The 55,668-nt window shown below is 62.1% G+C and carries 59 protein-coding genes and 1 tRNA gene (2 of these 60 running past the window's edge); 26 read left to right on the top strand and 34 right to left on the bottom strand.

The genetic code is table 11. The features are described from left to right. Positions 1-394, top strand: partial view of a cytochrome b/b6 domain-containing protein gene (locus tag BUB53_RS13125; RefSeq protein ID WP_073035228.1) — the end only. Its footprint begins 839 nt before the window's first position; only the last 394 of its 1,233 coding nucleotides appear in the window; the start codon falls outside the window, past its left edge; its stop codon occupies positions 392-394. Between the two features lie 76 nt (positions 395-470). Here the strand turns inward: BUB53_RS13125 and BUB53_RS13120 are convergent, their stop codons facing one another. Further along, positions 471-1,046 carry a YceI family protein gene (locus tag BUB53_RS13120; protein ID WP_073035227.1) on the bottom strand — a complete coding sequence of 192 codons (576 nt, stop codon included), beginning with the start codon at positions 1,044-1,046 and terminating at the stop codon, positions 471-473. Positions 1,047-1,196: 150 nt separating this feature from the next. Next, positions 1,197-1,694 carry a hypothetical protein gene (locus BUB53_RS13115; protein ID WP_159437825.1) on the bottom strand — a complete coding sequence of 166 codons (498 nt, stop codon included), beginning with the start codon at positions 1,692-1,694 and terminating at the stop codon, positions 1,197-1,199. A 245-nt stretch (positions 1,695-1,939) separates the two neighbouring features. Between BUB53_RS13115 and rpsF the strand changes: the two genes are divergently transcribed. The 5 genes from rpsF (at position 1,940) to BUB53_RS13090 (ending at position 5,285) form a co-directional block, all read left to right on the top strand. Then, the gene (gene rpsF / locus BUB53_RS13110; RefSeq protein ID WP_073035225.1) at positions 1,940-2,293 is read left to right on the top strand and encodes a 30S ribosomal protein S6; all 354 of its coding nucleotides are present in this window, start codon (positions 1,940-1,942) and stop codon (positions 2,291-2,293) included. 28 nt (positions 2,294-2,321) lie between these two features. After that, positions 2,322-2,549, top strand: a complete 228-nt coding sequence (gene rpsR, locus BUB53_RS13105) for a 30S ribosomal protein S18 (RefSeq protein WP_058291462.1) — start codon at positions 2,322-2,324, stop codon at positions 2,547-2,549. A gap of 12 nt (positions 2,550-2,561) precedes the next feature. Further along, positions 2,562-3,200, top strand: a complete 639-nt coding sequence (rplI, locus tag BUB53_RS13100) for a 50S ribosomal protein L9 (RefSeq protein WP_073035224.1) — start codon at positions 2,562-2,564, stop codon at positions 3,198-3,200. A 414-nt stretch (positions 3,201-3,614) separates the two neighbouring features. Further along, the gene (locus tag BUB53_RS13095) at positions 3,615-4,316 is read left to right on the top strand and encodes an autoinducer binding domain-containing protein (RefSeq protein WP_073035304.1); all 702 of its coding nucleotides are present in this window, start codon (positions 3,615-3,617) and stop codon (positions 4,314-4,316) included. A 171-nt stretch (positions 4,317-4,487) separates the two neighbouring features. Beyond that, complete coding sequence (locus tag BUB53_RS13090) at positions 4,488-5,285, top strand: acyl-homoserine-lactone synthase (RefSeq protein ID WP_073035223.1); 798 nt, start codon at positions 4,488-4,490, stop codon at positions 5,283-5,285. A 149-nt stretch (positions 5,286-5,434) separates the two neighbouring features. Here the strand turns inward: BUB53_RS13090 and tig are convergent, their stop codons facing one another. From tig to BUB53_RS13075, 3 genes are all read right to left on the bottom strand, one after another. Beyond that, entirely contained in the window at positions 5,435-6,766 is a 1,332-nt protein-coding gene (gene tig / locus BUB53_RS13085) for a trigger factor (protein WP_073035222.1), read from the bottom strand. A 226-nt stretch (positions 6,767-6,992) separates the two neighbouring features. Continuing rightward, the gene (locus tag BUB53_RS13080; protein WP_073035221.1) at positions 6,993-7,625 is read right to left on the bottom strand and encodes a VPLPA-CTERM sorting domain-containing protein; all 633 of its coding nucleotides are present in this window, start codon (positions 7,623-7,625) and stop codon (positions 6,993-6,995) included. Positions 7,626-7,851: 226 nt separating this feature from the next. Then, positions 7,852-7,936, bottom strand: a tRNA-Leu gene (locus tag BUB53_RS13075). A gap of 152 nt (positions 7,937-8,088) precedes the next feature. Here BUB53_RS13075 and BUB53_RS13070 point away from each other — a divergent pair. Further along, complete coding sequence (locus tag BUB53_RS13070; RefSeq protein WP_084729124.1) at positions 8,089-8,586, top strand: Hint domain-containing protein; 498 nt, start codon at positions 8,089-8,091, stop codon at positions 8,584-8,586. 62 nt (positions 8,587-8,648) lie between these two features. Here the strand turns inward: BUB53_RS13070 and BUB53_RS13065 are convergent, their stop codons facing one another. Beyond that, the gene (locus BUB53_RS13065; protein WP_073035220.1) at positions 8,649-10,190 is read right to left on the bottom strand and encodes a bifunctional ADP-dependent NAD(P)H-hydrate dehydratase/NAD(P)H-hydrate epimerase; all 1,542 of its coding nucleotides are present in this window, start codon (positions 10,188-10,190) and stop codon (positions 8,649-8,651) included. 176 nt (positions 10,191-10,366) lie between these two features. Here BUB53_RS13065 and BUB53_RS13060 point away from each other — a divergent pair, with 176 nt between their 5' ends. The 5 genes from BUB53_RS13060 to BUB53_RS13040 all read left to right on the top strand — a co-directional run bounded on the left by BUB53_RS13060 (position 10,367) and on the right by BUB53_RS13040 (position 15,059). Beyond that, positions 10,367-10,705 carry a P-II family nitrogen regulator gene (locus BUB53_RS13060; protein WP_073035219.1) on the top strand — a complete coding sequence of 113 codons (339 nt, stop codon included), beginning with the start codon at positions 10,367-10,369 and terminating at the stop codon, positions 10,703-10,705. An 82-nt stretch (positions 10,706-10,787) separates the two neighbouring features. Beyond that, on the top strand, positions 10,788-12,194 hold the full coding sequence (gene glnA, locus BUB53_RS13055; protein ID WP_073035218.1) for a type I glutamate--ammonia ligase: 1,407 nt from the start codon (positions 10,788-10,790) through the stop codon (positions 12,192-12,194). A 203-nt stretch (positions 12,195-12,397) separates the two neighbouring features. Beyond that, positions 12,398-13,243: a hypothetical protein gene (locus BUB53_RS13050; protein ID WP_143163213.1), complete on the top strand. Its 846-nt coding sequence runs from the start codon at positions 12,398-12,400 to the stop codon at positions 13,241-13,243. 132 nt (positions 13,244-13,375) lie between these two features. Continuing rightward, a complete protein-coding gene (locus BUB53_RS13045; RefSeq protein WP_143163212.1) occupies positions 13,376-14,191 on the top strand; it encodes a lytic murein transglycosylase in 816 nt (271 codons plus the stop codon). Positions 14,192-14,342: 151 nt separating this feature from the next. Next, positions 14,343-15,059 carry a hypothetical protein gene (locus tag BUB53_RS13040; protein WP_073035215.1) on the top strand — a complete coding sequence of 239 codons (717 nt, stop codon included), beginning with the start codon at positions 14,343-14,345 and terminating at the stop codon, positions 15,057-15,059. 3 nt (positions 15,060-15,062) lie between these two features. Here the strand turns inward: BUB53_RS13040 and BUB53_RS13035 are convergent, their stop codons facing one another. Both BUB53_RS13035 and BUB53_RS13030 read right to left on the bottom strand, forming a co-directional pair. After that, positions 15,063-15,797 (bottom strand): heme-dependent oxidative N-demethylase family protein, encoded by a 735-nt coding sequence (locus BUB53_RS13035; RefSeq protein ID WP_073035214.1) that lies wholly within the window; start codon positions 15,795-15,797, stop codon positions 15,063-15,065. A 180-nt stretch (positions 15,798-15,977) separates the two neighbouring features. Further along, positions 15,978-16,397, bottom strand: coding sequence for a DUF6314 family protein (locus BUB53_RS13030; RefSeq protein ID WP_268238455.1), 420 nt, complete (start codon positions 16,395-16,397; stop codon positions 15,978-15,980). Between the two features lie 91 nt (positions 16,398-16,488). On the opposite strand from BUB53_RS13030, the gene purB reads away from it, so the two are divergent. The 7 genes from purB (at position 16,489) to BUB53_RS12995 (ending at position 21,880) form a co-directional block, all read left to right on the top strand. After that, entirely contained in the window at positions 16,489-17,796 is a 1,308-nt protein-coding gene (gene purB / locus BUB53_RS13025; protein ID WP_073035213.1) for an adenylosuccinate lyase, read from the top strand. 124 nt (positions 17,797-17,920) lie between these two features. Next, positions 17,921-18,079 (top strand): adenylosuccinate lyase, encoded by a 159-nt coding sequence (locus tag BUB53_RS13020; protein ID WP_143163211.1) that lies wholly within the window; start codon positions 17,921-17,923, stop codon positions 18,077-18,079. A gap of 119 nt (positions 18,080-18,198) precedes the next feature. Then, positions 18,199-19,281, top strand: a complete 1,083-nt coding sequence (locus tag BUB53_RS13015) for a flagellar motor switch protein FliG (RefSeq protein WP_073035211.1) — start codon at positions 18,199-18,201, stop codon at positions 19,279-19,281. Between the two features lie 317 nt (positions 19,282-19,598). Next, positions 19,599-19,946 (top strand): SH3-like domain-containing protein, encoded by a 348-nt coding sequence (locus tag BUB53_RS23435; RefSeq protein ID WP_073035210.1) that lies wholly within the window; start codon positions 19,599-19,601, stop codon positions 19,944-19,946. Continuing rightward, complete coding sequence (locus BUB53_RS23430; protein ID WP_327213542.1) at positions 19,939-20,202, top strand: SH3-like domain-containing protein; 264 nt, start codon at positions 19,939-19,941, stop codon at positions 20,200-20,202. The genes BUB53_RS23435 and BUB53_RS23430 overlap by 8 nt, the downstream gene beginning before the upstream one ends. Positions 20,203-20,206: 4 nt before the next feature. Further along, positions 20,207-20,848 carry a nitrile hydratase subunit alpha gene (gene nthA / locus BUB53_RS13000; protein WP_073035208.1) on the top strand — a complete coding sequence of 214 codons (642 nt, stop codon included), beginning with the start codon at positions 20,207-20,209 and terminating at the stop codon, positions 20,846-20,848. 90 nt (positions 20,849-20,938) lie between these two features. Continuing rightward, positions 20,939-21,880: a lysophospholipid acyltransferase family protein gene (locus tag BUB53_RS12995; RefSeq protein ID WP_073035301.1), complete on the top strand. Its 942-nt coding sequence runs from the start codon at positions 20,939-20,941 to the stop codon at positions 21,878-21,880. Positions 21,881-21,910: 30 nt separating this feature from the next. On the opposite strand, the gene hemF is transcribed toward BUB53_RS12995, so the two are convergent. The 5 genes from hemF to BUB53_RS12970 form a co-directional block, all read right to left on the bottom strand. Continuing rightward, positions 21,911-22,801: an oxygen-dependent coproporphyrinogen oxidase gene (hemF, locus tag BUB53_RS12990; protein ID WP_073035207.1), complete on the bottom strand. Its 891-nt coding sequence runs from the start codon at positions 22,799-22,801 to the stop codon at positions 21,911-21,913. A 14-nt stretch (positions 22,802-22,815) separates the two neighbouring features. Next, a complete protein-coding gene (locus BUB53_RS12985) occupies positions 22,816-23,616 on the bottom strand; it encodes an SDR family NAD(P)-dependent oxidoreductase (protein ID WP_073035206.1) in 801 nt (266 codons plus the stop codon). Between the two features lie 46 nt (positions 23,617-23,662). Then, complete coding sequence (locus BUB53_RS12980) at positions 23,663-24,661, bottom strand: class I SAM-dependent methyltransferase (RefSeq protein ID WP_073035205.1); 999 nt, start codon at positions 24,659-24,661, stop codon at positions 23,663-23,665. Positions 24,662-24,668: 7 nt separating this feature from the next. After that, positions 24,669-25,022, bottom strand: coding sequence for an ATP-dependent Clp protease adapter ClpS (clpS, locus tag BUB53_RS12975; RefSeq protein WP_073035204.1), 354 nt, complete (start codon positions 25,020-25,022; stop codon positions 24,669-24,671). Between the two features lie 124 nt (positions 25,023-25,146). After that, positions 25,147-25,866 carry a DUF1223 domain-containing protein gene (locus BUB53_RS12970; protein WP_073035300.1) on the bottom strand — a complete coding sequence of 240 codons (720 nt, stop codon included), beginning with the start codon at positions 25,864-25,866 and terminating at the stop codon, positions 25,147-25,149. A gap of 220 nt (positions 25,867-26,086) precedes the next feature. Here BUB53_RS12970 and acnA point away from each other — a divergent pair, with 220 nt between their 5' ends. Continuing rightward, positions 26,087-28,837 (top strand): aconitate hydratase AcnA, encoded by a 2,751-nt coding sequence (acnA, locus tag BUB53_RS12965; RefSeq protein WP_073035203.1) that lies wholly within the window; start codon positions 26,087-26,089, stop codon positions 28,835-28,837. Positions 28,838-29,131: 294 nt separating this feature from the next. On the opposite strand, the gene BUB53_RS12960 is transcribed toward acnA, so the two are convergent. After that, entirely contained in the window at positions 29,132-29,524 is a 393-nt protein-coding gene (locus BUB53_RS12960; RefSeq protein WP_188744997.1) for a diacylglycerol kinase, read from the bottom strand. A 230-nt stretch (positions 29,525-29,754) separates the two neighbouring features. On the opposite strand from BUB53_RS12960, the gene BUB53_RS23385 reads away from it, so the two are divergent. Then, positions 29,755-29,889, top strand: coding sequence for a hypothetical protein (locus tag BUB53_RS23385; protein ID WP_268238456.1), 135 nt, complete (start codon positions 29,755-29,757; stop codon positions 29,887-29,889). A 94-nt stretch (positions 29,890-29,983) separates the two neighbouring features. On the opposite strand, the gene BUB53_RS12955 is transcribed toward BUB53_RS23385, so the two are convergent. From BUB53_RS12955 to yajC, 9 genes are all read right to left on the bottom strand, one after another. Then, positions 29,984-30,532 (bottom strand): DsbE family thiol:disulfide interchange protein, encoded by a 549-nt coding sequence (locus BUB53_RS12955; RefSeq protein ID WP_073035202.1) that lies wholly within the window; start codon positions 30,530-30,532, stop codon positions 29,984-29,986. Beyond that, entirely contained in the window at positions 30,525-30,683 is a 159-nt protein-coding gene (gene ccmD / locus BUB53_RS12950) for a heme exporter protein CcmD (RefSeq protein ID WP_188744998.1), read from the bottom strand. Before ccmD ends, BUB53_RS12955 begins: the two co-directional genes overlap by 8 nt. Continuing rightward, the gene (locus BUB53_RS12945; protein ID WP_073035201.1) at positions 30,680-31,417 is read right to left on the bottom strand and encodes a heme ABC transporter permease; all 738 of its coding nucleotides are present in this window, start codon (positions 31,415-31,417) and stop codon (positions 30,680-30,682) included. The genes ccmD and BUB53_RS12945 overlap by 4 nt, the downstream gene beginning before the upstream one ends. Positions 31,418-31,433: 16 nt before the next feature. Beyond that, a complete protein-coding gene (gene ccmB, locus BUB53_RS12940; RefSeq protein WP_073035200.1) occupies positions 31,434-32,090 on the bottom strand; it encodes a heme exporter protein CcmB in 657 nt (218 codons plus the stop codon). Further along, positions 32,087-32,704: a heme ABC exporter ATP-binding protein CcmA gene (gene ccmA, locus BUB53_RS12935; protein WP_073035199.1), complete on the bottom strand. Its 618-nt coding sequence runs from the start codon at positions 32,702-32,704 to the stop codon at positions 32,087-32,089. The genes ccmB and ccmA overlap by 4 nt, the downstream gene beginning before the upstream one ends. A 64-nt stretch (positions 32,705-32,768) precedes the next feature. Continuing rightward, a complete protein-coding gene (locus BUB53_RS12930; RefSeq protein ID WP_073035198.1) occupies positions 32,769-33,122 on the bottom strand; it encodes an Mth938-like domain-containing protein in 354 nt (117 codons plus the stop codon). A gap of 1 nt (position 33,123) precedes the next feature. Next, positions 33,124-33,885, bottom strand: a complete 762-nt coding sequence (locus BUB53_RS12925; RefSeq protein ID WP_073035197.1) for a sulfite exporter TauE/SafE family protein — start codon at positions 33,883-33,885, stop codon at positions 33,124-33,126. Continuing rightward, the gene (secD, locus tag BUB53_RS12920; protein WP_073035196.1) at positions 33,878-36,511 is read right to left on the bottom strand and encodes a protein translocase subunit SecD; all 2,634 of its coding nucleotides are present in this window, start codon (positions 36,509-36,511) and stop codon (positions 33,878-33,880) included. Before secD ends, BUB53_RS12925 begins: the two co-directional genes overlap by 8 nt. A gap of 52 nt (positions 36,512-36,563) precedes the next feature. Continuing rightward, positions 36,564-36,845 carry a preprotein translocase subunit YajC gene (gene yajC, locus BUB53_RS12915; protein WP_073035195.1) on the bottom strand — a complete coding sequence of 94 codons (282 nt, stop codon included), beginning with the start codon at positions 36,843-36,845 and terminating at the stop codon, positions 36,564-36,566. A gap of 243 nt (positions 36,846-37,088) precedes the next feature. Here yajC and serS point away from each other — a divergent pair, with 243 nt between their 5' ends. Further along, entirely contained in the window at positions 37,089-38,381 is a 1,293-nt protein-coding gene (gene serS / locus BUB53_RS12910; protein WP_073035194.1) for a serine--tRNA ligase, read from the top strand. 133 nt (positions 38,382-38,514) lie between these two features. On the opposite strand, the gene BUB53_RS12905 is transcribed toward serS, so the two are convergent. Next, positions 38,515-39,504 carry a fatty acid desaturase gene (locus BUB53_RS12905; protein ID WP_073035193.1) on the bottom strand — a complete coding sequence of 330 codons (990 nt, stop codon included), beginning with the start codon at positions 39,502-39,504 and terminating at the stop codon, positions 38,515-38,517. 155 nt (positions 39,505-39,659) lie between these two features. Here BUB53_RS12905 and BUB53_RS12900 point away from each other — a divergent pair, with 155 nt between their 5' ends. Further along, positions 39,660-40,388, top strand: a complete 729-nt coding sequence (locus BUB53_RS12900; RefSeq protein WP_073035192.1) for a hypothetical protein — start codon at positions 39,660-39,662, stop codon at positions 40,386-40,388. A 7-nt stretch (positions 40,389-40,395) separates the two neighbouring features. On the opposite strand, the gene der is transcribed toward BUB53_RS12900, so the two are convergent. Genes der through BUB53_RS12885 form a run of 3 tightly spaced genes read right to left on the bottom strand, consistent with a single transcriptional unit; the run spans position 40,396 to position 43,972 of the window. Next, complete coding sequence (gene der / locus BUB53_RS12895; RefSeq protein ID WP_073035191.1) at positions 40,396-41,868, bottom strand: ribosome biogenesis GTPase Der; 1,473 nt, start codon at positions 41,866-41,868, stop codon at positions 40,396-40,398. 49 nt (positions 41,869-41,917) lie between these two features. After that, positions 41,918-43,246 carry a PQQ-like beta-propeller repeat protein gene (locus BUB53_RS12890; protein WP_073035190.1) on the bottom strand — a complete coding sequence of 443 codons (1,329 nt, stop codon included), beginning with the start codon at positions 43,244-43,246 and terminating at the stop codon, positions 41,918-41,920. Between the two features lie 60 nt (positions 43,247-43,306). Continuing rightward, the gene (locus BUB53_RS12885) at positions 43,307-43,972 is read right to left on the bottom strand and encodes a hypothetical protein (protein WP_073035189.1); all 666 of its coding nucleotides are present in this window, start codon (positions 43,970-43,972) and stop codon (positions 43,307-43,309) included. 286 nt (positions 43,973-44,258) lie between these two features. Here BUB53_RS12885 and BUB53_RS12880 point away from each other — a divergent pair, with 286 nt between their 5' ends. Continuing rightward, a complete protein-coding gene (locus BUB53_RS12880; protein ID WP_073035188.1) occupies positions 44,259-45,494 on the top strand; it encodes an efflux RND transporter periplasmic adaptor subunit in 1,236 nt (411 codons plus the stop codon). Next, positions 45,491-49,276: an efflux RND transporter permease subunit gene (locus BUB53_RS12875; protein ID WP_073035187.1), complete on the top strand. Its 3,786-nt coding sequence runs from the start codon at positions 45,491-45,493 to the stop codon at positions 49,274-49,276. Before BUB53_RS12880 ends, BUB53_RS12875 begins: the two co-directional genes overlap by 4 nt. A 21-nt stretch (positions 49,277-49,297) precedes the next feature. Here BUB53_RS12875 and BUB53_RS12870 read toward each other — a convergent pair whose 3' ends face one another. The 3 genes from BUB53_RS12870 to BUB53_RS12860 form a co-directional block, all read right to left on the bottom strand. Then, the gene (locus BUB53_RS12870) at positions 49,298-49,642 is read right to left on the bottom strand and encodes a hypothetical protein (RefSeq protein WP_073035186.1); all 345 of its coding nucleotides are present in this window, start codon (positions 49,640-49,642) and stop codon (positions 49,298-49,300) included. Continuing rightward, positions 49,639-51,453, bottom strand: a complete 1,815-nt coding sequence (locus BUB53_RS12865; protein ID WP_073035185.1) for an ABCB family ABC transporter ATP-binding protein/permease — start codon at positions 51,451-51,453, stop codon at positions 49,639-49,641. Before BUB53_RS12865 ends, BUB53_RS12870 begins: the two co-directional genes overlap by 4 nt. A gap of 119 nt (positions 51,454-51,572) precedes the next feature. Beyond that, entirely contained in the window at positions 51,573-52,697 is a 1,125-nt protein-coding gene (locus tag BUB53_RS12860) for a LysM peptidoglycan-binding domain-containing protein (protein WP_073035184.1), read from the bottom strand. Between the two features lie 103 nt (positions 52,698-52,800). Here BUB53_RS12860 and BUB53_RS12855 point away from each other — a divergent pair, with 103 nt between their 5' ends. Then, on the top strand, positions 52,801-53,352 hold the full coding sequence (locus tag BUB53_RS12855; RefSeq protein WP_073035183.1) for an LOG family protein: 552 nt from the start codon (positions 52,801-52,803) through the stop codon (positions 53,350-53,352). On the opposite strand, the gene rarD is transcribed toward BUB53_RS12855, so the two are convergent. The 4 genes from rarD to BUB53_RS12835 all read right to left on the bottom strand — a co-directional run. Further along, positions 53,313-54,212, bottom strand: a complete 900-nt coding sequence (rarD, locus tag BUB53_RS12850; protein WP_073035182.1) for an EamA family transporter RarD — start codon at positions 54,210-54,212, stop codon at positions 53,313-53,315. The two genes, BUB53_RS12855 and rarD, sit on opposite strands and share 40 nt — an antisense overlap. A 98-nt stretch (positions 54,213-54,310) precedes the next feature. Further along, positions 54,311-54,766 (bottom strand): host attachment family protein, encoded by a 456-nt coding sequence (locus tag BUB53_RS12845; protein ID WP_073035181.1) that lies wholly within the window; start codon positions 54,764-54,766, stop codon positions 54,311-54,313. Between the two features lie 141 nt (positions 54,767-54,907). Further along, positions 54,908-55,507: a superoxide dismutase gene (locus BUB53_RS12840; protein ID WP_073035180.1), complete on the bottom strand. Its 600-nt coding sequence runs from the start codon at positions 55,505-55,507 to the stop codon at positions 54,908-54,910. Positions 55,508-55,604: 97 nt separating this feature from the next. After that, on the bottom strand, positions 55,605-55,668 hold the 3' end of the coding sequence (locus BUB53_RS12835) for a sarcosine oxidase subunit gamma (protein WP_073035179.1). It continues 512 nt past the right edge of the window; the window shows 64 of its 576 coding nt (coding positions 513-576); the start codon falls outside the window, past its right edge; the stop codon is at positions 55,605-55,607.

Here is a 55,668-nt window from a genome sequence, read left to right as displayed (position 1 = left end):
GACCGCCGATATCAGCTATTCGGAAACACCCGATGCAACCGGTAAACACGGCGAGGTCGCCGTCGTGATCTCGATTGGCTCACTGACCCTGGGGTCGGTCACGGATCAGGCCATGGGAGCCGAATATTTCAATGCGGAGAACTTCCCCACCGCCCGGTTCACTGCCGACCTGATCGCCACCGATCAGGGCCATGTCGCGCGCGGAACCCTGACGATCCGCGATCAGTCGGTTCCCGTCGAAATGCCGTTCGACCTGACGGTGGACGGTGACAGCGCCACCGCTCAGGGCGGGTTGAGCGTGGACCGCCGCGATTTCAACGTCGGCGCAGAGGGCACGGGATCGCTTGGCGCGGATGTGGATATCCGGTTCGATCTGACCGCAAACCGGGGCTGACACGGCCCCGGCACTGGCAAACAAAAAAAGGGCCAGCCGTTCAGGCTGGCCCTTGCTGCATTCCCGGAAGCCGGTGTTATTCGGCTTTTCCAGCCTCGATCGAGATCATGACCTCGACTTCGTCCGACACGGCGGGCACGGCGAAATCCATGCCGAAGTCGCTGCGCATCAATGTGGTGGTGGCGTCGAAGCCGACCCAGGGCTTACCCTCCATCATCGGGTGGCCTTCCATCTTGTTCAGCTTGGCGTCCAGCACGACCGATTTGGTCACGCCGTTCATGGTCAGGTCGCCGGTGATTTCGGCAGTGGTATCGCCGGTCACTTCGATCCCCGTCGAGGTAAACGTCACCATGTCCCCTTCGGACGCACCGAAGAAATCGTCAGACATGAAATGCTCGAACCGCTCCTCCCATCCGGTCAACATCGAGCGCACAGGCATCGCCACGTTGACCGAAGAGTTCGCCGGGTCTTCCTCGTCGAACATGATTTCGCCCTCGAACCCCGCGAACATCCCGTAGGTCGTGGAATAGCCGAGGTGATTGTACGAGAACACGACCTGGCTGTGGCTCGGGTCCAGATTGTATTGCTCCGGCGCGGCCAAAGCGGGCATGGCACCTACGGTCAGGGCGGTGGTCAAAAGCAGTGTCTTCATTACGTCTCTCCCTCGGGAATAGAAATTACAGTTCCAGACGCAATAAATGGGGTAATTCCGGCTCGGGCAATCCTGTTAAATTCAACAAAACGTGTGGATCAGCGAACATTCGCCTGCACAAAGGCGCAGATCGCCATGATTATATGCGCCTCATGCACGCAATTGCATCGTATCGCGCAGGGCCTCGACGACCGATGGATCGTCCACGGGAATGGCAAACAGTTCGCACCCCTCATGATCGCGCGCCGTCAGCAAACCGTCACGCAACGCGATTTCGGCCAGATCGTCAAACGCATGAGTGGCACATATCCGCGCCATTCCCTCGCTGTCGACCTTCACGATACGAAGTTGCCGGTTCATGGGGTCGATATGTATTTCGGGAACATCGCTGCGCTCGTCCAGACCGCTGACACAAAACAACCCGATGATCAGCAACACGCCCGAGATCAGTAGCTTGATCAACTGCATCGCGCCGTCCCCCGCGCCTGCCTGGAACACCCACAACCCGACTGACGCCATCAGAAAAGCCGCGCCAAAGCCCATCTTCATCGCCCGCCGCAGCGCCGCCTTGCCCCGCAGCGCGCAACGGGCATTCCTTTCAATCAGGGTGTCGGGATCGATATTCGACAATTCATGCAGCGCAACCACGACGAGCATCCTTTCATGATTTGTTAACCTTGAAAGAACCCCGTGATTGAGGCGCGATTTGGGCAAAGCGCAGACAAATTCTGGGACATGCGTCATAAGCAATGCGGCCACTTGCGCCACGACACGATCCATCGTATACGCGCCCATCCTTCCGCACGAGGTTTGAACCGCGCAGTCTCTCGTGGCGGGGCCGCGGAAGGATATGGCCCGCCTTTGAAATGCGCCTTGAAAGAAGTGGAGATCACATGCCGCTGTATGAGCATGTATTTATCGCGCGCCAGGATCTGTCCAACGCGCAGGCCGAAGGCCTCATCGAACATTTCGGTACCGTTCTGTCCGACAACGGCGGCAAGATCGTCGACAGCGAGTACTGGGGCGTCAAGACGATGGCCTACAAGATCAACAAGAACCGCAAGGGCCACTACTCCTTCCTGAAAACCGACGCCCCCGCGCCGGCCGTTCAGGAAATGGAACGCCTGATGCGCCTGCATGACGATGTGATGCGCGTCATGACCATCAAGGTCGACGAGCACGAAGAGGGCCCCTCGGTCCAGATGCAGAAGAAGGAAGATCGCGACAGCCGTCGCGAGCGCCGTTGATAACCGCCTGAAGAAAGGACACTAAACCATGGCTGCAAAACCGTTTTTCCGCCGCCGCAAGGTCTGCCCCTTCTCGGGCGACAACGCACCCAAGATCGACTATAAAGACACGAAGCTTCTGCAACGCTACATTTCCGAGCGTGGCAAGATCGTGCCGTCGCGCATCACCGCCGTTTCGGCCAAGAAGCAGCGTGAGCTGTCCCGCGCCATCAAGCGCGCGCGCTTCCTCGCCCTGCTGCCCTACGCCGTGAAGTAAGGAGAGAGCATCATGCAAGTTATCCTTCTCGAACGCGTGGCCAAGCTGGGCCAGATGGGCGATGTCGTCGACGTCAAGCCCGGTTTCGCCCGCAACTACCTCCTGCCCCAGGGCAAGGCCCTGTCGGCCTCCGAGGCCAACATCAAAGGCTTCGAAGATCAGAAAGCGCAGCTGGAAGCCCGCAACCTGGAAACCCGCAAGGAAGCCGAGCAACTGGCCGAAAAGCTGGATGGTCAGCAGTTCGTCGTGATTCGTCAGGCCTCTGACGGTGGCAACCTCTACGGTTCGGTTTCGACCCGTGACGCCGCCGCCGTCGCCACCGAGGAAGGCTTCTCGCTCGACCGCAAGCAGGTTCTGATTCGCCAGCCGATCAAGACCCTGGGCCTGCACGACGTCGAGGTGCACCTGCATCCCGAGGTCGAGGTGCACATGCAACTGAACGTCGCCCGTTCGCCCGAAGAGGCCGAACTGCAAGCGTCGGGCAAAAGCATTCAGGACGCCGCCGCAGAAGAAGAAGCCGCCGCCGATTATGAAATCGCGGAACTCTTCGAAGACATCGGCAGCGCCGCATCGGACGACGAAGATCTGGCCGAAACGGTCGAAGAAGTCCTGCCCGAGCAGGACGCATCGGACGACGAAGACAACGCCTGATCCAGACGTTACCGAAAAGAATCCGGGTCGCGCGGCAGTGTCGCGCGGCCCTTTTCATTCGGCTCCGATGCCCGGCGGTCCGGAAGTATTGCTTTATCAGGTTTTCATCTGTCTGACGGCGATTCTTTGCGTCGGCTGGAATCCGCTCCCCAAGCGCCAAGACAATGCCGCAATATGTCGTTATAATTAACGCTAACCTGTCTGCCGACCGGTCTCTCGCTGTTTCAAGTCAACGTTCGTGCACCCCGTAAAGCAGTAATCCAAGGCGACAAGACCTGTACGAGTGTATCACGACATTCCTGCCATCTTGGTATTCCCGATGGTGTTTGTATAAATTGACCCCGGTAAGGGTGATCGAAACGCTGAACTGAGGAGAGGGCGCCCCTGCGCCCCCGATACGACATGAACAAGCGCATGGATCTGATAGACTTGGCCAGTACGCCCGACGGGCAGCGTGATTTCGTCGCGCATCTGAACAAGCTGTGCGATACGCTTGGTGTCGAGCACGCAACCTATTTCGCGGTCAACCCGATCTCGGGCAAGATGCACGGGTTCACCACCTACCCGGACGAGTGGAAGGCCCATTACGTCCATCACGGCCTGCAACAATTCGATCCGACGCTTCGCTCGGCGGCGCGGTCCGTCGCCCCCGTCGACTGGAATCGTCTGACCAATGACACCAACTACGACAGGGTATTTCGCGACGCCCATGATTTCGGCCTGCCCTCGCAGGGCGTGACGGTTCCAATCCGCGGAATGTTCGGCGAAACCGGCCTGCTCTGCGCCTGCACCTCGACCACCGCAACCGAATGGGCCCGCCTGAAGCGGGAGATCATCGGAAGCCTTCTGAACAATGCGGTGCATCTGCATGACACCGTGATGAATTCCGAACCCCTGATGAAAACCCTGCGGCATCCCAACCTTTCATCGCGGGAACTGGAGATTCTGCAATGGGTGGCGGCAGGCAAGTCGCAACAGGATGTCGGTGACATCCTGTCGATCTCGCCACGTACCGTCGAAGTGCATTTGCGGTCGTCACGCGAGAAACTCTGCACCATCAGCACCGCACAAGCCGTCGGACGCGCCGTCAGCCTGGGGCTGATACTTCCCGGTTGATTCAGTAACGAAAACATGACACGCAACGCCCACGGGGGCATCCTCGGGCTGGAATGCATTTCAGGAAAAAAACTTTCCCGAGCACCCCAAACTACGGGATTTCCCTAATTCCACAGGAACGATCCCTTGATATCCTTTCCCCAATCACCACCACTTTGGGGAACAAACGCCATGATCCTTGTTATTGACGCGTTGAACCGCCATCGATTCGGACCGGTTATTGACGACATGTTCAAACTGCGCGCCCGCGTTTTCCATGATCGGATGGGCTGGGATGTAACCGTGCGCAATGGCCGTGAATTCGATCTGTTCGACGATCTCGATCCTGCATACCTTGTCGCACTCGATGACGATTACAATGTCGTGGGGTGCAACCGGATGCTGCAAACCACCGGGCCGCACATGCTGACCGACGTGTTCCAGGACATCCTGTGCGGGGAACCGCCCCTGCGCAGCGCGACAATCTGGGAAAACACCCGGTTCTGCATCGACACCGAACGCCTCAAGCGTCCGGGCAATTCCCGCAGCGTATCCTACACCGCCTGCGAACTGATGGCGGGCATCGCGGAATACGCCTTTGAATCCGGCATCAGCGACGTGATCAGCGTCGTCGACCCGGCGATGGACCGCATCCTCAAGCGCTGCGACAATGCCCCTTACGGCTATATCGGGAAAACCGTCCAGATGGGCAAGACCAAGGCCCTTGCCGCGCTCAGCGACATCACGCAAGAGCGTATCGCGCGCATCCGTAACTTCGCCGGCATCACCGGAGACATCTTTGCCGACGAAAATGAAGTCGCCGATGCACTGGCCGCCCGTACTGCCGGCGACGCCATGACACCGGAACTGCGCGATTACTGTGACGAACAGGTCGCCGCTGCCGCCACCGATGACGAACGGCAGGCTGCACTGGCCTTACAGGAAAAGATATCCCAGATGTTTCGTTCTGGTCGCGACTGCAACGCCTGACCCACCCCATCGAAAGGCCATGCAGGTTTGCCGGTGTGGATTATCTCCCCTGCCCGGCTGACTGACTCAAGAACGGAACGGGCCGCCCCATCCAGGGGCGGCCCGCATTCATTCCACGACGACCAGAGAACAGCGCCCCGGTTTCGGGCTCACTCTTCGTCCAGAGCCTCGACAGCCTTTTCCAGATCGGCCTTGGACACGTCCTTGTCGCTGACTTCGGCCAGCCCGATGACATGGTCGATGACCTTCTCTTCAAAGATCGGCGCACGCAGTTGCTGGCGCATCTGCGGGTTGTTCTGAACGAATTCGAAGAACTGGCGCTCCTGCCCCGGATACTGACGGGCCTGTTCCATCACGGCCTGCGTCATCTCGGCATCGCTGACCTCGACCTCGGCCTTCTGGCCCAGTTCGGCCAGCAGCAGCCCCAGACGCACGCGGCGTTCGGCCAGCGTGTTGTGCTCTTCGGTCGGCTCGACCTCGGGATGATCGTGCCCCTGAACATCGGGGTTCTCCTCGTGCCACAGCTGATGCGCGATCTGCTTGGCTTCGGCCTCGACCATGCTGGGGGGCAAATCGAAGCTCACCAGCTTGTCCATCTCGTCCAGCAGCTTGCGCTTCAGCACGGCGCGTGCCGCCCCCGCGTATTCGGCTTCCAGACGCTCCTTGATCTGGCCCTTCAGGTCGTCAAGGCTTTCGGCGCCGTATTTCTGGGCCAGCTCATCGTTCACCTCGGTGGCGACGGGCTCTTTCACTTCCTTGATCTTGCACTCGAACACGGCCTCTTTCCCGGCCAGATGTTCGGCCTGGTACTCTTCGGGGAAGGTGACGGTCACGTCTTTTTCCTCACCGGCCTTCACGCCGACAAGCTGATCCTCGAAACCGGGGATGAAGCTGTTCGAGCCCAGAACCAGCGGATAGTCCTCGGCGGAACCGCCCTCGAACGCCTCGCCATCGACCTTGCCGACAAAGTCGATCACGACCTGATCGCCGTCTTTCGACTTGGTGCCTTTCTTGCGGTCCTTGAAGTCCTGCGCGCTCTCGGCCAGATTGGCCAGCGCTTCGTCAACCGCCTCGTCATCGGCCTTGGCGACCAGACGCTCGACCTTGATCGTGCTCAGGTCCACCTCGGGAATCTCGGGCAGCGCTTCATACGACATCTCGACTTCGACATCGTCGCCCTCTTTCCAGTCCTCGTTGACCATCTTGACGGCAGGCTCGGCGGCCGGGCGCTCGCCCTTGTCTTCGAAATGCTGCGCCATCGCGCCATCGACGGCCTCCTGCATGGCTTCGCCCAGCACACGCTGGCCGAACTGCTTTTTCAGCAGCGGCAGGGGCACCTTGCCCTTGCGGAAGCCTTTCATTTCGATTTCAGGCTGGGCCTCTTTCAGTTTCGCGGTGACCTTGTCGTCCAGTTCCTGGGCGGTCAGGATCATTGTGTACGCGCGTTTCAGCCCTTCGTTCAGGGTCTCGGTGACCTGCATAGTCGTCCTCATCCATAGCATCGGGCCGCGGAGGCGTCCGCGGCGGTCAAAATCAGTGGCCCTTCTAGGGTTGGCTTCGCCCGGACGCAAGCAGAGTCTGCCCCGCCGCATTCACGAACTGTAGAATGATACCGGCTCAAGGGGGCGCAGCCGCGAACCGGCACCCTGAACGACCCCGCGCTGAAAACCGTCAACCGCAATCCCGGAACGTCACCGCGCCGAACGCTCAGCCCCTGCCCCGCCGCCGGATCAATCCCAGACCGGCCAGCGCCGCCAAAAGCAACGGCAGCGAGGCCGGCAGCGGCACTGGCGCGGTGGCGACGTTGCCGGTAACCGTGAATTTCAGCATCGCATCCGCATATGGTGTGGTGCCCGACCACGGCACGAAGTTCGGGTCCACGTCGTTGAGCACCAGATACCCGTTTTCCGCAGTGATCGCGCTGCCGGTGATCGACGGGCTTGTGGTTCCCCGCCAACCGCCATTGCCCGTCGTCATCGTCATGATGAGCGTGTAGGTATCGGGCATAAGCGTCAGCCCCGACAGTGCCGACTGCGCCCCCTCCCACCCCGTATAGGTCGTGTCGAAAATTTCCTGGAAAATGGTCGCCGTCGGACTCATTCGCCCCGAGATCAGCCGCAATTCCCCCGCGCAGTTATTGCAGGTCATATCAAAGGAAAAGGCGACGTCGGTCAGCGTCTGCGTCACCTCAAACGTCTGGGCCGCCCCCTTGTCAGGCGCGCCTTCACCGATTGGCGTGGTCGCATCCCGGTTTCCATCCACACTGAACAATGTGGCCGCCTGCCCCGGTCCCGCTGCCAGCACAAACGCCAGCCCGACGATCAATGCCTTCAGTCGCATGAGACTATCCGATCTGTGAATGCATATATGATAATCACCTAAGCCTGCGCTTTCGCCTGCGCCCTGTCAATTTTTTCCGGCAGACCCGACACCCCCGCCGCGCATCAAGATAATCGAGACCGACGCGGTCGATCCCGCAAACCGCCTTTTGTAACCCAAGCTGTAACCACAAACCGGCCACAGGCCCTGATTTGCAAGGGCATTCTTTGATTTCAATGGGTTAACTTGGTGCGGGTGGAGGGACTTGAACCCCCACGCCTTGCGGCGCCAGAACCTAAATCTGGTGCGTCTACCAATTTCGCCACACCCGCACGTGAGACCGCCTCTTAGCAAAGCCGCAAATCGGATGCGAGAGGAAAAATCACAGCAAAAAGCGCCTTCCTCCCGCAAAAAAGGCACGACATTAACCCATTCTTGCCATATTCTGGGAAAAAACTGAGGCAGTAACATAGCGAGAAACGCCATGAAACCGAAAACGGTCGGGCGGGCACACGGTGAAAATTCCGTCCATACCCCCATGGAAGACGCGGGCCTGATGGCCAATTCGATCATCCTGACTCTCGATGGCGAAAAGGCCGTCAGCGATGTCAGGCCCGGCGACCGCATCATCACCCGCGATGCCGGCACCGCCATTGTCCGCAATATCCGCAAACGCCGCATCAAGGCCGACGCCATCGTCATTCAGGCCGGATCTCTTGGCGATACGCGCCCCGATCGCGACATGATCCTGCCCGCCGGACAGGGTGTTCTGGTCAGGGACTGGCGCGCCGAGGCGATGTTCGGCGCCCGTCAGGCGCTGGTGCCTGCGGAACGGCTGATCGACGGTGAATTCATTCGCCGCGAGGGCATCGCAAACCTCATCGTGATCCAGTTGGAATTCGACCGCCCGCATATCCTTTATGTCGACGGGATCGAAGTGGCCGGACAGATCGTTCAGTCCACACAGGCAAAAGCCGCATAAATCCCGGCGACACCGCCCATCCGACGCCCCGCCGCCGGTTCCGGCCACGGGGCGTTTTGCCGTTACAGCCCCAGATCACGCAGGACGGTCGGCAACATCTCGGGCAGATCCTCGGCAATCAATCCGGGGCCAAAGGCGCGCGCCGCCTCCACATGCAGCCAGGCCGCCGTTTCCGCCGCCTGCATCGGCGCGAGCCCCCGCGCCAACAGCCCGGCGATGAACCCCGCCAGAACATCCCCCGCCCCGGCGGTCGCCAGCCACGGGGCGGCGCGCTCGTATTGGGCCGAATTGATGCTGCACCGCCCATCGGGCGCGGCAATCACCGTATCCGGCCCCTTGAACAGCACCACGCAGCCCGCCCGCCTCGCCGCCTCGCGCGTGGCATCCACCTTGGAATAGGCCGGTCCGTTCACCGCAGGCGCATGCAGCTTTTCGGCGATGTCCGGGAACAGCCGCGCGAACTCTCCGCCATGGGGCGTCAGAACGCATTTGTCATGCAGCATCGCAAACAGGGCTTCGGGATCGTCGGCAAACGCCGTCAACGCATCGGCATCCAGTACCACGTAGGGTGCGCGCTGCGCGCGCACCGCCACCGGCACCAGGTCCCGCGCCCGCTCCATCCCCATCCCCGGCCCCAGGCACAGCGCATTAAGCCGCTCGTCCTCCAACGCCCCGGCCAGCGCCTCGCCATCCTCCACACGCCGCAGCATCAATGCGGTGATTTGACAGGCCACTTCCATCTGCGCCGATCCCGGCACCCCTAGCGTCACCAACCCCGCCCCGATCCTGAGCGCCCCCCGCGCCGCCAACCGCGCCGCGCCGGTGCGCCCCGCGCCGCCCGACAGGATCAGCGCATGGCCGTGGGTGTATTTGTGCGCGCCATCCGCCTTATCGAAGAATTTTGAATGCGACGCATCGACAACACGTACCCTGTCGCGCGGCATGTCGGCACGCAAACCAATATCCGCAACAACAGTGCGTCCGCATTTGAATGGCCCCCATTGCAGGTAATGGCCAAGTTTTACCGCGTGAAATGATACCGTGAGAGATGCAAGAACCGTCGCGCCATTGTGCCCCAATTCACGCCCACTATCACTACATAGCCCCGAGGGTATATCCACGGCCACGGTCTTGGCTTGGGCGTTCGGGTCCGCCTCTCGGTCCGTGACCCATGTCAACGCCGCCCCCTCCAAGGGCCACGCCAACCCTGTACCAAACAACGCATCAACGAACAGATCCGCCTCATGCGCGAACCGGGGCGCGTCTTCGATCGCCCCAACCTCCCCCATCTTCCGCCACCGCTCGTAATTCGCCCTGGCATCCGGCGGCAGCTTCGTGGGGTCTCCATAGAGAAACACCTCCACCTCCCAGCCCCAGTCCTTCAACAGCCGCGCCACCACGAATCCGTCGCCGCCATTGTTGCCCGGCCCGCACAGAACCACCGCCCGATGCGGGGCCTTGGCCAGCTCGGGCCATTCCTCGAACACCGCCTCGACCACACCGCGCCCGGCGCGCTCCATCAGGTCCAGCCCCGTCACCTCGCCCGACTCGATGGCTGCCCGTTCGATGGCGCGCATCAGCGCGGCTGTCAGCAATTCCGTCATGGTTTCCCGCCCTCGCGATTCATTTCCGCCCACAATGCGGGCTGATTGCCTAAATTTTATGCATTCATTGCGCGACAGGCCCACACTCAGGCCCGCCGCCACCCTATCCGATTGAGAGCCCCCCTGAGAAGTGGTCTGCAAACCAGCAAGACACCGAAGGGCGAGGAGGCCGAGCCATGAAGAAGATCGAAGCGATCATCAAACCGTTCAAGCTGGACGAGGTGAAAGAAGCCCTGCAAGAGGCAGGTATTCAGGGCCTCAGCGTGATCGAGGTCAAGGGCTTTGGCCGTCAGAAAGGCCATACCGAACTTTACCGCGGCGCCGAATATGTGGTCGATTTCCTGCCCAAGGTGAAGATCGACGTGGTGATCGACGACGATCAGGTCGACCAGGCCATCGAGGCCATCGTCGAAGCCGCCCGCACCGACAAGATCGGCGACGGCAAGATTTTCGTCAGCCCCGTCGAACAGGCGATCCGCATCCGCACCGGCGAAACCGACTCGGACGCGCTCTGAGCCCCGAACACCCGTTACCGGCGCCACACCGGCGCCCCGATCCAAACCCGAAACGCGACCCAGACAGAAAGGGACATAAGGGATGAGCCACAAAGCTATCGTTCAGCAGATCAAGGAAGAAGACATCGAGTATGTCGACATCCGCTTCACCGATCCGCGCGGCAAACTGCAACACGTGACCGTGATCGCCGACGAGGTCGATGAAGATTTCCTTGAAGAAGGCTTCATGTTCGACGGTTCGTCGATCGCCGGCTGGAAATCCATCGAAGCCTCCGACATGAAACTGATGCCCGACTGCGAGTCGGCCTATGTCGATCCCTTCTATGCCGAGAAAACCCTCTGCATTCACTGCTCGGTCGTCGAACCCGATACCGGCGAACCCTATAACCGCGACCCGCGCGGCACCGCCGAAAAGGCCGAGGCCTACCTGAAATCCTCGGGCATCGGCGACAATGCCTTCTTCGGCCCCGAGGCCGAATTCTTCCTGTTCGACGACGTGCGCTTTTCGAACACCATCAACAAGGTCTCCTACGAGGTCGACGCGATGGACGCCTCGTGGAACACCGACACCCAGTACGAAATGGGCAACACCGGCCACCGTCCGGGCGTCAAGGGCGGCTATTTCCCGGTCAACCCGATCGACGACGCGCAGGACATCCGCAGCGAAATGCTGTCGACCATGAAGCGCCTCGGCATGAAGGTCGACAAGCACCACCACGAAGTGGCCTCCTGCCAGCACGAACTGGGCCTGATCTTCGGCACGCTGACCGAACAGGCGGATGAACTTCAGAAATACAAATACGTCATCCACAACGTCGCGCAGGCCTATGGCAAGTCGGCCACCTTCATGCCCAAGCCGATCTACGGCGACAACGGCACCGGCATGCACGTGAACATGTCGATCTGGAAAGACGGCAAGCCGCTCTTCGCGGGCGACAAATACGCCGATCTCAGCCAGGAAGCGCTGTATTTCATCGGCGGCATCCTGAAGCATGCGAAAACGCTCAATGCCTTCACCAACCCCTCGACCAACAGCTACAAGCGCCTGATCCCGGGCTTCGAAGCCCCCGTTCTGCGCGCCTACTCGGCCCGCAACCGCTCGGGCTGCGTGCGTATCCCGTGGACGGAAAGCCCCAAGGCCAAGCGTGTCGAGGCCCGCTTCCCCGATCCGTCGGCCAACCCGTACCTGTGCTTCGCTGCCCTGCTGATGGCCGGTCTCGACGGCATCAAGAACAAGATCGATCCGGGCGAGGCGATGGACAAGAACCTCTACGATCTGCCCGCCGAAGAACTGGAAGGCATCCCGACCGTCTGCGGCTCGCTGCGCGAGGCGCTCGACGCCCTGGCCGCCGATCACGACTTCCTCATGGCCGGCGACGTGTTCACCAAGGATCAGATCGACGGCTATATCGCCCTCAAGATGGAAGAGGTCGAAGCCTACGAACACACCCCGCACCCGATCGAATTCCAGCTGTACTACAGCTGCTGATCACCTGAACGGGACAGTGAAACGATCAGGGCGCCCTTCGCGGGGCGCCCTTTTTCATGCCGCGCCCTGGGCGATAATCCGCCAGATGGCAACAATCCGCTCATTTCCGGCCGATTGCCCCAATGTATCCATATTTGAAACAAACCATCTTCCACTTGTCGGCGTAGGGAAACCATAGTGAAACCCTGCAAACAGGCATGAGCATGACCAATGAACGAACATGGGTTACAGCAGGACTGGTATTTCTCGGTACGAGAGACATCGACATTGTCGAAACCGCCAACCGCGTGCGTGTCGCCCTCGCGCGGATAGGCCACAGGATTACCGGCACCCGCGTGCAATCGGACGACAGCGCGATCGTGGCCAGTTGCTGCCACACGATGCGCATCGGCATCGAACACGACGCCTTTGTCGACGAATTCTCCCGACAGGTGCCCCGGGTGCTGACACTGGACATCGCCCAGGACGACAAGGATTCCACCACGGATGGGCAGGGTATGACCAACGACATGGTCCTGACCCATGTGCTGAAGGATCTGCACTGGCAGATGTCCGCCGACTACATCCGCTGGGTCGGTCACAGCCGCTTGCTCAGCTCCGCGGACTTCCTGTTGATGACGACGGATTTGCCGGGCTCTGCCCAACCGGCGGGCGCGCGCCTGGCGCGCGGAACGGCCAAGGTGACCATGGGGCACGATGCCGACCGCACACGCGCCTGTGCGTCCGAACTGGCCGATCTGCGCAGCTTCTTCCGCGAGGCCGACGCCGATCTCGAAGCCGCTAAAACCGGCAAGGCGCGCCCGGCGCAGATCAATCCGGATGAGCCCCCCCTCAGCGCCCCGCAACGTCTGTCCGCATGGCTCATGGCCTATGCGGTCCTGTTGTTCTCGCTGCCCGTCGGCATCGCCTTGTTGCTGGTGAATCTCATCAAAGGCGAAAACCCGCGGCTTGCGGCGCAGGCGGCGGCCCTGACCGGCACCTTCCTGTCGTTCCAGACCTTCGGAACCACGGCGCAGGCCATGGAAGCGGTCCGGAGCCTCCTGTCCTGATCGGGCCGCGGCCTGTCGGTCCTCCGGTCGCCGCCCCGCGGCGGCCGGACACCAGATTTGCCTTTGAGGCAAACCGCCCCCTCGGCTAGAGTTGCACCACGACAGGATTTTTTTCTGCAGGAGCGCCCGATGATGTCCAGATGGTCCCGCCCGATCGCCGCCTTTTCCCTTTTCGCCCTCGGCCTGTTGCCCGGCACAGCCACCGCCGCCCCCTGCGGCAATAACGGGTCGGGCTTTGCCGCCTGGAAAGCGGCCTTCGCACAGGAAGCCGCCCGCGCAGGCGTTGGAAACCGCGGCCTTCAGGCCCTTGCCAATGCCCAATACGCCAGCCGCACCATCGCCGCCGACCGCAACCAGAAAAGTTTCAAATACTCGCTGGACAAGTTCATGCAGGTGCGCGGGGCCTCGACCATCGTGGCCCAGGGGCGCACGCGCAAGGCCCGCAACCCCCAGTTCTACAACGCGCTCGAACAACGTTACGGCGTGCCTGCCGGCGTTCTGATCGCGATTCACGGCATGGAAACCGGCTTTGGCGGTTTCATGGGCGACAGCCGCGTTGTGTCGGCCATCACCACGCTGGCCTATGATTGCCGCCGCTCGGCGTTTTTCGTCCCCCACGCCATCGGCGCGCTGAAACTGGTGGATCAGGGCACCATCACCGGCGACACGCGCGGCGCCAAGCATGGCGAACTGGGGCACACCCAGTTCCTGCCGGGCAACGCCCTGAAATACGGGGTCGACGCCAATGGCGACGGGCGCGTGGACTTCTACGACCAGGCCGACGCCCTGGCCTCCACCGCGAATTACCTGCGCCAGAAAGGCTGGCAACCCGGACAGGGCTATCAGGAAGGACAGCCGAATTTCCGCGCGATCAGGGAATGGAACGCCGCCGGGGTCTATCAAAAGGCGATCGCCATCATGGCCGCAGAGATCGACGCAGGCGGCTGAACCCTTACGGGACCGCTCCCAAAAACAACTGATTCCCCCCCCGAGGCGGAGCAGATTTCACTGTTCCGCCTCATTTGCATCAAATTCACTCCAAAGTTGCACCGCCTTATGGGGGTAAGACAAAGTTCAAACCCTGACAGGAATTGGCGCTATGCAGTCCCATGGTATTGTCGTCGGGTTCGAGTATCGCGCATGTCCGCGCATGGAATTTCAGGATATCGTTGAGGAATTCGACCTGTCCTTCCAACTGGCCGACGCCAGAACACGCAGCCTGACCTGGGATTGCGACGATATCGCACTGATCGAGCGCGATTACCTGCGCGTGGCGCTTGGCTGGCTTCCCCCGGATGACGATGACGGCTCGTGGCACCTGATCGCGGCGGTCGGTCCTTCGGATCAGGCCGGCAATGCGCTGATCGACGGCGGGTCACTGGGCTTCGTCGCCGACCAGATCGTCGATCGCACACAGGAATTCCTGCCCGCCCATGCCGTCCTGCATGGCCCGGCCTCTCGCACCGTCGGTCCCGAACTGATCGACGACGTGTTCGACCTGCTCCGGCTGTCGGCGCAAACACCCTGCGATACCGCCGCACCGCAAAACAGCAGCGCACATCCCCCGCCCAAGCCGAAGCCCCAACACCCCTGGAGCTTCACCCCCGCCCCCGATGACGATGAAATCGAAATCTCCTCGGACACCGCGCAGGCCTCGCCGCTGACGCAATGGCTCACCACGCGGGCCGAGCCGACACAGCCCTTGCGCCTGACCATCCATACCCTGGCGCTGACCCTGATGCTGCATGTGCCGGCGCTCGGCGCCTCCCTGTTCGTCTACTCGATGCTGCGTGACGTCATGCCGGTCTCCACCTGAATCTCAGGCCCCGGCCAGCAAGAACGTGTGAATCGAAAAAACGCAGGCGCGCGTCCGGGGCAGGCGCAGAACGCATTGCCGCTCGCTGCGCAGATAAGGATAGGCGCCGCCCGCATCGTCGGTGCGCGGCTCGTCCCGCGTTTCGGGCTGGAACAATGCCGGATCGGCATAATGCAGCGCGTTGAAGCGCCATAGCGGGCGCTCCACCTGCACCCCGTCGAACAGCCGCTGCACCCGCCGTGCAAGCGCATCGTCATAGACGTCTACAGGCACATGGATCGTCGTCAGGGGCCGCCCGATCTTGTCCGACAGCCGCCAACTGGCCGGAAAACACAGCACGGCAGCCGTCAGAACATGCTCATCGCCCTGCTTCTCCATCAGGCACAGATCTTCCTGCACCAGATGCCCCAGCGTCCCCATCGGATCGTCCCGGTCGACCTGCACCGTCACGCCATCGGGCCGCCGGACACGATCCGCCGCCACATCGTAGCCCGGCGAATGCCGCGCCAGCCAGTCCAGCACGAATTCCAGCAATTCCTCCGCCGCCGCGCGCCCCTCCGGCATGATGGCCAGCACATCGCCGCGCCGCTCGCGCAGCAGCCGTTCACGCTCGGCCATCTGCGCGCCAAAGGCATCGTCCACCATCAACCAGTCCGCCGGGTCCAGCGGCCCGACCCCCGGCAAACGCTTCTGCGCACTCACCTCATAGGGGGTGCTCTTCTGAAAAATACCAGTCATGGCGCGACATTACCCGGCCAGTCCCGCCTGTCCATCCCGAAAGACCGTCCCTTCTTCTTTCCGAAAATTTCCCGGGGGATGAGGGGCGTCCCGGAAACGATCCGGGGGATCGTTTCAGCCCCGGACAGGCCGCATGGCGCGCGACGGGGGCCGCGCCCCGTATCACCACCGCCACACACCCTACCGCCGGTACTCCGTCACCATCCGGTAGTCCTTGCGCGGCCCCCGCACCTGCCATGTGCAACGCCAGACCGGCCAGCGGTTGAAATCGTAAACCCCGTCATACTGATCGGGCGCGCACCAATGCCCGCAAGGCCCGCCCTGCCCCGGCACCTGATGGAAATAGCGCCCATCGTCGAACCACACGCTCAGATCGGCGCGCCACAGATATCGCCTATGCGCCTCCAGCGGCGGCTGGCCCTCGACGCTCAGCACACCGCGCTCCTCACACAGCAATCCCTCGGCCACGGGGCTCCAGCACGCCTCGCCCTCCAGCCGCGCATCGGGGCCGTTCGCCTGCCCGATCCGGCGCGCCATCCGCCAGCGCCCCTCGAAATCGGCCAGCACGCGCGCCGCCCTGTCGCTTTCCGCTTCACTCAATGCGTCTCACCCCGGTGCCATCCGCTTGCCGCTGAGGCGCCTTCCGTCTAAACCCGCGCCAACCGATACAGCAGATGCAAAGGTTCGTCACATGATTCCCCGCTATTCCCGCCCCGACATGGTTGCCATCTGGTCACCGGAAACCAAGTTCCGCATCTGGTACGAGATCGAAGCCCACGCCTGCGACGCCATGGCCGATCTGGGCGTGATCCCCCGCGAAAACGCCGAGGCTGTCTGGAAAGCAAAGGACGTGGACTTCGATGTCGCCCGCATCGACGAGATCGAGGCCGTCACCAAACATGACGTCATCGCCTTCCTCACCCACCTCGCCGAACATGTCGGCAGCGATGAGGCCCGCTTCGTGCATCAGGGTATGACCTCCTCGGACGTTCTGGATACCTGCCTCAACGTGCAACTGGTACGCGCCGCCGACATCCTGATCGCCGATATCGAAGGGCTGCTCGCCGCCCTCAAGCGCCGCGCGCTCGAGCACAAGAATACCCTGCGCGTGGGCCGCAGCCACGGCATCCACGCCGAACCCACCACCATGGGCCTTACCTTCGCGCGCTTCTATGCCGAAATGGATCGCAACCTCGCCCGCATGAAAACCGCGCGCGCGGAGGTGGCCACCGGCGCCATCTCCGGCGCGGTCGGCACCTTCGCCAATATCGACCCGCGCGTCGAGGAACATGTCTGCAAGCAACTGGGCCTCAGCCCCGAACCGATCAGCACACAGGTCATCCCGCGCGACCGTCACGCCGCCTTCTTCGCCGCGATGGGCGTCGTGGCCTCCTCGATCGAGAACATCGCCATCGAGATCCGCCACATGCAGCGCACCGAGGTTCTGGAAGGCGCCGAATTCTTCTCAATGGGGCAAAAAGGCTCCTCCGCCATGCCGCACAAGAAAAACCCGGTGCTGACCGAAAACCTCACCGGCCTCGCCCGCCTCGTGCGCTCCGCCGTGGTCCCGGCGATGGAAAACGTGGCGCTCTGGCATGAACGCGACATCTCGCATTCCTCGGTCGAGCGGATGATCGGCCCGGACGCCACCATCACCCTCGATTTCGCCCTCGCCCGCCTCACCGGCGTGATCGACAAGATGCTGATCTTCCCCGAGAACATGCTGGAGAACATGAACAAGTTCCCCGGCCTCGTCATGTCACAACGCGTGCTCCTGGCCCTGACCCAGGCGGGCGTCAGCCGCGAAGACGCCTATGCCATGGTGCAGCGCAACGCGCTCAAGGTCTGGGAAGAGCGAACCGACTTCAAGGAGGAGTTGCTGGCCGACAAAGACGTGGTCGCGGCCCTCGGCAAGGAGCAGATCGAGGAAAAATTCGACATGGGCTATCACACCAAGCATGTCGATACGATCTTCAAACGGGTCTTCGGCGAAAGCTGACCGGCACCATATGCACGGTTTTTCATCGGGCGGCCCGTCACGGGCCGCCCTTTTTCATTGATGATTTTGCCGAAAGCCGATCCTGTGCTATGCTCATTCCATGGTTCAACAGGAGATATCGAAAATGACCCTCAAGACCATTCTGACCGCGGCGGCCCTGACCGTGACTTCGGCGATGGCCGCCCATGCCTGTCCCGCACATGAACAGCAGGCGATGTCCTGCGCCGACGGCACCACATGGGATGCCGGATCGAAAACCTGCGTACCGCAAACCACAAGCTGACCGCAGACGCGATTTCAGGCAAATTTCCGGGGCGCCCTACTTCGTGCGCCCCGCTTTTTTTAGACATTTCTTCACCACTCCCGCCCTAGACTGGCCCCAATGCCTGAACGAGGGACGGGATGACCCATTCGACACCGCTTGCGCAACTCGCACCGCCCCGCGCCGCCAGCCCCGCCAGCGCGCGCCTGACCCGCCGGCAAAAGCCGGCGATCATCGTGCGCTTCCTGCTCAAGGAAGGCGCGGAATTACCGCTCACCGATCTGCCCGACCCGCTACAGGCGCAACTGACCACGCAGATGGGCTCGATGCGCTATGTGGATCGCAGCACACTGGCCGATGTGGTGGCCGAATTCGCCTCCGAGCTCGAGGCGATGGGTCTGACCTTCCCGCGCGGCGTCGCCGGTGCGCTCAGCGCGCTTGATGGCCGGATCAGCCCGCAAACCGCCGCCCGGCTCAGGAAAGAGGCGGGCGTGCGCCAGTTCGGCGATCCGTGGGAACAGGTGCGCGCCGCCCCGCCCGATGACCTGCTCGATATCCTGAGCCGCGAAAGCACCGAGATCGCCGCCGTCATGCTCTCCAAGCTCGATGTCGCCCGCGCCGCCGACCTGCTGGGCCGCCTGCCCGGCGACCGGGCACGCCGCATCACCTATGCCATGTCGCAAACCGGCGCCGTCACCCCCGACGCGGTGGACCGGATCGGCCTTGCGCTGGCCGCGCAACTGCATGACGTGCCCGAAACCGCCTTCGACGACGGGCCGGTGGAACGGGTGGGCGCGATCCTCAACTACTCCGCCGCCGCCACCCGCGACGACGTGCTGACCGGGCTTGATGAAACCGATCAGGATTTTGCCAATCTCGTGCGCAAGGCGATCTTCACCTTCGTCCACATCCCCGCGCGCCTCGTCCCGGCGGACGTGCCCAAGATCACCCGCGAGGTGGATCAGCCCGTGCTGGTCACCGCACTGGCCTCGGCCACGGATCAGGGCGGCGATCTGGCCGCGGCAGCCGAATTCGTGCTTGGCAATATCTCCAAACGCATGGCCGAGGCCCTGCGCGAGGAGATGCAGGACCTGGGCAAGGTCAAACCCCGCGACGGCGAGGCCGCGATGACCGACGTCGTCAACGCCATCCGCACGCTGGAGGCCAGGGGCGAAATCACCCTCACCGTCCCCGACGACGAGGAGGAAGAGGAAAACGCCTGACGCAAGGGACTCGAAGACCGCGTCATCGGACAAAGCAGCCAACGGCAGGTTCGCGCCCGACCCCGAGGGTGGGCGCGGTAAAGTCTGCTCAGGCATCGCATCAAAGCGCCAATGCAATACTTTATTGAAACGCTGGTACAATTCGCGCCCGCCCTGGGGGGCGGGGTCGGGTGCGAACCGGATCGCAAGCGATCCGGGGGGCACGTGTGACCGATGTTTCGAATGACGAAGACGTTAAAGCAGCACCTGATCTCCGATCGCTCAAGCCGTCCTCAACCCACTGGACAGCCCCCTTTCCCCCGCCTACCCTGCCCGTCATGAGTGATACCGACGGACGCCGCTGGCATGACATGGGCGGGCAGGATGCAGGCCCGGTCTGTGCAGACGATCATGACTTCGCGCTTTGGGAAAAGCGCGTCGATGCCCTGATGGTGCTCTGCGGCGCCAAGGGGTTCTTCACCGTCGACGGGCTGCGCCGCGCGCTCGAAGACATGGGCGAAGACGCCTTCGACAAGATGAGCTATTACGAACGCTGGATCGCCGCCATCAATCAGAACCTGATCGAATCCGGCGCCTATTCCCTTGCCGAACTCGGCACCCGCATGGAAGAGATCGCCGCCCGCGGCCCCACCTATGCCGAGGCGCAGGAGCGCAAACATGGCTGAACGTGTCCGCGTCAAGACGATGATGCCCCCCGGCCATGTGCGCACCCCCGCCTATCTGCGCGGCAAGACCGGCACCATCGAGCGCCCGCTTGGCCCCTTCGCCAACCCCGAACAACTGGCCTATGGCCTGCCCGCCGACAAACAGCCGCTCTACCGCGTGCGCTTCAGCATGGCGGAACTCTGGGGCGAGGCCGCCGAATGCCCCACCGACACGCTGGACGCCGAGATTTACGGCCATTGGCTGGAAAAGGTCTGAACGCATGCCGCACGATCATCACGACCATACCGGGCTCAGCCCCTCGGGCCATCCCTACCGGGCCGACAATGACGCCCCGCTCACCTATTGGCAGCGCATGGAAATCGCCGTGCGCGAACTGATGATCGAAAAGGGCCACCTCAGCGCCGCCGAAGTCGCCGCACAGATCGACGCGATGGATGCCCGCAGCCCTGCCAACGGGGCCGCCGTGGTGGCCCGCGCCTGGAGCGATCCCGCCTTCAAGGCGCGCCTTCTGGAAAACGCCTCGGACGCCTGCCGCGAGATGGGATTCGACATCGGCACGCTGCACCTGATCGCGGTCGAAAACACGCCGGAGACCCATAACATGATCGTCTGCACGCTCTGTTCATGCTACCCGCGCAACCTGCTGGGCCTGCCCCCCGACTGGTACAAGACCCGCGAATACCGCTCGCGCGCCGTGCGCGAACCCCGCGCCGTCCTGCGCGAATTCGGCGTCGATCTGCCCCCGGCCACCACCATCCGCGTCCATGACAGCACCGCGGACATGCGCTATATCGTGCTGCCCGCACGCCCTGCGGGCACCGGGCAGATGGACGAAGACGCGCTTGCCGCGCTCGTCACCCGCGATTCGATGATCGGCACCGGCCTGCCCCGTACCCCGTAACGCCTAGGGTCAGAACCCTGGCACCCCGGTCTTGTGATCGCGCGGCGCGCGGCGTATGTCTGCCCGACAAGGATCACAGGCCCCGACGCGATGACAGACCCGACCACCCCCAGCTTTCCCGACCGTGCACGCGATACCGCCCTCGGGCTGGCCATGTATGCGCCCATCGCCCTGGCGCGCCTGCTGCCCTATCGCTGGCGGCTTCCGGCAATGGGCTGGGTGACATCGCGCATCATCGCGCCCATCGCGGGCTATGACAAACGGGTGCGCGACAACCTCGCCCATGTGCTGCCCGACCTGCCCGAAGCCGAGGTGCGCCGCCTGACCCGCGCCGTGCCCGACAACGCCGGGCGCAACATGATCGAACTGTATTCGCCCGAAGGTTTCGTCGAACGCGGGCGCAAGGCCCCGGTCGAAGGCCCCGGCCTCGACGCGATCCGCGCCGCCCGCGCCGAGGGCCGCCCGATAATCTTCGTCACCGGCCATTTCGGCAATTTCAACGCCGCGCGGGTGGCGATGATCGAACAGGGCTTCGACATGGGGGTGTTCTACCGCCCGATGGCCAACGAGTTCTTCAACCGCCGCTATATTCAGGCCATGGACGCGATCAGCCAGCCGATGTTCGAACAGGGCCGGCGCGGCATGATGCAGATGGTCAAGCACCTGCGCTCGGGCGGGGTGCTGGCCATCCTGACCGACCTCAACGCGCTGGACGGCGTGCCGCTGCAATTCTTCGGCAAACCGGCGCTCTCGCCGCTCGCCACCGCCGAACTGGCGCTCAAGTTCGACGCGCCGCTGGTGCCGGTCTGGGCCATCCGGCAGGAAAACGGCCTCGATTACCGCGTCATTGTGGAAGAGCCCGTGCCCGCCACCGATCCCGTCACCATGACGCAAGAGGTCAACGACCGGCTGGAGGCGATGGTGCGCAAGCACATGGATCAATGGTTCTGGATTCACCGCCGCTGGAAAGACGGCATCGGCCCGCTGGCCGATCGCGGCGCGAAACAGCTTGAAAACCACCGCAACGGCTAGGCCGCCCGCCTCGCGCCGCTTACTGCCTGCTCAGACCCACTTGGCCATGGGCGGCAGGCTCATCAGCACCGCGTTGGCGTCATGCCCCGTGGCCAGCCCGAACTTGGTGCCCCGGTCATAGACAAGGTTGTATTCCGCATAAAGCCCGCGATGAACCAGTTGCGTGTCCTTGTCGGCCTCGCTGAACGCCTGCCCCCGGCGCTTTTCCACCAGCGGCACGAAAGCCGGCAAAAAGGCCCGCCCAATATCCTGCGTCAGGGCGAAATCCGCCTCCCAGTCGCCGGAATTGCGATCATCCATGAAAATCCCGCCCACGCCGCGCGCCCGGTGCCGGTGCGGGATATAGAAATACTCGTCCGCCCAGTCCTTGAGGCGCGGATACAGATCTGAGCCATGCGGCTCCAGATGCGCCTGTTGCGTGGCGTGGAAATGTGCCGTGTCCTCGTCATATTCGATACACGGGTTCAGATCCGATCCCCCCCCGAACCACCACGCCCCCGGCGTCCAGAACATCCGCGTGTTCATGTGAACGGCGGGCACATGCGGATTTTGCATATGCGCCACGAGGCTGATGCCGCTGGCCCAGAACCGCGGGTTTTCGGCGATCCCCGGCACACCGCGCGCCGCCATCGCCTTTTGCGCGGCCTCGCCCAAGGTGCCGTACACTTCCGACACGTTCACCCCGACCTTCTCGAACACGCGCCCGCCGCGCATCACGCTCATCAGCCCGCCGCCCGCATCCGACCCGTCCTCGCTGGCGCGCGTGGTTTCGCTCACCTCGAAACGCCCCGGCGCGGCCTCGCTCAGCGGGCCGTCGTCATGGCTGTCCTCCAGCGCCTCGAAGGCCGCGACGATCTCGTCGCGCAGGCTGCGAAACCACTGCGCCGCGCGCTTTTTCTCATTCAGCATATCGCCGCTCATACCGCTGTCCTTCCTCAATGCGCCGGGGCCGCCACCGGATCGAGCAGGCAGCGCCCGCCATCCACCGTCATGATCTGCCCGGTCATGAAGGCCGAGCCGTCACAGGCCAGGTATTGCACCGCCTCGGCCAGTTCCGTGGGCGAGGCGATCCGCCCCAGCGGCGTGTGTTCCTCGATATCGGCGCGGTAATCGCGCTTTTCGCGCAGGGTATGCTTGAGCGAGGCGCTCATCACCGATCCGAACGCCACCGCGTTCACCCGGATGCGATGCGGCGCCAGCGCCACGGCCATGCTGCGCGTCATCTGGTCCAGCGCGGCGGTCGAGACCGAATAGGCCATCAGGTCGGGATGGGTGCGCCGCGCCGCGATTGAGGACAGGTTCACGATCGTGCCCGCGCTGCCCTCTTCCTGGCCCTCGGCCTGCTTGATCATCCGCTTGGCGACCATCTGGCTCATGCGCAGGGCCGTCATCAGGTTCTGCTGCAACAACTGCTCCACCGCATCGTCATCGGGATTGAGCGCATCCGACGGCACCACCTGACGCGACGCGTTGATCAGGATATGCACCTGCTCGAAGGCGTCGATGGCGGCGGACAACAGGTTGGCCTGTGTCAGCCGCTCACGCAGATCGCCCGCAAAATAGCGGATATTGGGCGTTTCCTCGTTGTTGCCCAACTCCTTGACCAGCCGGTCCTCGTCCATGTCGGCAAACACCACATTGGCGCCCTTGTCGGCAAAATGCCGACCGATGGCCAGCCCGATCCCGTTGGCCCCGCCGGTCACGATGGCCGTCTTGCCGGAAATGGAAAATGACATGATCAGCAGCCTTTCCTGTTGAGTCTGCGCGCCACCCTAGGGCAGTTCACCGCGCTTTGCGAGAGACCCCGCGCCCGTGCAGAACCTTGAAACGGCTGTCCCCGGCCACCTCGTCCACATGGGTGAAATACGCGCGCATTTCGGTCTCGTAAGGCAGATGACGATTGGCCACCAGCCACAACTCGCCGCGCGGCTTCAGCATCCGCGCCGCCGCACGGATAAAAGCCCGCCCAAGATCGGGGTCCGCCGCGCGCCCGGTATGAAACGGCGGGTTCGTGATCACCGCATCCACCGGCGCGTCGGGCTGCCAGCGCGTGGCGTCCTCCCAATGCAGCACGGCGCGGGCATCCGCCACGTTCTCGCGCGCACAGGCCAGCGCGGCATGATCGGCCTCGATCAGCTCGATCCGCTCGATCTCGTCGCGCCCTTCCAGCGCGCGGGCGCTCAGATAGCCCCAGCCGCCCCCCAGATCCACCACATGACGGCCCAGCTTGCGCGGCAGATGATTGGCCAGCAGGCGCGAGGCCGGGTCGATTCCATCAGCCGAAAACACCCCCGGCACGGTTACGAATCCGCCGTCGATCTCCTGCGGCCCGCTCATCGCCCAATCCGCGAAAACCTCCGGCCCGGCATGAAACCAGAACAGCTTGCCATGCGCCTTGTTCACCGGCGCGGACACGTCGGCGCGCTTGCGGCACTCCTTCAGAATCGATTCCACCCCGTCCGTCTTGGCCCCGTCCACGATCAGCACCCCGTCGGTCACCTCCGCCGCCTGCGCGATCAACGCATGCGCCAGCGCCTTGGCACGGGGCAGACAGATCAGCGCGGCGCCATAGCGCCCTTCGGGCTCGACCGCGCAATTCAGACCCAGACCGGCGAAATGATCGTGCTCGGGTTTTGACCTCGTTATCAGGTGGCACCGTTCGACGGGGAGCGCCGACATATCCAGCCCCTCGCGCGGGGCGAACACGGCAATGCGTCCGGCCTCGGGCAAGTCCAGCAAACCGGCCTCAAGGGCCAGCGACAGGCGTGACGGGATGCTCATCCGCGCCCTACTCTTTTTCCATGGTGCATTGCAGCGGGTGCTGGTGCTGGCGCGCGAAATCCATCACCTGCGCCACCTTGGTCTCGGCGATCTCGTGGCTGAACACGCCCACCACGGCCAGCCCCTTCTTGTGGACGGTCAGCATGATCTCGAAGGCCTGCGCATGATTCATGCCGAAAAACCGCTCCAGCACCGCAACCACGAATTCCATCGGGGTATAGTCGTCATTCAGCAGCAAGACCTTGTAAAGCGGCGGGCGCTTCGTCTTGGGGCGAGTCTTGACCACGACCGAGGTATCGGCCCCGCCATCCGCGTCGCCGTCATCCTCGCCGGACATCATCCATACGCTGTGCTGTGCCATGAGTTCCCGTGCTTTGCTGATAGTCCGCTCGCAGGGCGGCAATATAACTTCTCTGCCGCCCGAGAAAAGGGGCAGCGCACCGGCAATGTCGCAAATTTCCGCTGTGACCCGCCCGCCGGGACCCTCAGCGCAGGTCCGCCACGGCGCGGATCGGGCCGAACCCTTTTTGCTGCAAGATCACCACGGCAGGCTGATCGCCCTCCAGCGGCAGTTGCATCGACAAGGGCGCGCGCCCGTCCCATTCGCCCAGCACGGACCAGTCGGTCACGATATTGGCATAGGTCAGCGTGCGGCCCGCATTCTCGCCCTTGCGCACCTCGACCGTTTTCTGCGGCAGGTAGCGCACGAGACAGACATCCACAGGATAGGGCAGCGCCCCCTGCGCCGAGATCGTCAGAACCCCGTTCGCGTGTGCGACCGACAAATCCACCGCCTGAGGTTCGACCCTGTGCCGCGCGATCAGGTCGGCCAGTTTCATTTCCTTGGTGCCGACGATGGCCTCCTGCCCCTGCACCACCATTTGCGGCGTATAGATCATCTTTTCCCCCCGCGACGCCGCATAGGCCTTTTGCCGGGCAGTGTGGGCGGGCGTGGCGAAACCGTCCTTCCAGCCGATGTAATCCCAGTAATCCACATGCAGCGCCAGCGCGACCACATCCTCGCGCTTGGCCAGTTCGAGCAGCAACGCATCCGCCGGCGGGCAAGAGGAACACCCCTGCGAGGTGAACAGCTCGACCACCACCCGCCGCTCCTCGGCCCGCCCCGGCGTGGCGCCCAGCACGACCGCCGCGCCCAGAAGCCCGAGGACAAGGAACAAAGCGACTCTGAAAAGCTGTGATGTCATGGGATCGGGCCTGTTGCGCATTTCCTGTTCGGTATTTCATGTATCCACTCACACCTGCAATGACCAATCAAGGTTTCGCGAGAGCGGAGTGAAAGACCTTTCACCGATTTTCGGTGTGCAATAGTATACTAAAAATGCATTGCCCCCCCTTGATCGCTAGTTTCAAATGGGTCAGAAGCAAGCCAGCGAATTCCTGCCTTGAGAGTGAAAGGAAGGCCACATGCCCATCTCCGTTGGACACGACACCGCCAAGACGCGCAAGGAACTCAGCGTCAACGGCAAAACCTTCGCCTATTATTCGATCGAAGCCGCTGAAAAGGCCGGTCTGGGCGATTTCTCGAAACTGCCCGCCGCGCTGCGCGTGGTGCTGGAAAACATGCTGCGTTTCGAAGACGGCAAGACCGTCTCGACCGACGACATCAAGGCATTCTCCGAATGGGCCGACAAGGGCGGCAAGAATCCGCGCGAAATCGCCTATCGCCCGGCCCGCGTGCTGATGCAGGACTTCACCGGCGTTCCCGCCGTGGTGGACCTCGCCGCGATGCGTGACGGGATCGTGGCGCTCGGCGGCAACGCCGAACAGATCAACCCGCTGAACCCGGTCGATCTGGTCATCGACCACTCGGTCATGATCGACGAATTCGGCAACCCCCGCGCCTTCCAGATGAACGTGGACCGCGAATACGAGCGCAACATGGAACGCTACCAGTTCCTGAAATGGGGCCAGGGCGCGTTCAACAACTTCCGCGTGGTGCCGCCGGGCACCGGCATCTGCCACCAGGTGAACCTCGAATACCTCGCGCAAACCGTCTGGTCCGACGTCGATCAGGACGGCGTCGAGGTGGCCTATCCCGATACGCTGGTGGGCACCGACAGCCACACCACCATGGTCAACGGCGCCGCCGTTCTGGGCTGGGGCGTCGGCGGGATCGAGGCCGAGGCCGCCATGCTCGGTCAGCCGATCTCGATGCTCATCCCCGAAGTCGTCGGCTTCGAACTGACCGGCGCCATGGTCGAAGGCACCACCGGCACCGACCTCGTGCTGAAAGTCGTCGAAATGCTGCGCGCCAAGGGCGTTGTCGGCAAGTTCGTCGAATTCTACGGCGCGGGCCTCGACAACCTGCCGCTGGCCGATCGCGCGACCATCGCCAACATGGCCCCCGAATACGGCGCCACCTGCGGCTTCTTCCCGATCGACGACGAAACCCTGCGCTACCTGCGCAACACCGGGCGCGACGCCGACCGCATCGCCCTGGTCGAAGCCTACGCACGGGAAAACGGCTTCTGGCGCGACGCGAACTATGCGCCGGTCTATACCGACACGCTCAGCCTCGACATGGGCACCATCGTGCCCGCCATCTCGGGCCCGAAACGTCCGCAGGATTACGTGGCGCTCGACCGGGCGGCGTCGGCCTTCTACCGGGTCGTGGGCGAGTATCGCGGCATGGACGTGTCCGACGAGGCGCGCGACATGGCCTCCGAGGGCGATCTGAACACCGCCGAAAACGACATCCGCAAAACCGCCAAAGTCGAGGGCGAGGAGTACCGGCTGCGCGACGGTTCGGTCGTGATCGCCTCGATCACCTCCTGCACCAACACGTCGAACCCCTACGTGATGATCGGCGCGGGCCTCGTCGCCCGCAAGGCGCGCGAACTGGGCCTCGACCGCAAGCCCTGGGTCAAGACCTCGCTCGCACCCGGCAGTCAGGTCGTGTCGCACTATCTCGAAGCCGCGGGCCTGCAAGACGATCTCGACGCCATCGGCTTCAACCTCGTCGGCTACGGCTGCACCACCTGTATCGGCAACTCCGGCCCGCTTCAGGAGGAAATCTCCAAGGCCGTCAACGACAACGACCTGATCGCCACCTCGGTGCTGTCGGGCAACCGCAACTTCGAAGGCCGGATCAGCCCCGACGTGCGCGCCAACTACCTGGCCTCGCCGCCGCTGGTGGTGGTCTACGCCATCGCGGGCGACATGAATATCGACCTCACCACAGACCCCATCGGCACCGACAAGGACGGCAACAATGTCTACATGAAAGACATCTGGCCGACCCAGAAGGAAATCGCCGACCTGGTCGAACAGACCGTCACGCGCGAGGCGTTCCAGTCGAAATATGCCGATGTCTTCAAGGGCGACGAGAAATGGCAGGCGGTTGAAACCTCCGAGGGCAAGACCTATGACTGGCCCCCGCAATCGACCTATGTCCAGAACCCGCCCTATTTCCAGGGCATGGCGAAAGAAGCCGGCACCATTTCCGACATCAGGGGCGCGCGCATGCTGGCCCTTCTGGGCGACATGGTCACCACCGACCACATCAGCCCCGCCGGCAGCTTCAAGCCCGAAACGCCCGCCGGTCAGTACCTGACCGAACGGCAGGTGCCGGTGCGCGAATTCAACTCCTACGGATCGCGCCGCGGCAATCACGAGGTGATGATGCGCGGCACCTTCGCCAATATCCGCATCAGGAACGAGATGCTGGATGGCGTCGAAGGCGGCTACACCAAGGGCCCCGACGGGGAACAGACCTCGATCTTCGATGCCGCCATGGCCTATCAGGAACAGGGCACCCCGCTGGTCGTCATCGGCGGCGAACAGTACGGCGCGGGCTCCAGCCGTGACTGGGCCGCCAAGGGTACCAGCCTTCTCGGCGTCAAGGCCGTGATCGCCGAAAGCTTCGAGCGTATCCACCGCTCGAACCTCGTCGGCATGGGCGTCATCCCGTTCGAGTTCACCGGCGGCGACACCCGCTCGACCCTCAAGCTGACCGGCGACGAAAGCTTCGACATCACCGGGCTGGAAGGCGATATGAAACCGCAGGCCGACGTGCCCTGCACCATCACCTATGCCGATGGCACGACGAAAGAGATCACCCTCAAGTCGCGCATCGATACGGCGGTGGAAAAGGAATATGTCGAAAACGGCGGCGTGCTGCACTACGTGCTGCGCAATCTCGCCAAATCCGCCTGATCGCGGACCGGCACAGACCACAAGGGCGGCCTCCGGGCCGCCCTTTTTTCATGTGGCGAACCACCCGAGCGTGATCGTCAGGCGCGTTCCTTCGCGCGGAATCAAGGCCGAAGGCCGCCGCGCGATCGCCGACCCGCCCCCCGGGGCGGCGATTGGTTGGTGGCAGGAGAAACACCGGCGTTTTTCGGATTTGGCCGGGATAAAGTACGATGCCCATAGGTTAGCCGCCACCCCGCGGATCGGCGACCGCGCGGCTCAGCAACAGCCCTCACCACCCGACCCCCCAAAACCACCCTACCCCGCAAACCTGTCCCAAAGCGCCGCCAGCCAGATCAGCCCCGCCGCAATCGTGGCCAGCAGGACCGCCAGCGACCCCAGGTCCTTGGCGATGCGCGACAACTCGTGCCGCTCGGCGCCGATCCGGTCCACCACCGTCTCGATGGCGCTGTTCAGGATTTCCACGATCAGAACGCACAGCACCGACACCACCAGCGCCGCACGGGCCAGCATCGTCTCACCCAGCCAGATCGCCACCGGCAGCGACAGCAAAAGCACGATCACCTCGATGCGAAACGCCTCTTCCCCGCGCCAGATATCGCCAAAGCCCGCCACGGAATTGCGATACGCCGCGCGCAGCCGTGCAATGCCCCTCAGGCCATGGCCCTTCACATTCGGCCCCTGCTCCATCTGTCCACCTCGCCAATCGCCTCGCCTCGTCCCTGCACCCTAGCCAGCCCCGCAAACCCTGTCGAGCAACCGCGCGCGCCCCGTGATCCGCTCTCGCCCGCAGAGAAAAGGCGGCATTCTGCCCATCGCGCGCCTGTGATGCCAAATCCGCAGGTCTCCCCCTTTCATCCGCCCATCAATCCCCCAAATGGGTTTCAAAACGAATAATCGGGCAAACGATGAGGTAACCAATGCAGGCAGTCATAATTCTGGTTCAGGCAGGGATTCTCACCCTGATGGCGGTAATCGGCGCGCAGGGCGACAGCGAAAGCAACCGGCCCTGCCCCAGTCTCACCCCCAATGCCGAGGTCGAGTGCAGCTTCTGACTGCGGGCAATGCGCCCATGATGGACGCAAACCTTCGGAACCCTGCCGGATTTCGTACAAAACCCGCGTACACTTCGTACAAAACGTACGAAACTCAGCGCGCCTGTTCGATGGCGGGCAGGATCTGGTTCTGCATCGCCCGTTCGGTGATCGGACCGGCAAAGCGCAGCAGGATTTGCCCGTTCCCGTCGATCACATAGGTCTCGGGCACCCCGTAGACCCCCCAGTTCAACGCCATGCGCCCGGCCTCGTCCGCCCCGATGGCGGCATAGGGATCGCCAAGATCGTTGAGAAATTTCAAGGCGTTACCGGGTTTGTCCTTGTAGTTCACCCCATAGATGGTGATGCCCTGTTCCGTCAGTTTTTCAAGATTGGGATGCTCCACCCGGCACGGCGCACACCAACTGGCCCAGAAGTTCACCAGCTTCACACCTTCGCCACGCAAGTCACTGTCCTTGAACAGTTTTTTATCCCCCAACGGCATCACCTCCACCGCCGGCGCCGCCCGCCCTTCCAATGTCGAGGGCAGTTGATTGCGGGTAGCCTGATCCTTGAAGAGCGGTGGTAGGAACAATGTGCCCAAAATCAACGCAACGATTGCGACCGGAATGAAATACAGAATGTTGAACTGCTTCTCAGCCATTGCGTTTCACTTTCGATTCAACGTCTTCCAGTTGTTTATTCACGCGTTTCGCGCGCCGCAAACTCATCCAGACCAGCACCACCAACAAGGCAATCGACACCGCGTAGGACGACAAAACCGCCTCGGCATATTTCCCCAGATCAGGCATCATCCCATCCGCTCCCGCGCCAACAGTGCCCGCATCCGCCGCGCACGAATTTCAGTACGCGTCCGCAACAGGACCAAGGCTATGAAAAGTAATACAAATCCGGCGATGCAAACCAGCAGAGGATACCAGAAAACATCGGCCACATTCTCTTCCTTATCAAGGCTCAGCGACGCCCCCTGGTGCAATCCCTGGTTCCAGAAATTCACCGCATACCGGCTGAGCAGCGCAAACACCGACCCGACAAGGCACAAAATGCTGGTCAGGTCTGCTGCGGTATCGTCATTCTCGATGGCCTCCCACAGGGCCATGTACCCGAGATAAAACAGAAAAAGGATCAGGAACGATGTCAGGCGCGGGTCCCACGCCCACCATGTTCCCCACATCGGCTGCCCCCAGATCGCCCCGGTGGCCAGCGCAATCAGCGTCATCACCGCCCCCACAGGCGCCGCCGCCCTTGCCGCCAAGGCACTGACATGATGCCGCCGCACGATCCAGACCAGCGAGGTCACCAGCATCATCAGCCACACATTGATCGCCATCAGCGCACTCGGCACATGCAGATAGATGATCTTGACCGTCGATCCCTGCCGGTAATCCTCGGGCGTGAAGAAAAAGCCCCAGATCAGCCCGACCACCAATGAAACAACGGCCAGCACCGACACCCAGGGCAACACCTTGTCGGTCGTCTGGATGAATTTCTTGGGGTTGGCATAGGCCCAGAGTGCGTTCAGGTTCATTCCGTATCCCATATGCTTAGCGCAGGTTGACCTTCAATACCGCAGCCGAGGCAAAAGGCAAAAGCGCGATGGTGCCGCAGGTGATGCCCGCGAGCATCAGAAGCGGCGTCGTATAATCCAGCCCATCGACCCCACGCCGAGCCATTTCAGCGCCAAAAATCAATATGGGCACGTAAAGCGGCAGCACAAGCAGGCTCAGCAAAAGCCCCCCACGCTTCAGCCCCACCGTCAGCGCCGCCCCGAAGGTTCCGATCACGCTCAGAGCGGGCGTTCCCAGAAGCAGCGAAATAATCAGCGGTTTGTACCCCGCCTCGGGCAGGCTCAGAAGCAGGCCGAAAACCGGCGCGGCCAGCACCAGCGGCAGGCCCGTGGTCAGCCAGTGGGCCAATGCCTTGATGCTGACGATGGCCTCCATCGGCAAGGGGGCGGTGGCCAGCAGGTCGAGGCTGCCATCCTCCCAGTCCAGCGCAAGGATGCGATCCAGCGACAACAGGCAGGACAGCAAGGCTCCCAGCCAAAGGATGCCCGCCGCGATCCGCGCCAGCAGGTCGCTTTGCGGCCCTACGGCGAACGGCACCAAGGTGACGACGATCAGGAAAAACGCCAGCCCGAGGCCAAACCCCCCGCCCGCCCGGATCGCCAGGCGCAAGTCACGGATCAACAGAGCGATCACAGAAACGCCTCGTCGAAATCATCGGCCTCAGCCGGTTTGGCACGGTACGGACCGACCTCCAGAACCTCGGCTTCGGGCAGGCCAAGGTCGATATGGGTGGCGATCAGGGCCGAACCACCGCCACGCAGATGCCTCCGCACGGCTTCGGCAAACATGGCCACGGCCTCGGCGTCCAGCGATACGGTGGGTTCGTCAAGCACCCAGACAGGACGGCCCGTTACCAACAACCGCGCCAATCCGAGCCGGCGCTTTTGTCCCGCCGAAAGGCCACCTGCGGGCCGGGTGGTCAGCCGGTCCAGTTGAAAGGCCTCGATAGCGACGTAAATATCACTGTTGCCAAAGACTTGCGCCCAGAACTCAAGGTTTTCCGCCACGCTCAGCGTCGCCTTGATCCCATCGGAATGCCCCGCATAGACAAGACTTTCCGGTGCGGCCTCGACCCGGCCCGAGACCGGCGGTTGCAACCCGGCCACCGTGCGCAGAAGGGTTGTTTTGCCGATACCGTTCGGCCCGCGCAGCACAATGGCGCAGCCGGGTTCAAGCGCAAAGGAAATCCCTTCGAGCACCTTGATACCGCCGCGCGCAATCGTCAGGTCTGACACATTCAATCCCATGAAACCGTCCCTACCCCAAAGCCGCCGCCGCTGTAAGTGACCTCGATCAAACCGGATTGGAATTTTACACGGGCAGAAGGGCCGCCGCCACACGCCGCCCTTCGGAAAGCAGCACGTTGAAGGTCCGGCAGGCGGCGGGGGAATGCATCACTTCGACGCCCAGGCCAGCCTCTTCCAGCCTGTTGCGCAAGGTCGCCGGGATATGCGCGGTCTCGGCCCCGGTGCCGATGAACAGCACATCGACCTGCTCTGCCAGCTCCAGCAACGGCGCGGTATCCTCATATCCGCTCCATCCGCGCGCCTGGCTGGCCGTAACCAGAACGGCACCCTCGAACACCTCGCCGCCGATCCGGAAGAAACCCGGCCCGTAACCGTCGATCGGCGTGGCCTCGGCAAAATTCACCTCGTGCATCTGCATGTCAATTCCCCGGCGTCCAGATCGGCAGCCCTGTCAAAACGGCCACTCCGATCACCCCATACGCGGCCCATCGGTACAACCGCTCGTGGCGCGGGTCAAACATCGACTGGCCGATCAGGGTGGTGATGAAATAAGGCACCGCCAGCGTCACGGCCAGCAAAACGGTATTCAGCGTCACCGTCCCGCGCCACAACAGGTTGCCGACGATCACCACGTCCAGAATGGCAAGAAACAGGATGGTATTGGCCCGTACCGATTGCGCCGTGGATTGCCCTGCAAGATAGAACAGGATCACCACAGGCCCGGTCAGCCCCGTCAATCCACCGATTACACCGGCCACTGCACCAATCATGCCAAGACCCGGCTTCGAGACCTGACCCGAAAACCGCCAGCCCGCAACAAGGGCCAGCAAGGTTGCCGCCGCCACCCCGGCCACGATCCACCGCACGGTATCCGTTGGCAGCCTGTCCATCAGCCATAGCCCTGCGGGAACGGTGATCAGCGCCGCCAGGGCCAGCACTCCGACCTCGCGCCGATGCGCCTGCCCCCATGCGCGGGGCAGCAAGGCCGCCGTGCTGGCCACCCCCGTGAGAGTGATCACCCCGATCACGATGGCCGGAGGCAGGAAAATTCCCGCCACGGGAACGAAAATCAACGCTGTTCCAAAGCCTGTGAACCCGCGCACGATGCCCGCGATACCGATGGCGATCACCAGCCAGATCAGGCCCGGAGTGGCCCAGGCCTGAAGCAGCGTATCAGGCATCCACGTTGGCGAACTGGTTGCCCTTGTTCGCGTCGGGCTTGGACCAATCCCGCTTGACCCCCAGCCAGAGCAGCACCGTGCTGGCCACGAAAACCGACGAGTAGGTCCCGACGATAACGCCCCAGATCATCGCAAAGACAAAGCCGCGGATCACATCCCCGCCAAGCGCGAACAACGCCAGCAACGCCAGCAACGTGGTGACTGAGGTCATCATCGTACGTGACAACGTTTCGTTGATCGACACGTTGAGAATCTCTTTGAGGGGCTTTTTCTTATACTTCCGCAGGTTTTCGCGAACCCGGTCAAAGACGACTACCGTATCGTTCAGAGAATAGCCCACGATGGTCAGCAGCGCGGCGATAATGGCCAGATCAAACTGAATCTGGAGCTCGGAAAAGATACCGATGGTCAGCACGACATCATGCACCAATGCAGCCACGGCGCCCAATGCGAACTGCCATTCGAAGCGCAGCCAGATATAGATCAGCACCGCCGCGATGGCGAGCCCGACCGCGATCATCGCGGTCTGGATCAACTCGCCAGACACCTTGGGCCCGACACTTTCGACCGATGTGAATTTCAGATCCGGCGCGACGGCCTGCAACGCGGTTTCGACCTGCCCGATAACATCGGCGGACACGCTTTCCTGATCGTCCTGCGCCTGAATGCGGATCATCGCCACATTCTGATCCTCGGCAAAGGTCGGGTCGAACACCTCGGTGATCGTGATGTCACCCAGTTGCAGAGGCTGGATCGCATCGCGATACGCCCCGATATCGACAGGTTGGACGGCTTCGGTCCGAATGGTCGTACCACCCCGGAAATCAATCCCATAGTTCAACCCTTGCGCCAGGAACGATCCGGCGGCGACGACGATCAGAACCGCGGAAAGTCCAAGTGACAGCTTCCAGCGGCGGAAGAAATCCCACTTGGTTTCCTTCGGGACAAGGCGCAATGCACGTCCTTCAAGCACCGTTTTCGGGCGCTTGCGCTCGAACCACATGACAACGATCAGGCGCGTCAGGAAAATCGCGGTAAAAACCGAGGTGATGATCCCCAACCCCAGGGTAATGGCGAATCCGCGCACCGGCCCCGACCCCATGGCATACAGGATCACCGCCGTGATGAAGGTGGTGATATTGGCATCGGTGATCGCGCTCAGCGCCTTTTCATAGCCCAGTTCGATCGCCCGTGCCGGGCCCTTGGCCGTCTTCATTTCCTCGCGAATACGCTCAAACACCAGCACGTTGGCATCCACCGCCATCCCGATGGTCAGCACGATCCCGGCGATCCCGGGCAAGGTCAGCGTCGCCCCGATCATGCTGAGCAGGCCGAAGATCAGCCCGACATTCACGATCAACGCGATATTGGCGAAAATCCCGAAAGTACCGTAGCTGGCCACCATGAACACGAGCACCAGAGCAAAGGCCACCATACAAGCGACCTTGCCCGCCTCGATGCTGTCGGCACCCAACTCCGGTCCGATGGTACGTTCTTCGAGGAAGTCCAAGCCCGCAGGTAACGCACCGGCCCTCAGCAGCACAGCCAGTTGGGTGCTTTCCTCGACCGTGAAATTGCCGGTAATGATACCGGAGCCGCCCGGGATATGGCTTTGGATCACGGGCGCGCTGATCACTTCTCCATCCAGAACGATAGCAAAGGGGCTGCCGATATTCTCCGCCGTATAATCCCCGAACTTGCGCGCGCCATGCGGGTCGAACCGGAAGGACACGGCCGGGCGACCGTTCTGATCGAAATCGGGCTGCGCATCCACCAGTTCATCACCAGTAACCACAGGAGCGCGTTCAAGGATGTAAAACAGCCCTTCCTGATCAAGCGCCGGAAGCACCTCGTTGCCCGCGCCGGGTGACTCGTTCTCGTTCTGGGAGCGGCCTACCACGGGCTGGAACGTCAGTTGCGCGGTCGTGCCGATGATCTCTTTCAACTCCGCCGCACTGCCCACGCCGGGCACCTGGATCAGGATACGGTCAGCGCCCTGCCGCTGAATGGTGGGTTCACGCGTGCCAACCTCGTCGATACGGCGACGGATGATTTCCAACGCCTGACGCACGGTGCGCTCGTCCGTGGCACGCTGTTCGGCCTCGCTCAGCCGGACGACGATCTGATCGCCCTCGGCAGACACCTCGATATCGCTGGCCCCCGCGCCGGTCAGGCTGGTGACCGGGCGCGCCAGACCGCGCACAAGGCTGGCGGCGTACTCGGCCTCTTCGGGCTTCTCGACCAGACGCACGCGAAGCTCTGCGTTTTCAGTGGGTTGCAGGCGGATCGGACCGACACGATCACGTTCCTCGCGCAGCAGGTCACGCACCTCGGGCCACATGCTTTCGATCCGGGACTGATAGACATCCTCGACCTGCACTTCGGCCAGCAAATGCGCCCCGCCACGCAGATCCAACCCCAGATTGACCAATCCCGAGGGCAGCCAGCCGGGCCATTGCCCGGCGGCCTCGGTCAGTTGCGGAGACTGCGCCCCGGCCTCGATCGCCTTCATGGCGTCGTTATGCGTTTCGACCCGGCTGTAAAAGGTGTTGGGCAGTGCCAGCAGAAGACCAAGGGCGACAATGCCCCAGATCGCGATGCGTTTCCACATGTCAATTTGCAGCATTATCCTGCCTTTTCAATATATTGCCGGGTCCTGTCAGAGCGGTCGGGCGGAATCAGCCTTCCGCCGGTTCGGTCTTGTTCAGCACTTGCGCGATGGTCGATTTGACAACCCGCACCTTCACGCCTTCGTTCAGTTCGACCTCGACCTCGTCGCCATCCTTGACCTTGGAGACCTTGCCGATCAGCCCGCCCTGGGTGACAACCTGATCGCCGCGGCGCAGCGACTCGACCATGGCCTTGTGATCCTTGAGGCGTTTTTGCTGAGGGCGGATCAGCAGGAAATACATGATCGCGAAGATCAGAATGAGGGGAATGAACTGTCCGAAGGCTTCCATCTGGGTCTTGTCCTTTATCACAAGGGGCACCACGAGGCCCCGCCGAATTGGCCGGAACCTATGACCCGAGCAGACCATTTGCAAGGCGCTAACAGCGTGTCTGTATCGCGTCGGTATGACGTCGGTATTTCGTCGGTGCGAAACGACAGCATGCGACATCGGCGCAAACCACCCTACACCTTGCAAAAAATCTGGTGCATAAGGCCCCGAAACGACCGCAACCAAGCGCCGAGGACGATTCTCATGCACGACATTCGCGCCATCCGTGAAAATCCCGCAGCTTTCGACGCCGCCATGGCGCGGCGGGGCATGGAAAATGCCTCGGGCCCGATCCTCGAACTCGACGAGGCGCGACGCGCCAAGATTCACGCTGCCGAAACCGCGCAATCCGAACAGAACAAGGCCAGCAAAGAGGTCGGCGCGGCCAAGGCCAAGGGCGACGAGGCCGAGTTCGAGCGCCTGCGCACCCTCGTGGGCGAGAAAAAGGCCGAGGTCGCCGCGATGCAGACCCAAGCCAAGGAGTTGGATCAGCAACTGACCGACCTGCTGATGGGCCTGCCCAATCTCCCCATGGACGACATCCCCGACGGCGAGGACGAGAACGACAATGTCGAAATCCATCGTTGGGGCACCCCCGCCGAATTCGATTTCGCCCCCAAGGAGCATTTCGAGATCGAAGGCGTGAAACCGGGGATGGATTTCGAGGCTGCCGCGAAACTCAGCGGCTCGCGCTTCGTGGTGTTGTCGGGGGGCGTGGTGCGTATTCACCGGGCCCTGGCGCAGTTCATGCTGGACACCCATGTCGAGGAAAACGGGCTGCTGGAAACCTGGACCCCGGTTCTGGTGCGCGAAGACATGATGTACGGCACCGGGCAACTGCCCAAGTTCGGCGAGGACAGCTATCGGACAACCAATGGCTGGTGGCTGGTGCCCACGGCCGAGGTCACGCTGACCAATCTCGTGAACGGTGAAACGGTCGATGAATCCTATCTGCCACGCCGCTATGCCGCCCATACGCAATGCTTCCGCTCGGAAGCGGGCAGCGCGGGCAAGGATACCTCGGGCATGTTGCGCCAGCATCAGTTCGAAAAGGTCGAAATGGTGTCGATCACCCATCCCGATCACTCACGCGCCGAACTGGATCGCATGACCGGTTGCGCACAGGGCATCCTGGAAAAGCTGGGCCTGCCCTATCGCACCATCGTACTGTGCACCGGCGACATGGGCGATGGCGCGCGCCGCACCCATGACATCGAGGTCTGGCTGCCCGGCCAGAACACCTATCGCGAGATCAGCTCGGTTTCGGTCTGCGGCGATTTCCAGGCGCGGCGCATGAACGCCCGGTTCAAACCCGAAGGCGGCGGCAAGCCGCAATTCGTGCATACGCTGAACGGGTCGGGGCTGGCCGTGGGCCGTTGCCTGATCGCTGTGCTGGAAAACGGTCAGCAGGCGGATGGCTCGGTCAAACTGCCCGAAGCGCTACACCCCTACCTGCGCGGCAAGACCGTCCTGCAAGCCGATGGCACGCTGGCCTGATCCCGCGCTCTTCTTCTTGCAGTTTCAAAATATCTTCGGGGGTGAGGATCGTTTTCAGCCCCGAACGGGCGCCCCCAACAGAACGCCTGTGGTAACCGGGGGCAAGCCGCCCCCTCCCCGGTTTGACATAAAATTATCCGGCGGGAACAGCACCCTGCCCTTCACCTTGGCGTGGGAATGGCACCAGCTTCTGGCGATCCTCGTCCCATAGCTTCAGCCGGAAACTGGCCAGCGCTTCGGGCCAGCGGATCACGTCATGGGTACGAAGCTCTTCGGGCATCTCTTTCTGGCAGCGGCGCAGCCGATAGGAGGGGATACCGGGGTTAAAGTGGTGCAGGTCGTGATAGGCGATGTTGCCGGTGCCCAGATCCCACAACCAGCCCAGATCGAGCGAACTTGAGCCCTCCAGCGTCGCACGGCGAAAATCCAGATCGGGTTTGCGATCCCAATAGGTGTCTTCGAAATTGTGCTGGAGATAGACCAGAAACACGCCGATGGCCCCAGCCAACACTGCGCTTGCTCCAAGCACGATCAGGCCCGGCACCCCAAGCGCCCACCAGACCAGCCAGATATAGACCGCCAGGGCGATATTATGGGCGATCACGCCACCGGCCCCGACCTTGAGCGTGTTGGCCGGCCAGCGATAGACGATGAAATAAGCATAGATCCCACCGAGCCCCAGCATCAGCACCGGATTTCGGTAAAGCCTGTACCACAAACGCCGCCACCAGGGCGCCGCCTGCCATTCAGCCAGAGTCATCGTGTAGACTTCGGTGGTTTCACGGTGATCGAGATTGCCCAGATAGGCATGATGCAGGTTATGATTGTATTGCATCACCCGGTAGGGCGTCAGCGAAAACACCGACAGAACATGCCCCGCCAGATCGTTCAGCCGCCGGGTTGCAAACAGGGCATAGTGCCCGCAATCGTGTTGCAGCACGTATAGTCGCACAGAAGCAAAGGCCAGCACGACAATCAGCAGGGTGCTGAGCCCCCAATGCCCGGAAAACCGCGCGGCAAGCGCCAAGGCCCCCAAGTAAACCGCAAGGGTCACCACAAGGGACAGGCCCCCCAACAGATCGCTTTTGCCTGCGTAGGCGCGGGTGAACTCTCGAATCGTCATGACGCCCTCTCGCGTTCCGATTGTATATGCTGGTCACGATATCTTGGAACGATCAATCGCCTTAACTGTGAAATTTCCGCGACATCCCGCCGGTCATGGCGGAAAACACCGCCCTGTCGCATTGACCGGCCCGCCGATCATACCACATCAACATCATGGAACGCATGAAAGCTATCCTGACGCTGACTGCGGCGCTGGCCTTTGCCCTGTCGCCCCTGACAACTGAGGGGTTCAACGGGTTTCGGCCCGACCAATTCCCGATCCCGCAGGTCGATCCGCCCGTCCAGCCGGCGGGATTTGCCTTTGCGATCTGGGGGCCGATTTATCTCTGGCTGATCGCGGGAGCGCTGTTCGGGTTGTTGAAACGCGACCGGGCGCCGGGCTGGGATGTCGCGCGCTGGCCGCTGATTGCCAGCCTCGTGATCGGAGCGGCATGGATTCCGGTGGCGCAGTTCTCTCCCCTTTGGGCCACCGTCCTGATTTGGGCGATGCTGGGCACCGCGCTATGGGCGCTTGTAACCGCAGGCGCCGAAGACAGGTTGTGGCTGCGCACCCCCATTGCGCTTTATGCCGGATGGCTGACGGCGGCGAGTTGCGTGGCTTTGGCGTTAATTCTGGCGGGGCACGGATTCATGAGCGGACAAGCCGCCGCGCTGGCCCTGATAGGAGTGGCGTTGCTGATCGCGCTGGTGGTTCTGGTGTTGCGACCTGATACGCCGGAATACGCTGCAACGATGGGTTGGGCATTAGTGGGCATCGCCGCGTCCAATGTCAGCCCTGCCAATATCTCCGTGCTGATGCTTTGCGGTGCGGGCCTTGCGATGCTGGCGCTGAGCGTGCGGCGCAGCAGCATTGATACCCATGCACGGCCTCCGCATGGCTAAAGCCGCGCTATTTCGGAGGATTTCCCTTGCCGTGAATATGCTTGCGCAGCCGCGAGGGCGTTGATTTCTTCTTGCTCTTGTAGGGGTTCTTGTCGGATTGCGAGCGCATGTGCAGCCTGATCGGGGTGCCGGGCATATCGAAATCCTCACGCAAACCGTTGATCAGGTAGCGCGAATAGCTGTCCGGCAGCTTGTCGGGGTGCGAGCACATGACCACGAAATGCGGCGGGCGCGTTTTGGCCTGTGTCATGTAGCGCAGCTTGATCCGCCGCCCGCCCGGAGCCGGGGGCGGATGCGCCTCGATCATGCCGGCCAGCCAGCGGTTGAGCTGCGCGGTGGTCACGCGGCGGTTCCAGACATCATAGGCCTTTTCCACCGCCGCGCGCAGACGGTCCAGCCCTTTGCCTGTTTTGGCCGACACGGTCACCAGCGGCGCGCCGCGCAATTGCGGCAAAAGACGCTCGAACGCCTCGCGCAGATCGCGCAGTTTTTGCTGCTTTTGGTCCTCAATGTCCCATTTGTTCACCGCAACGACCACGGCACGGCCCTCGCGCTCGGCCAGGTCGGCGATACGCAGGTCTTGTTGCTCGAACGGGATCGCGGCATCCAGCAGGACTACGACAACCTCGGCGAATTTCACCGCGCGCAGACCGTCGGAGACCGACAGCTTTTCCACCTTGTCCTGCACGCGCGATTTCTTGCGCATTCCGGCAGTGTCGAAAATTCGCACCGGCAGACCATCCCAGTCGAGTTGCAGGGAAATGGCATCGCGGGTGATTCCGGCCTCGGGGCCGGTCAGAAGGCGATCTTCGCCCAGAATGCGGTTGATCAGCGTGGATTTGCCCGCATTGGGGCGGCCCACCACGGCCACCTGCATCGGGCGCTCGGGTGTCGGCTGACGCACGGCATCGGGATCTTCGGCTTCACCCTCTTCATTCAGGATGACCTCGGTTTCCGGGGCCTCGGCAGCGGCGCGTTTCTCGAACTCATCCGCCAAGGGCATCAGGTGCGAGTAAAGCTCGTTCATGCCCTCGCCGTGTTCGGCGGACAGGCGAACGGGTTCGCCAAGACCAAGACCGTAGGATTCGTACACCCCGGCATCGGCGGCGCTGCCCTCGGCCTTGTTCGCCGCAAGGATCACGTGGCGCGCGCGTTTGCGCAGGATGTCAGCAAAAACCTCGTCCGTAGGGGTGACCCCGGCGCGGGCGTCGATCAGGAACAGGCAGATATCGGCCATGTCCACGGCCCGCTCGGTCAGCTTGCGCATCCTGCCCTGAAGGGAGTCATCGGTGGCCTCTTCCAGACCGGCGGTGTCGATCACGGTAAAGCGCAGATCGCCAAGCCGCGCCTCGCCTTCGCGCAGGTCACGGGTGACGCCGGGTTGGTCATCGACCAAGGCCAGACGTTTGCCGACAAGGCGATTGAACAGCGTGGACTTGCCCACGTTCGGGCGGCCCACGATGGCAAGGGTGAAACTCATCTTTCTGGCTCCGGAGCGGATCAAGCCGCCCTGTTACAGCATCGCGCGCTCAACGGAAAGCGTGCAATTCCCCTTTGCGCGACACGACATACAGCGTGCCCCCGGCCACGACCGGGTTGGTGGTGGCGCCGCCGGGCAGTTCGATCCTCCGGGTTAGCTGGCCCGATACCGGATCGAAAAAGCGAAGGAATCCGTCGCCCGAAGCGATGATCAGGTTCCCGCCTGCCAGAATCGGCCCGTGGTGCGCGTAAATCTCGGCCTGTCTGCGCGGCTTGTCCTTGGTGAAAAACGGCAGTTTCGTGCCCCAGATCCGGCTGCCGTCTTCGGAAGACAAGCGGATCAGTTCGTTGCGATCGGACACCAGGAATACCGAATCACCCGCTGGCCACACCGGGTTGAGCGAGCCCTCATCGGCGGTCCACAGGCGTTCGCCATTGGCCAGGCCGAGCGCCACTGTGCGCCCCGAATGGCTGCCGACATAGACGCGCTCGCCATCAATCATCGGATCACCGGTGATGTCACCCACCCGCGCGGTTGCATATCCATCGCGCTGACCCGCCACCTGCGAGTCCCACAGACGCAGACCGCCCTTGCGAAACGCGCCCTGCACCTCACCCGAGCCAAAGGCAAACACGACATATTTCTCAGATACGGCCGGAGCCGGACCGCCCATGACGTTATGAATGCTGGGTGTGGCCGACAATTGCCAGCGGATGCGGCCGGTGTCGGTATCCAGGGCCCATGCGATCTCGTCGCCTGCAACCAAATAGACCAGATTGCCGACAACGGTGGGATTGCCCGAGCCCGTGGCGCGCAGGTTCTGCTGCCATTTTTCGGCCCCTGTCGCGGCATCCAGTGCTGTCATCAGACCGAAACCGGACGATACGTACAGCGTTCCATCGCCATATGCCAAACCGCCGCCCGTTGCGTCCTTGGCGGAATCGTTGGGCGGCACCAGGTCATGCGTCCAGAGTTGCTCACCATTGGTGGACACGGCGCTGACGCGCGATTGGGCATCCAGCGTGAAAATACGCCCGTCGGCCACGACCGGATCGGCGGTGATACGCATCCTGCGGCCATCGCCGGCACCAATCGACGTGGACCACACCCGTTGCGGTGCTGCCGATAGCGCGGGATGCGCAGTGCGGGTGCCCGGCGTACTGGCGGCCTGCGGCCATGCCGGGTTGTTACGTGTGGCAACCAGGGCGATCGGCTGGCTGTGGTCTTGCGTTGCGGCCTGTTCTTCATCCGGTGCCTGCGGCTGGGACAGGACATCACGAAGCCCTTCCCGCTCACCCTGGAGGATCGCTTCTTCCTTCGAGCAGGCCGTCAGCGCCAAAGCCGCCGCAAGCCCCAGAATAATCCCGTTTGGTTTCAAAGCCGAAGCCCCCCAAGTTAACGCGTTCTACCAAGCCACCACAGGCCCGGTGGCGGTACCTTACCCGCCTTGTCCGGTGTCCGGCAACTCGCCTCCCAAGGCCACAATCACTTGTGTCGCCCGTCGACGCAAGCTCACCGTTGCCTCGGCATCCTTTACGATAGCCGTCAGACGCTCCAGCGCTGCGGCGCTGTCACCGGTTTCAACGTCGATCAAGGCCAGTTGTTCCTCGGCCAGAAGCCGAGTCAGCCCGTTGGCCAGGGCGAGCCCCTGCAACCGGCTGCGGCGCTCATCAACGTCGAGCCCCGAATCCGGCAAGGCTACGGCCTTGAGCGTTGCAATCTGGCGATAGACCGGGGCAATCGCCTCGCTATCGGCCAGCGACAACAACCGTGCCGCCGCCTCTTGCGGGCTACCGGCGGTTTGTTCGGCGGCGGTCAGCAGATCCAGAACCCCCCCGGCACCTTGATTGGGTGCATCAATATCCGAAAGAGCGGTCGCGCGCGCCGCGCGGTCCCCGGCCTCGAGCGCCCCGAGAATGGCATCACCGAACGCCTCGGCCTGTGCACGATCCTGTGCCTTGCGCCATTCGTTCCAGGCGGTACCGCCGACGATCAGGATGACCGCCAGAACCGCAATCCAGCCATAGCGCCGCATCAGCGCGAACAACCGGTCGCGGCGAACCTCTTCGGTAACTTCTTCGATGAAACTGTCTGTATCGCTCACGCTCGATATCCCTTGCGTTTGACCCTCCTCTTATCGCGTCGGCCCCTGCCTGCCAAGGGGCCGTTATCATGTCACGCAGCTGACCCTTAAAACAATATACATCGTGTTCCCCCACATCTCGAAGCCACGCTACGACTGGTGTGACACAAACAGCCCATCTTGCCCGGAAAGACGCAACAGGGTAATCTAAACTGGTCAGTTCACGCATATACAGCCTTGACGAACCGCGGAATCGTTCAAATGTCCAAGGCAAGCCGGCCCATGGACCGTGATTAAAGGTTATCTGATGCGACTTTTCCCCATCCTGGCAGCAATCATGGTTTCGGCCCTGATCTACGTGTTCGTGTTCGAACGGGACAGGCTGACAGGTGCATCTCCGGAACCCGCGGACACACAAAGCGGAACCGCGCAGGCTCAATCATCGGAAGATGCAGACGACGAAACCGGGAAGCCCGTCGGGGTCGTTGCCGTTCAATCCACCGCCCGCACTATCGACAGCGCCGTGATCCTACGCGGTCAGACCGAGGCCTTCCGGCAGGTGGAATTGCGTGCCGAAACCGCGGGACAGGTTATTTCCGATCCTTTGCGCAAAGGGGCTTTTGTCGAGCTCGGCCAGCCCCTCTGCCAGCTTGATCCCGGCACGCGCGAGTCGGCACTGGCCGAAGCAAAATCGCGACTGTCAGCGGCGCACGCCAGCATCCCCGAAGCCAGGGCACGCGTAGAAGAAGCGCAATCGCGGCTGGAAGAGGCGCGGATCAACGACAATGCCGCCACCCGCCTGTCCGAAGAAGGTTTCGCATCGCAAACGCGCGCGGCTTCGACAAAGGCGGCTTTGCGCTCGGCCGAAGCAGCGGTGGAAGCGGCCCGCACCGGGTTGGAATCCGCCCGCGCGCAGATAGATGCAGCGCAGGCTGGCGTGGACACTGCCGAAAAGGAAATTGAACGGCTCACGATCAGCGCTCCGTTTTCCGGTCTTCTGGAAAGCGATACGGCCGAATTGGGCAGCCTGCTGCAACCCGGCGCACTATGTGCGACGGTCATTCAGCTGGACCCGATCCAACTGGTCGGGTTCGTACCGGAAACCGAGGTGGATCGCGTCGAAATCGGCGCCGTCGCGGGCGCGCGGCTTGCTTCGGGCGGTGAGGTACAGGGCAAGGTCACCTTCCTGTCGCGGCAAGCAGACCAGACAACGCGCACGTTCCAGGTGGAAATCCGGGTACCAAACCCCAACCTGACACTGCGCGATGGCCAGACCGCTGAAATCGTGATTTCAGCCGACGGTACAAAGGCGCATCTGTTACCACAGTCTGCCCTGACCCTGAACGACGAAGGCACGCTTGGGGTTCGTCTGGTCGGGAGCGATGATCTGGCCGTTTTTGTCCCTGTGACCTTGCTGCGTGATGTACCGAACGGTGTGTGGCTGTCGGGCCTCCCGGAACAGGCCGATGTCATTGTCATCGGACAGGAATACGTCACCGATGGCGTGCGCGTCGTGCCCAGCTATCAGGAGCTTGGCCAATGACCGGCATCGTCGACTGGGCTGCCGCCCGCGCGCGCATGGTCATCGCCTTTGTTGTCCTGTCGATCCTGGCGGGAAGTCTGGCCTATATCAGCCTGCCGAAAGAAGGCGAGCCGGATATCGAAATTCCTGCGCTCTTCGTCTCGGTCCCGTTTCCCGGCATTTCCGCCGAGGATAGCGAAAAACTGCTGGTCAAGGTCATGGAGACCGAGTTGAGCGATCTGGACGGGCTCAAGACCATGTCCGGCACTGCCGCCGAAAACTATGCAGGTGTGGCTCTGGAGTTCGAGTTCGGCTGGGACAAGACCAAGATCATGGCCGATACGCGCGACGCAATGAACGCCGCCGAAGCCAAGTTTCCCGAAGGCGCCGAAAAATACACGATCAACGAGATCAATTTCAGCGAGTTCCCGATCATCATCGTGAACCTGTCGGGCGATGTGCCGGAGCGTACCATGGCGCGGCTGGCCAAGGATCTTCAGGACGATCTGGAAGGGCTGGAACCGGTTCTGGAGGCCGGGATCGCGGGCAATCGCGACGAGATGGTCGAGGTGGTGATCGACCCGCTCAGGCTGGAGGCCTACAACGTCACAGCGAACGAGTTGATCAACGTGGTGCGCAACAACAACCTGTTGATTGCCGCAGGCGAGGTCGAGACCGCCTCGGGCGCATTTTCGGTCAAGATTCCCTCCAGCTTCGATGAGGCTCGCGACATCTATGACCTGCCGGTCAAGATCAATGGCGATCGTGTCGTGACCCTTGGCGATCTTGCACGCATCAGCCTGACCTTCGAAGACCGCCTTGGCACCGCAAGATTCAACGGCGAAAAAACGGTAGCGTTGCAGGTGGTCAAGCGCAAAGGCTTCAACATCATCGAAACCGCCAGTCTTGTGCGCGAAACCGTGGATAAAGCCCGCACCGGTTGGCCTGATGAACTGCGCGCCGCCGTGACGGTGGGCACCTCGAACGATCAGTCGCGCACGGTCGAATCGATGGTCAAGCAGCTTGAGGGCTCCGTCCTGACCGCCATCGCCCTTGTGATGATCGTCACGCTGGCAGCGCTCGGCATCCGGCCCGCATTGCTGGTGGGGTTCGCGATCCCCACGTCGTTCCTGCTTTGCTTCGCCCTGTTGGCGATCATGGGCGTGTCGATATCCAATATCGTGATGTTCGGACTGATCCTGGCCGTCGGCATGCTGGTGGACGGGGCAATCGTTGTCGTGGAATACGCCGACAAGCGCATCGCCGAGGGCGTAGGCCCGATGCACGCCTATGTCGAGGCCGCCAAGCGGATGTTCTGGCCAGTGGTCAGTTCGACCGCGACAACGCTTTGTGCCTTTCTGCCGATGCTGTTCTGGCCCGGCATTCCGGGGCAGTTCATGGGCATGCTGCCTGTCACACTGATCTTCGTCTTGTCGGCATCGCTGTTGGTCGCGCTGGTCTATTTGCCGGTCATGGGCGGCGTCACCGGACGGCTTGAACGCTGGTTCAACACCCGGACCGAGCAGATCGCAGGCGGCTTTTGGCTATGGCACCTGTTGCTGTTTCCCGTGGCTGTTGCGGCGCTGATGCTGGCGGGCAGCCTTGCACCGGTTGTGTTGGCGCAGGTCTCCGAACAGTTCACGCAAATGGAGGCCGGGCGTATTCTGGCCTCGGTGATTCCCACGCTGTTATCGGTCTTCGTCCTGTTGCTTGGCGTAGCGGTCCTGGCATCGGCGGGCGTGGCGTCGGTGGTTACACTTCTGCTGGGCCTGATGGCCATTGGAAAACGCGCACAGCATGGCATTGGCTGGCTCAAGAACCGCACGATGCCCCGCCGTGAGGGCCGTGTAAAAGCCGGACATGGCCGCACCCCGTTCGGTCGGGTGATCCATGCGATTTCGGGCAATCCGGTGATGCCGCTGGTAACCTTCGGCTTCGTCTTTGTTTTCGTCGGATCTGTCCTGATCTTCTACATGAACAACAACAAGGGCACCGAGTTCTTCGTCGAATCCGAGCCCGAACAGGCCATTATCTATGTACGTGGCCGTGGCAACCTGTCGATCGGGCAAAAGGATGCCCTGGTGGCGCGGGCCGAACGGATCGCGATGCAGCATCCCGGCGTCGAGACCGTGTTTGCCTTTGCCGGCGAGGGCGGGTTGACCAACAATACCGGTGGCGCCGAGGCCCCGCTGGACACGATCGGGCAGGTTCAACTGGAAACCATCCCGTGGGAGGACCGCCCGCAAGGCCGGGAGACCTGGTTCACCATCCCGTTCCTGGATTACGAAGTTACCCGCGCGGTCAGCGCCGAAGCATATGACGGCGACACGATTATCGACGAACTGACCGCACAACTGGAGCAGTTACCTGGCACCAAGATAGAAATTCTTGCTCAGGCACGCGGCCCGGCCTCGGCCAAGCCGGTGCACCTGCGGCTGAAAGGCGACAACTGGCAAGACCTGCAAGACGCCACGCGGCTGGCGCGCGCAAAATTCGAGACCACGTTCGGCCTGAAGCAAATCGAAGATACGCTGCCCCTGCCCGGCATCGACTGGCAGATCGACGTGGATGTGGAAAAGGCCGGACGCTATGGCGCCGACGTGGCGACCGTGGGCGCGATGGTGCAACTGGTGACCCGCGGCATTCTTCTGGACACGATGCGCGTGCCCTCTTCGGATGAGGAAATCGACATCCGTGTACGCCTGCCGAAAGAGGATCGTGTGCTGTCCACGCTTGATGCGCTCAAGGTGCGCACACAGGATGGCCTGGTGCCGCTGTCCAATTTCATCACGCGCAAGCCGGTCGCCAAGCTGGCACAGATCGACCGCGTGGACCAGACCCGCTATTTCGACATAAAAGCAGGTGTCGCGGACGGATTGACGACGACCGTCGCCACCGGCGGCAGCGCACGCTCCGAGGTGCCAGTGACCGCGAATGAACGCATCGCGCACCTGACCGAATGGCTCAACAGCGGCGTGTTGCCCGACAGCATCGACTACGAATGGACCGGCGATCAGGAAGATCAGGCTGAATCCGGGGCCTTCCTGCAACAGGCGTTTGCCGGGGCACTGGGACTGATGTTCATCATCCTGCTGGCGCAATTCAATAGCATCTACAATGCCGTCCTGGTGCTGTTGGCGGTGGTGTTGTCCACCACCGGCGTGCTGATCGGGATGCTTGTGATGGGCCAGCCGTTTTCGATCATCATGACCGGCACCGGTATCGTCGCGCTTGCCGGGATCGTGGTGAACAACAATATCGTGCTGATCGACACCTATCAGGAGTTCAGCCGCTACATGCCGCGGATCGAGGCCATCACCCGTACCGCCGAAGCGCGCATTCGCCCCGTTCTGTTGACCACCATCACCACAATGGCGGGCCTTGCGCCGATGATGTTCGGCCTCAGCCTCGATTTCGTCAATGGCGGCTACTCGTTCAATTCGCCCACGGCATTGTGGTGGAAACAACTGGCGACGGCCGTGGTGTTCGGTCTGGGCATCGCCACGATGCTGACGCTGGTGTTTACGCCGTCGATGCTGGCGTTGAGAATCTGGGCCGGCACCTATTTGCAATGGACCGCGCGAGCCCTGGCCGCGTTGTCGATGGGCCGCGCCAGCCGCGCCGCGCAGGACTGGGCGCTGCAGAATGCCGCCCGAAAAGTGCATGCCCCCGAACTGCTGTGGCCGGAAGAACAGACCGGCGAGTATGAAGACGAAGACGCAGCACAGCCCGAAGCGAATGACATCAAGCGCGTGATCGACGCCCGCGACGACAATGGCAAACCGCTGCGCGCCGCCGAGTGATCGCTCGCTTCAAAACGACGATTACCCGCCTTCGCCATACTCCCGGCTGGTCTCATCCAGTGTGGCCCACCATGTGGCATAGCTGCTGTTTCCGGGATGCCGCCCACCTTCGTCGGGCGCACCGTCTTTCCACCAGACCGGGCCACGTTCGCCCAACCTGCGCTTGGCCGCGTCCACGGCATCGCGCGCCGTGCGCTCGGCCTCGGGCGTTTGGGCGGCCTGAACCGCGCGCCGCGCCTGCATCAGCGCCTTGATCGCTGCCCGGCGTTCGCTGTCTGGCAGGGATGGATCGGTTTTTCGCCACAGCCGCCCCTTGGACACGAAATATCGCCCGTCCGGCGTTTCGGGATAGTTCTTTCGGCTCATGCGGCCTCTTCCGCCTGCTGGCGCTGCCAGAGACTGGCATAGCGCCCTTGCCGCGCCAGCAGCTCCGTATGCGTACCTTCCTCGACAATGCGGCCATCTTCCAGCACCACGATACGGTCGGCATCGGCGACAGTGGACAGGCGGTGCGCGATGGTGATCACGGTGCGCCCCTGCCCGGCCCGTTTCAGCGCGCCCTGAATATCGCGCTCGGTTTCGGTATCGAGCGCACTGGTCGCTTCGTCCAGCAACAGGATTGGCGGGTTTTTCAGCAGGGTACGCGCGATGCCGACGCGCTGTTTCTCGCCCCCCGACAATTTCAACCCTCGCTCCCCCACCTGCGTGTCGTACCCATCGGGTAAGCCCATGATGAAGTCATGGATCTGCGCGGCTTTTGCAGCCTCCTCCACTTCGGCGCGGGTCGCGCCATTGCGGCCATAGGCAATGTTGTAGCCGACCGTATCATTGAAAAGCACCGTGTCCTGAGGCACCACACCAATCGCGGCATGCAGGCTATCCTGTGTCACATCACGCACGTCCTGCCCGTCGATCAATACCGCACCTTCCTGCACATCGTAGAAACGGAACAATAGCCGCCCGATGGTGGATTTCCCCGATCCCGACGGACCGACCACCGCCACCGTCTGCCCGGCAGGCACATTCAGCGAAACCCCTTTGAGAATGGCGCGCGCAGGGTCGTAGCCAAAGAAAACGTCGCGCAGGACCACCGTAGCGCCTTGTATATTTAGAACTTTTGCCTGAAGTTTGTCTTTAACATCCGGAGATTGCTCCAACAAACCGAACATTTCCCCCATATCGACGAGGGATTGCCGTATCTCGCGGTAAACCGTGCCCAAAAAGTTCAGCGGCATGGTGATCTGGATCATGTAGGCATTGACCATGACGAAATCGCCCACCGTCATGGTGCCGCTCTGCACCCCGATGGCGGCCATCACCATCACCGCCACCAACCCGCCTGTGATCAGCACCGACTGACCGAAATTCAGGAATGCCAGAGAATAGGAGGTCTGCAACGCTGCGCTTTCATACCCCGCCATCGCCGCATCATAACGGTCGGCCTCACGCTTTTCAGCCCCGAAATACTTGACCGTTTCAAAATTCAGAAGGCTGTCTATCGCCTTTTGGTTGGCGTCGGTATCCTGATCGTTCATCTGCTTGCGCAGCTTCACACGCCACTCGGTCACCTTGAAAGTAAAGGCCACGTAAGCCGCAATCACCCCGACAACCACGGCCAGATACCAGAAATCGAACAGCGTCCATAAGACGATACCGATAAGCAGCAGTTCCAGCACCAGCGGTCCGATGGAAAACAGCAGGAAGCGCAGCAGGAATTCCACGCCCTTGACACCGCGTTCGATGATACGGCTCAGCCCACCGGTCTTGCGCGTGATGTGGTAGCGCAAGGACATGCGGTGGATATGCGCGAAGGTTTCGAGCGCCAGTTGCCGCAGGGCGCGTTGTGCCACGCGGGCGAAAATCACGTCGCGCAACTGCTGAAATCCCACATTCATCAGCCGCGCCATGCCATAGGCCACAGTCAGGCCGACGGCACCATAGGCCAGCATCCAGGCCGCTGTATCGCCTTCGCCCGCCAATGCATCGACCGCTGCCTTATAGAAAAACGGTGTCCCCACCGCGATCAGCTTGGCCACCACCAGTGCCAGCAACGCCAGTACGACGCGGCGTTTTACCCATCCCTGCCCATCCGGCCAGAGATAGGGCGCCACGCGGCGGATCGTTGCCCATCCATCGGCAGGCATTTCGGTGGTCGTCAGGGTGGTGCGGCGGCGCATGAAAGGGAGTCCATTTCAGAAAACTGTCCCTCACTTAGGGCTCACCACACCGAAACACCAGCCCACCGCCCTTGTGATATCAACAGGTTCCGGCAGAAACGCCCCGGTTCATCCGGCACTTATTCCAAGTGCGGCACGGTAAAGACCTGACCGGGATAGATCAGGTCAGGGTCGCGGATGCGATCACGATTGGCCTCGAAGATACGGACATACATCGGCCCCTCACCGTACCGTTCGCGTGAGATTTCCCACAAGGTATTGCCCGGTTGGACCGTTACGGCACGCACAGATCGAGAGGGGGCACCGGCATCCCCCACAAGATGCTGTGCTTCGCGCTTGAACGGTGTTTCGACACGTGATGTTACATTGCCCTGATCATCAAGTTCATCGACGCGCAGAGTGTAAACGCCGCTGTCCACGTCGGACAGTTCGGTATGCCACTGGCCCCCCGGAGCAACCCGCAACGAAGTGATCGGCTCATTGTTCAGATAGACGCGGATGAACCCGCCGCCTTGCGCACGACCCGACAGGGCCACCTTCCCCGCATCGGAATAGGTGATCGCATCCAGGGCGACGCTGGACATGACTTCGGGCGCGGCATCTTCGGGCCTGGGGGCCTGCAATACGCGCACACCGCTTTCGTCCGACAAAAGTACGGTTTGCACCGGCTCATCGTCCGGCAGGTCTGCAATCTCCTGTTGTGATATCTCCGCCTCGTTCTCCGGAGGTGCGGTCGTCGCAGGTGCAATGATAATTTCGTCGGCCGAAACGATATTTTGGCCGGTTTGCGGAGAATGCATCGACAGGGACAGAACTCTTGGCTCTTGGCTCGCTTCCAGCGTCAGGAATTCGACAAATTCACCGCCGGCATCGGGGATCAGCGTTTTCAAGCTCTGACCGTCCAGCAGGATGGAGATGTCCCAGCCCGGCTGCGCACGGCCTGCCACCAGCATACGGCCATCCGGCTCCAGCCGGAAAGAACTGATGCCGGGGGGCTCGGGCGTGGCAGGGGGGGTGACATCTGCGGCGGCTTCCGGCGTGTCGCTATCTGCCCTTTCCGCATCATCAGCGGCTTGGACCATCGTCCCTGTATCGCTTTCGGCCCTGGCCACTGCCTGAACTTCGGGTTGCGCATCCGGGACCAACGCCCCCGATACATACAGAGCGGCACCAATGGCAATGACAACCAATGCCACACCGGCTGCAATCACGGGCCCACCGATCATCCCTGGCGATTTGCTCATGCCATCCCCCCGACATGCCCGCACCCCATGTGCGTGGTTGCCGGACCATAGCAACAGCGATATCAGTGGTCAAAACAACCCTTTGAGAAACAGGACCATTCCCATGACCATGCGCTCGGTTTGTGTCTTTTGCGGCTCACGCGACGGTAACCGCCCCACCTATCGCGCCGCAGCCACGGAACTGGGACGGATGCTGGCGGATCAGGGGTGGCGGCTGGTCTATGGCGCGGGCGATGTCGGGCTGATGGGGGCCACTGCCAGAGCCGCACAAGAGGCCGGCGGTGACACTTTCGGAGTGATTCCGGTACATCTGATGCAGCGCGAAGTCGGCAAACGCGACCTCAGCCGCTTTGTCGTTACCGAAAACATGCATGAACGCAAAAAGGTGATGTTCATGAACTCGGACGCGATCGTGGTGCTGCCCGGAGGTGCCGGTTCTCTGGACGAGTTTTTCGAGGTTCTGACATGGCGTCAGCTGGGCCTGCACCGGAAACCCATTTTTCTTTTGAATACAGATGACTATTGGACGCCGCTTACCGGGTTGATCGACCATGTGATTGCCGAGGGCTTTGCCGATGACAGCCTGCGCGATTTCATTCGAACGGTCAGCGGCATTCAGGAACTTTCCAAAGCCCTGCGCGCGGCCCTGTCCTGACGCCAACTGGCGGTGGAATAGATTGCCAGAGCGGTCCAGATCATCCCGAAGGCCACCGCGTACCAAAGGCTGAAGGCCTCCTGGAAAATCAGCGTCGCGACAAGGAATTGCAATGTCGGGTTCAGGTATTGCACCAGCCCCACCGTGCCCAACCGCACCCGGCGCGCACCGTAGCTGAACAAGACCAGTGGCAAGCCGGTCAGGATGCCGGAAAACGCCAGAAGTGCATTGTCGCGCCATGAAACCCCGAAAGCACCGCCCGTTTCACCGGAATGCATCACCCAGAGAACCGCCAATGCAATCGGGGACAGCAGCAAAACCTCGGTCGTAACCGAAACGACCGGGCCCACGCTCAGCCCTTTCTTGACCAATCCGTAAAAGCCGAAGCTAAAGGCGAGGATCAGCGATATCCATGGCGCGACCCCCAGACCCACGGTCAGCGTGATTACCGCAGCGGCTGCCAACCCCACGGCCAGCACCTGCGCCCGGTCCAGTCTTTCACCAAACACGATCATGCCCAGAACCACCGAAACCAGCGGAAAAATGTAATAACCGAGCGATGCCTCGGTGGCCTTGCCAATCAGGATCGAGGTGATGAAAACGAACCAGTTGCACGAAATCATCAGCGCAGCCAACGCGATCAGAACTGCCGAGCGACGCACGGAAAGCGCCTGCCACACCAACCTGAGCCTGCCTTGCACCGACAATACGATCATAAAAAACAGCAAAGACCAAAGCGTGCGATGCGCCAGGATCTCGATAGGCGGGACATGAGACAAGAGCTTGTAATACAGGCCGCACAGACCCCAGATCGTGCAACAAACGATCAGCGCCGCCACCCCTTTGATCGACTCGTTCATGCCATGTCCGCCCTGCCCGATACGCGTTTTCGGATTACGCACCAGTGCTGGCGCAACCACAGAGCAATGACAAGGGCGAAAAAGAACGGCTATAGCCCCTAGCCAGCCGCAAGTGCCGCCTTGAGCAGGGTTTCGATTTTCGGCACGGGGTGGTTCGTCATGTCCTTGTCTACCTCGGCCACGACACGTGCACGCACTTCCTTGTGCAATCCGTCGCGCAAAGCCCCAAGCGTTTTCGGAGGAGCCACCAGCACAAGTTTCTCAAACGCCTTGCGCCCAACCAGACGATACAGGATATCCGACAACTCCGATGCAAACCGGTCCTTGGCCAGCATATGCCAGTCTGCCTCCTGCATCGCCGAGCGATGCCCTTCCCCCGTATCCGGCATTCGGCCCGGACGGTCGCTGACCTGTTCGCCATGCGGTGGGTTTTCCTGACTTTCCATGCGAATCACGCGCAGGAACGGGTCCTGCCGGTCGGTAACGTTTTCCAGAAACAGCGCCTTTTCGCCATCGGCCACCAAAACCCACGTGCCATGTGCCAGTTCGGTCATTTGTCATCCTCCTTCTGCGTTGCAATATCTTCCACGTAATTATGCCCCCATGATCTTAAAAGGCGATCATCAATAACACACGAAAAACCCCGCGCAGATTACTCCGCGCGGGGCCGATACCCGATTGGGAAATCCTCGCGCTTACAGACGCGAGGCGACGTTTTCCCAGTTCACGAGGTTATCCAGGAAGTTTTGCAGATACACCGGCCGCTTGTTACGGAAGTCGATGTAGTAGGAATGCTCCCACACGTCGCAGCCCAGCAGGGCGGTCTGACCGAAGCACAGCGGATTCACGCCGTTTTCGGTCTTGGTCACCTTGAGACCGCCGTCGGTGTCCTTGACCAGCCAGGCCCAGCCCGAGCCGAACTGACCCGCGCCAGCGGCGGCGAACTCTTCCTTGAATTTGTCGACCGAGCCGAAGCTATCGGTCAGAGCTTTTTCCAGTTCACCGGGCATACCGGTGCCGCCTGGCGCCATCATTTCCCAGAACTGGCTGTGGTTCCAGTGCTGCGAGGCGTTGTTGAAAATGCCGTTCTGTGCCACGGCGCCTGCCTGATAGGTGCCTTTGACGATGTCCTCGACGGACTTGCCTTCCCACTCGGTCCCGGCAATGGCCTTGTTGCCATTGTCCACATAGGCCTTGTGGTGAATGTCGTGGTGATATTCCAGCGTTTCTTGCGACATGCCGGACGCGGCCAGCGCGTCGTGAGCATAGGGCAGATCGGGAAGTTCAAATGCCATGTCAGGTCCCCTGTTCGTTAGAGCAATTACGTTTGACTACATGGTAGCCCCGGACCGGCAAGGTCAAGGGGCTGCCACATATTTCCGCGCAAAACTCTCAGGAAAAGAGGCTGACCTCGCTGCCGGGTGCGGCAGCCCCTTTGAGCAGATTGAACGCATAT

Source organism: Roseovarius pacificus, assembly GCF_900142665.1.
Lineage (GTDB): Bacteria > Pseudomonadota > Alphaproteobacteria > Rhodobacterales > Rhodobacteraceae > Roseovarius > Roseovarius pacificus.
Note: the sequence above shows the minus strand (reverse complement) of the source record. Positions and strands in the feature narration are given on the sequence as shown.

Bases quoted from the DNA above. Each gene is read 5' to 3' on its own strand.
- BUB53_RS12995 (WP_073035301.1), top strand. From the start codon at position 20,939: ATGACAGACCCGACCACCCCCAGCTTTCCCGACCGTGCACGCGATACC.
- rplI (WP_073035224.1), top strand. From the start codon at position 2,562: ATGCAAGTTATCCTTCTCGAACGCGTGGCCAAGCTGGGCCAGATGGGC.
- BUB53_RS12880 (WP_073035188.1), top strand. From the start codon at position 44,259: ATGCGACTTTTCCCCATCCTGGCAGCAATCATGGTTTCGGCCCTGATC.
- clpS (WP_073035204.1), bottom strand. From the start codon at position 25,022: ATGGCACAGCACAGCGTATGGATGATGTCCGGCGAGGATGACGGCGAC.
- BUB53_RS23435 (WP_073035210.1), top strand. From the start codon at position 19,599: ATGAGTGATACCGACGGACGCCGCTGGCATGACATGGGCGGGCAGGAT.
- BUB53_RS12875 (WP_073035187.1), top strand. From the start codon at position 45,491: ATGACCGGCATCGTCGACTGGGCTGCCGCCCGCGCGCGCATGGTCATC.
- BUB53_RS12980 (WP_073035205.1), bottom strand. From the start codon at position 24,661: ATGAGCATCCCGTCACGCCTGTCGCTGGCCCTTGAGGCCGGTTTGCTG.
- nthA (WP_073035208.1), top strand. From the start codon at position 20,207: ATGCCGCACGATCATCACGACCATACCGGGCTCAGCCCCTCGGGCCAT.
- yajC (WP_073035195.1), bottom strand. From the start codon at position 36,845: ATGGAAGCCTTCGGACAGTTCATTCCCCTCATTCTGATCTTCGCGATC.
- glnA (WP_073035218.1), top strand. From the start codon at position 10,788: ATGAGCCACAAAGCTATCGTTCAGCAGATCAAGGAAGAAGACATCGAG.
- BUB53_RS12865 (WP_073035185.1), bottom strand. From the start codon at position 51,453: ATGCGCCGCCGCACCACCCTGACGACCACCGAAATGCCTGCCGATGGA.
- BUB53_RS12930 (WP_073035198.1), bottom strand. From the start codon at position 33,122: ATGCAGATGCACGAGGTGAATTTTGCCGAGGCCACGCCGATCGACGGT.
- BUB53_RS12960 (WP_188744997.1), bottom strand. From the start codon at position 29,524: ATGGAGCAGGGGCCGAATGTGAAGGGCCATGGCCTGAGGGGCATTGCA.
- BUB53_RS13035 (WP_073035214.1), bottom strand. From the start codon at position 15,797: ATGACTGGTATTTTTCAGAAGAGCACCCCCTATGAGGTGAGTGCGCAG.
- ccmD (WP_188744998.1), bottom strand. From the start codon at position 30,683: ATGATGCCTGATCTGGGGAAATATGCCGAGGCGGTTTTGTCGTCCTAC.
- BUB53_RS13080 (WP_073035221.1), bottom strand. From the start codon at position 7,625: ATGCGACTGAAGGCATTGATCGTCGGGCTGGCGTTTGTGCTGGCAGCG.
- BUB53_RS12845 (WP_073035181.1), bottom strand. From the start codon at position 54,766: ATGACCGAACTGGCACATGGCACGTGGGTTTTGGTGGCCGATGGCGAA.
- rpsF (WP_073035225.1), top strand. From the start codon at position 1,940: ATGCCGCTGTATGAGCATGTATTTATCGCGCGCCAGGATCTGTCCAAC.
- BUB53_RS12900 (WP_073035192.1), top strand. From the start codon at position 39,660: ATGGAACGCATGAAAGCTATCCTGACGCTGACTGCGGCGCTGGCCTTT.
- BUB53_RS13015 (WP_073035211.1), top strand. From the start codon at position 18,199: ATGACCCATTCGACACCGCTTGCGCAACTCGCACCGCCCCGCGCCGCC.
- BUB53_RS23385 (WP_268238456.1), top strand. From the start codon at position 29,755: ATGCAGGCAGTCATAATTCTGGTTCAGGCAGGGATTCTCACCCTGATG.
- BUB53_RS12860 (WP_073035184.1), bottom strand. From the start codon at position 52,697: ATGAGCAAATCGCCAGGGATGATCGGTGGGCCCGTGATTGCAGCCGGT.
- rpsR (WP_058291462.1), top strand. From the start codon at position 2,322: ATGGCTGCAAAACCGTTTTTCCGCCGCCGCAAGGTCTGCCCCTTCTCG.
- BUB53_RS13060 (WP_073035219.1), top strand. From the start codon at position 10,367: ATGAAGAAGATCGAAGCGATCATCAAACCGTTCAAGCTGGACGAGGTG.
- BUB53_RS12905 (WP_073035193.1), bottom strand. From the start codon at position 39,504: ATGACGATTCGAGAGTTCACCCGCGCCTACGCAGGCAAAAGCGATCTG.
- BUB53_RS12855 (WP_073035183.1), top strand. From the start codon at position 52,801: ATGACCATGCGCTCGGTTTGTGTCTTTTGCGGCTCACGCGACGGTAAC.
- BUB53_RS12925 (WP_073035197.1), bottom strand. From the start codon at position 33,885: ATGCCTGATACGCTGCTTCAGGCCTGGGCCACTCCGGGCCTGATCTGG.
- der (WP_073035191.1), bottom strand. From the start codon at position 41,868: ATGAGTTTCACCCTTGCCATCGTGGGCCGCCCGAACGTGGGCAAGTCC.
- BUB53_RS13120 (WP_073035227.1), bottom strand. From the start codon at position 1,046: ATGAAGACACTGCTTTTGACCACCGCCCTGACCGTAGGTGCCATGCCC.
- BUB53_RS12970 (WP_073035300.1), bottom strand. From the start codon at position 25,866: ATGACATCACAGCTTTTCAGAGTCGCTTTGTTCCTTGTCCTCGGGCTT.
- BUB53_RS13095 (WP_073035304.1), top strand. From the start codon at position 3,615: ATGGATCTGATAGACTTGGCCAGTACGCCCGACGGGCAGCGTGATTTC.
- BUB53_RS13040 (WP_073035215.1), top strand. From the start codon at position 14,343: ATGCAGTCCCATGGTATTGTCGTCGGGTTCGAGTATCGCGCATGTCCG.
- BUB53_RS12955 (WP_073035202.1), bottom strand. From the start codon at position 30,532: ATGGCTGAGAAGCAGTTCAACATTCTGTATTTCATTCCGGTCGCAATC.
- BUB53_RS12985 (WP_073035206.1), bottom strand. From the start codon at position 23,616: ATGTCATTTTCCATTTCCGGCAAGACGGCCATCGTGACCGGCGGGGCC.
- rarD (WP_073035182.1), bottom strand. From the start codon at position 54,212: ATGAACGAGTCGATCAAAGGGGTGGCGGCGCTGATCGTTTGTTGCACG.
- BUB53_RS12840 (WP_073035180.1), bottom strand. From the start codon at position 55,507: ATGGCATTTGAACTTCCCGATCTGCCCTATGCTCACGACGCGCTGGCC.
- purB (WP_073035213.1), top strand. From the start codon at position 16,489: ATGATTCCCCGCTATTCCCGCCCCGACATGGTTGCCATCTGGTCACCG.
- BUB53_RS12945 (WP_073035201.1), bottom strand. From the start codon at position 31,417: ATGAACCTGAACGCACTCTGGGCCTATGCCAACCCCAAGAAATTCATC.
- BUB53_RS23430 (WP_327213542.1), top strand. From the start codon at position 19,939: ATGGCTGAACGTGTCCGCGTCAAGACGATGATGCCCCCCGGCCATGTG.
- serS (WP_073035194.1), top strand. From the start codon at position 37,089: ATGCACGACATTCGCGCCATCCGTGAAAATCCCGCAGCTTTCGACGCC.
- BUB53_RS12870 (WP_073035186.1), bottom strand. From the start codon at position 49,642: ATGAGCCGAAAGAACTATCCCGAAACGCCGGACGGGCGATATTTCGTG.
- acnA (WP_073035203.1), top strand. From the start codon at position 26,087: ATGCCCATCTCCGTTGGACACGACACCGCCAAGACGCGCAAGGAACTC.
- BUB53_RS13065 (WP_073035220.1), bottom strand. From the start codon at position 10,190: ATGACGGAATTGCTGACAGCCGCGCTGATGCGCGCCATCGAACGGGCA.
- tig (WP_073035222.1), bottom strand. From the start codon at position 6,766: ATGCAGGTCACCGAGACCCTGAACGAAGGGCTGAAACGCGCGTACACA.
- secD (WP_073035196.1), bottom strand. From the start codon at position 36,511: ATGCTGCAAATTGACATGTGGAAACGCATCGCGATCTGGGGCATTGTC.
- ccmA (WP_073035199.1), bottom strand. From the start codon at position 32,704: ATGGGATTGAATGTGTCAGACCTGACGATTGCGCGCGGCGGTATCAAG.
- BUB53_RS13045 (WP_143163212.1), top strand. From the start codon at position 13,376: ATGTCCAGATGGTCCCGCCCGATCGCCGCCTTTTCCCTTTTCGCCCTC.
- BUB53_RS13090 (WP_073035223.1), top strand. From the start codon at position 4,488: ATGATCCTTGTTATTGACGCGTTGAACCGCCATCGATTCGGACCGGTT.
- BUB53_RS13050 (WP_143163213.1), top strand. From the start codon at position 12,398: ATGACCAATGAACGAACATGGGTTACAGCAGGACTGGTATTTCTCGGT.
- hemF (WP_073035207.1), bottom strand. From the start codon at position 22,801: ATGAGCGGCGATATGCTGAATGAGAAAAAGCGCGCGGCGCAGTGGTTT.
- BUB53_RS13070 (WP_084729124.1), top strand. From the start codon at position 8,089: ATGAAACCGAAAACGGTCGGGCGGGCACACGGTGAAAATTCCGTCCAT.
- BUB53_RS13020 (WP_143163211.1), top strand. From the start codon at position 17,921: ATGACCCTCAAGACCATTCTGACCGCGGCGGCCCTGACCGTGACTTCG.